The organism is Azospirillum lipoferum 4B, assembly GCF_000283655.1.
Classification (GTDB): domain Bacteria; phylum Pseudomonadota; class Alphaproteobacteria; order Azospirillales; family Azospirillaceae; genus Azospirillum; species Azospirillum lipoferum_C.
Window position 1 is genome coordinate 1,165,031 of sequence record NC_016622.1, and the last position, 54,915, is coordinate 1,219,945.

Genomic DNA, 54,915 nt, shown 5'->3' on the forward strand with positions numbered 1-54,915 from the left:
GGAGGCGAAGACGGGGTCGGGCGCCGGCTGAGGCGTTTTCAGCGTCGCGTTTTCAGCGTTTCGCGGCAAGACGGGCAGGGGGAACGGGCGGTGCGAATTTCGCGCGGTCCCCCTCGTCCAGCATGCCCATCATCACCTTGCGGAATCCCTCCACCGCCTCCGCACCGGCCATGCGGTAGGCGCGGGCGATGCGCTGACGCTGGGTCTCGGACAGCTGGCGCTCCAGCTCCACGCCCTTTTCCGTCAGCTCCAGCAGACGTTGCCGCCGGTCGCGGGCGCCGGTCTGCTGGTCGATGAAGCCCTGGCGCACCAGTTCGCCCAGCACGCGCGACAGGCTCTGCTTGGTGATCTTCAGGATCGCCAGCAGTTCCGACACGGTGATCCTGGGATAGCGGCCGACGAAATAGATCACGCGGTGGTGCGCGCGGCCGAAGCCGATCTCCGCCAGAATTTCGTCCGGTTCGGCGGTGAATTCGCGATAGGCGTAGAAAAGCAGCTCCATCCCGGTACGGAGTTCCTCCTCGCGGAGGAAGAGCTGGTTCACGCCCGCTTTCAGGTCAGCCATGGCGACGCGGTTGGTTCGATTTGTTCTAATTAGGACAGCGACTCAGACATAAACAATCGCACGTCCGGTTACAAGAACAAGCTCGTTCAGGTGAGCGGCTTTTCCCCCGCCGCTCGGGCGCCTTGGCATGGGCCGGGTGCTACACGATGTCCCTGAGGGCCGCCATGGGTGGGTGCACCGGTCGGGTGAGTGGAAATTCCGCGGCGGGCTTGGTATGGGCTGTGGTCACGAGAGGCAAAGAACGTTCCACAAGTTCCCATATAAAGCCGAGACAAGAAGGAAACGACCATGACCGCAAGACGGAAGCTGATCGCCGGAAACTGGAAGATGAACGGGTTGAAGGCCGACGGGCTGGATCTCGCCTCCGACCTTGCCGGGCGGCTGAAGGGCGCCGGCCCGGTCGCCTTCGACATGCTGGTCTGCCCGCCCTTCCCGCTGCTGTTCCCGGTGGGGGAGGCGATTGCCGACAGCCCGCTGGCGCTGGGCGGCCAGGATTGCGCGCCCAAGACCTCCGGCGCTCACACCGGCGACGTGGCCCCGACCATGCTGAAGGATGCCGGCTGCCGCTTCGTCATCCTCGGCCATTCGGAGCGCCGCGCCGACCATGGCGAGAGTGATTCCATGGTCAACGCCAAGGCCGTCGCCGCCCATAAGGAGGGTCTGGTCGCCATCGTCTGCGTCGGCGAGACGGAGGCGCAGCGCGATGCCGGACAAGCCGACGCCGTGGTGTCGGGCCAGCTCGCCGGCTCCATCCCCGCCGGTGCGACTGCGGAGAACACCGTCATCGCCTATGAGCCGGTCTGGGCCATCGGCACCGGCAAGACCGCGACTCCGGACGATGTGAAGGCGATGCACGCCCATATCCGGGCCGAGCTGGCCGGCAAGATCGCCGATCCGGACAAGGTGCGCATCCTCTACGGCGGTTCGGTCAAGCCGGGCAATGCGGCGGAGTTGATGGCGGTGGAGAATGTCGACGGCGCGCTGGTCGGCGGTGCGTCGCTGAAGGCCGACGATTTCTGGGGCATCGCAACCGCCTGCCGTTGATGCCCCCGTTGCGTGCGACATGGAACCATCCGGTGTCAGCCATGCCGCCAATGGATACGGCATAGGTATTTTGGCGCTGGCATATCGCGCGGCTCCGCGGTACAAACAGTGGGCGCGCGCCACGGGCCCTTAAGACGGCCTGTGGCGCGCTATTCGATTTTTGGGATGGGTGTGGGGTGAGCATCGCATGGAATCGGTGATTCTGGTTATTCACCTGCTGATCGCCATAGGGCTGGTCGGCGTGATCCTGATCCAGCGGTCGGAAGGCGGCGGGCTCGGCATCGGCGGCGGCACCATGGGCGGCATGATGAGCACCCGCGGAACGGCCAATCTGCTGACGCGGACCACCGGCATCCTGGCCGCCTGCTTCTTCGCCACCAGCATCGTGCTGGCGATCCTGGCCGGCGGGCATTCCCGCCCGTCGTCGATCATCGACAGCCTGCCGGCGGGTCCCGCGCAGTCGACCGCTCCGGCGGCCCCGGCGCAGCCTGCCGCTCCGGCCCAACCCGCGCCGCCGGTGGCCCAGTAAAGGGATCATCCCAGCAGCGCACGGGTACGAGCGAACAGCGAGGCGGCCTCCCCGAAGCCGCCTCTTTCTTTTGAGGGCCGACGTTCGCGGCGCCACGTCACGGCGGCATCACGGCGGCGACCCTTCGGGGGACGTTGAACATCTCTCCCCTCCGGGGAGAAGGACAATCCATCCCCTCCGGGGAAGGACAATTCCGTCCCCACGGGGACATCGCCAATCCGTCCCCCACGGGGACATGGAACAGCTCTCAAGCTCTTCGGACGGACATGACTCGCTACATCTTCATCACCGGTGGCGTCGTTTCTTCGCTGGGCAAAGGTCTGGCGTCGGCGGCGCTTGGGGCGCTTCTCCAGGCGCGCGGCTACAAGGTGCGCCTGCGCAAGCTGGATCCGTACCTGAACGTCGACCCCGGAACGATGAGCCCCTACCAGCACGGCGAGGTCTTCGTGACCGACGACGGGGCTGAGACGGATCTCGACCTCGGCCATTACGAGCGGTTCACCGGCGTGTCGGCCCGCAAGGGCGACAACATCACCACTGGCCGCATCTATTCCACCGTGATCGCCAAGGAACGTCGCGGCGATTACCTGGGCGGCACCGTCCAGGTCATTCCGCACATCACCGACGAGATCAAGGAATTCATCCGCGCCGACGCCACCGACGAGGACTTCGTCCTGATCGAGATCGGCGGCACGGTGGGCGATATCGAGTCGCTGCCCTTCCTGGAGGCGATCCGCCAGTTCGGCAACGAGGTCGGGCAGGAGAATGTCCTCTACATCCACCTGACCCTGCTGCCCTACATCCCGACCGCCGGCGAGCTGAAGACCAAGCCGACCCAGCATTCGGTGAAGGAACTGCTGAGCGTCGGCATCCAGGCCAACATCCTGCTGTGCCGCGCCGACCGTCCGATTCCGGAGAACGAGCGCAAGAAGATCGCGCTGTTCTGCAACATCCGCCCGGAGCGGGTGATCGCGGCGCTGGACGTCGATTCGATCTATCAGGTGCCGATCAGCTACCACGAGGAAGGCTTCGACACCCAGGTCCTGAACTATTTCGGCCTGCCGACCGACAAGGAGCCGGACCTGTCGCGCTGGACCCGCATCATGGACCGGGTGCGCAAGCCGCAGGGCGAGGTCACCATCGCGGTGGTCGGCAAGTACATCAGCCTGCTCGACAGCTACAAGTCGCTGGCCGAGGCGCTGACCCACGGCGGCATCGCCAACAACGTCAAGGTCAACCTCGACTGGATCGATTCGGAGATCTTCGAGGATGACGACGCGGCGGTGAAGCGGCTGGAGAATGTCCACGGCATCCTAGTGCCGGGCGGCTTCGGTTCCCGCGGGACGGAAGGCAAGATCCGGGCGGCCAAGTTCGCCCGCGAGCGCAAGGTGCCTTATTTCGGCATCTGCTTCGGCATGCAGATGGCGGTGATCGAAGCCGCCCGCAACATGGCGAAGATCGAGGATGCCGGCTCCACCGAGCTGGGCAAGCCGGGCAACCCGGTCGTCGGCCTGATGACGGAGTGGATGCGCGGCAACACGCTGGAGCGTCGCGCCGAGGTCGGCGACCTGGGCGGCACCATGCGGCTGGGCGCCTATCCGGCCAAGCTGCTGGAGGGCAGCAAGGTCGCCGAGGTCTACGGCACCACCGACATCTCCGAACGGCACCGTCACCGCTATGAGGTGAACGTGTACTACAAGGAGCGTCTGGAGCGCTGCGGCATGAAGTTCAGCGGCCTGTCGCCCGACGGGGAACTGCCGGAGATCGTCGAGATCCCCGATCATCCCTGGTTCATCGGCGTGCAGTTCCACCCGGAGCTGAAGTCCAAGCCGTTCGAGCCCCACCCGCTGTTCACCGCCTTCATCAAGGCGGCCATCGACCAGAGCCGCTTGGTCTGAGGGGGTGGGGGTCAACAAACGTTCGAGCATCGGCGCTGAATTGGCCCCGCCCCAAAAGGCGGGGTGACCGTGGCCGAATCCGCTCCATATCAGGGGCGGATTTGCCAACGGGAGGATGAGAGCGCCATGTCCGAGGTGATGATCGATGCCGCCGACGGCGGCCGCTTTTCGGCTTATGTCGCCAAGCCCACGGTGACTTCGGCCGGCAGGCTGGCCGGCGGATTGGTGGTGATCCAAGAGATCTTCGGCGTCAACGCGGTGATGCGCGAGCTGTGCGAGTGGTATGCCTCGCAGGGCTTCCTGGCGGTGTGCCCCGACCTGTTCTGGCGCCAGCAGCCGGGCGTGCAGCTCACCGACAAGACGCAGGAAGAATGGAACCAGGCCTTCGCCCTGATGAACGGCATGGACCAGGACAAGGCGGTTGAGGACCTGAAGGCGGCGCTGTCCTGGGTCCGCGGGCAGGAGGGCTGCACCGGCAAGGCCGGCAGCGTCGGCTATTGCCTGGGCGGCCGGCTGGCCTTCATGATGGCGACGCGGTCGGACGCCGACGCCAATGTCGGCTATTACGGCGTCGGGCTGGAAGGGCTGCTGGGCGAGGCCGACAGGATCGCTAGGCCGCTGCTTCTGCACGTCGCGGAGAACGACAAGTTCTCCAGCCCCGACAAGCGCGATGCCCTGCTGGCCGGCGTGAAGGGCAACAGGTGGGTGACCGCCAAGGTCTATCCCGGCATGGACCACGCCTTCGCCCGGCCGGGCGGCGAGCATTACGACCGGGATGCGGCCGACGAGGCGAACCGGCTGACGGTGGAGTTCTTCCGCACGCATCTGGGGTGACATTTGCCCCCTCCCTAGCCCTCCCCCGCTACGCGGGAGAGGGAACTCCGCCGCTCCGCTGCATAACTCCTGCAAGCATCCTACCCCCTCCACCGCCAAAGGCGGGGGAGGGATGGGGAGGGGGCATTCCGCTTTGCACTTCAACTTGCCGCCCAGCATTGACGCCGCCCGCCATTGACCGTCCCCCCATTTAATGGGATGCAAAGGTCCACGGGCGCCCTCTCGCCCGTTTTCGTTTTGGAGCACTCCGATGACCACGCCGCGCGCCGTTCAGATCGGCGACCTGACCATTGCCAACGACCGCCCCTTCGTCCTGATCGCCGGCCCCTGCCAGATGGAAAGCCGCGACCATGCGCTGGAGACCGCGTCCGCGCTGGTGGAGATGACCAAGGCGCTGGGCATGGGGCTGATCTACAAGTCGAGCTTCGACAAGGCCAATCGCACCTCCATCGCCACCGCGCGCGGTCTGGGCATGGACAAGGCTCTGCCGATCTTCGCGGAAATCCGCGAGCGCTTCGGCTGCCCGGTCATCACCGACGTGCATGAGTCCAGCCAGTGCGCCCCGGTCGCCGAGGCGGTGGACGTGCTGCAGATCCCGGCCTTCCTCTGCCGGCAGACCGACCTGCTGATCGCCGCCGCGGAGACCGGCCGGGCGGTGAACGTCAAGAAGGGCCAGTTCCTGGCGCCGTGGGACATGAAGAATGTCGCCGCCAAGCTGGTCGCCTCTGGCAACGAGCGCGTGCTGCTGTGCGAGCGCGGCGCCAGCTTCGGTTACAACACGCTGGTGTCGGACATGCGCTCCCTGCCGATCATGGCGGAGACCGGCTTCCCGGTGGTGTTCGACGCCACCCATTCCGTCCAGCAGCCGGGCGGGCAGGGCACGACCTCGGGCGGGCAGCGGGAATTCGTGCCGGTGCTGGCCCGTGCGGCCATCGCGGTCGGCGTCGCCGCCGTCTTCATGGAAACGCATGAGAACCCGGACTGCGCCCCCAGCGATGGCCCCAACATGGTCCCGCTGACGGACATGCCGGCCCTTCTGGCGAAGCTGCAGGCCTTCGACCGTCTGGCGAAGTCCTAAAAACGCTTAATTTGGCAGGGAAGCGGCGCCGTGCTTGACTGGCGCCTCTTCCGCTTCAGCCGTTCGGGGGCGAGCATGACGTTCGGTCGGGGTATTCGCGGTGCCGTGATGGCGCTCCTGCTGCTGGTGGCCGCCTTTCCGGCGGTGGCGCTGGAAAGCTTCCAGAAATCCAAGCTGACCGTGGAAACGGCGGGCGGCGGCAAGTTCCGCTTCACCGTCGAACTGGCCTTGACCCCCGGCCAGCAGGCGCAGGGCCTGATGTACCGCCAGTCGATGCCGGCCGATGCCGGAATGCTGTTCGTCTACGACCGGGTGCAGCCGGCCAGCTTCTGGATGAAGAACACGCTGATCCCGCTGGACATGCTGTTCATCGCCGCCGATGGCCGCATCGTGAACATCCACGAGCGTGCGGTGCCGGAATCGCTGGACTCCGTCAGTTCCGACGGCCCGGTGAAGGCGATCCTGGAATTGAACGGAGGCATGGCGTCACGGCTGGGCATCCGCCCCGGCGACCGCGTGGTGTCCCCCGACATCACGAAACCGTAAACGGAAAGACGATCCCCCGCCCATGACTTTCGCTTAAACTCCCCCAGATTCATCGCGCGGAGTACGGCGCGGAGGGCAGGCATGGCGAGGGGCGCAGGCAGGCGGGCGGCGATCGTGATCGGGGTGGCGCTCAGCGCCGCGGCCGGCCTTTCCGCGTATGTCATGCTGGCGCGTGCCGAGCCGGGGCCGGCCTACCGGCTGGCAAGGGTCGAGCAGGGGCCGCTGGTCAGCGCGATCACCGCCACCGGAACCATGAGCGCCCTGGTGACGGTGGAGGTCAGTTCCCAGCTCTCCGGTCAGATCGCGGAGCTCTATGCCGACTTCAACAGCCGCGTCACCAGCGGCCAGATCCTCGCCCGCCTGAACGGCGACCAGCTTGCCGCCCGGTTGGCGCAAGCCGGCGCCGACGTCGATTCCGCCAGGGCGTCCCTGCTCCAACAGCAGGCCCTGCAGGACAAGGCGCGCGCCGACCTCGCCAGTGCCAAGGCCAGCGTCGCCAATGCCGATGCACAGATCCTGCGCGCCGACCTTGCCCTGCGCGATGCCGAACGCGACCTGCGGCGCCGGCGCGACCTGCAGGGCCGCGGGGTGGTGGCCGCCGCCGACCTCGAAAAGGCGGAGACCGCCGCTCACAGCGCCCAGGCCCAGCTGGTCGCCGCCCGCGCCCAGAAGCGGCAGGCGGAGGCGGCGGAATCCTCCGCGCAAGCCTCGCTGGCCGTCGCCGCAGCCCAGGTGGAGGTCGCCCGCGCCCAGGTGGCCCAGCGCGAGGCCGCTCTGCAATTGGTCCGCGTCGACCTGAACCGGTCCGTCATCCGCTCCCCCATCGACGGGGTGGTGGTGAACCGCGCGGTCAGCACCGGCCAGACGGTGGCGGCCAGCCTGTCCGCACCCACCCTGTTCACCATCGCCCAGGATCTGCGGCAGATGGAGGTGCTGGCCAACATCGACGAGGCCGACATCGGCCGGGTGCGCGAAGGCATGCCGGTGCGTTTCACCGTGAACGCCTTCCCCGGCGACAGCTTCACCGGCCGGGTGGCCCAGGTGCGGCTGGCGCCGAAGGAGGATTTGACCGTCGTCACCTACATCGTCGTCATCACGGTCGAGAATCCGGAACTGCGGCTGCTGCCGGGCATGACCGCCAATCTGCGCATCACGGTGGACGAGCGCCCGTCGGCGGTGAAGCTGCCCAATGCCGCCCTGCGCTTCCGCCCGCCGGGCGTCGAGATCGCGGGCGAGGCGCCGGCCCCCACCACCGGCGGTCCGAACGGGGGCCGTGGAGCCGCGGCGCTGGAGGCCGCAGCCAAGCGGGTGGTGGATGGGCTGAAGCTGGACGAGGGCAAGCGCCGCGACATCGCCGCCCTGATCGCCGAGGCGCGCGAACGCTTCACCGCGCTGGACGCCGAAGGGGGCGATCCCGAACGCCGCCGGGCGGAAGCGAACGCCATCCGCACCGCGACCCTGGAAAGGATGGCCGCACTGCTGGAGCCTGCGCAGCGCGACCGCTTCGATGCGCTGGTGGAGCCCGGCCGGGCGGCGGAGGCTACGCGCACCGTCTGGGTTCCCGGCCCCGGCAACGGCAGTCCTGTCGGCGTGCCGGTCCGGCTCGGCATCGGCGACGGCAGCTTTACGGAGGTGGTGTCCGGCGATCTGCGCGCCGGGCAGGAGGTCATCACCGGCATCCTGTCCCCCGACCGCGACACCCGCCGGGGACCGCGCCTTGGCTTCTGATCTTCCGCCGCCCCTGATCGCCGTCGAGAATCTCTCCCGCCACTATCGCATGGGACCGCAGACCGTCCATGCGCTGGACGACGTCACCGTCGCCATCGGCCGCGGCGAGTTCGTCGCCGTGATGGGGCCCTCCGGATCCGGCAAATCCACCTTCATGAACCTGCTGGGCTGTCTGGACCGTCCCGATGCCGGCCATTATCGCCTGGACGGGCGGGAGGTCGCCGGCCTCTCCTCCGACGCGCTGGCGTCGGTGCGGAACCGCAGCATCGGCTTCGTTTTCCAGTCCTTCAACTTGCTGCCGCGGCAGACGGCGCTCGCCAACGTCATGCTGCCGATGGTCTATGCCGGCGTCGGCCATGCCGAACGGGCGGAGCGGGCACTGGCCGCGCTCGACGCGGTCGGCTTGCGGGAGCGGGCAGGGCATCGGCCGACCCAGCTTTCCGGCGGTCAGCAGCAGCGGGTCGCCATTGCCCGCGCCCTGGTCAACGACCCGCTCCTGCTTCTGGCCGACGAGCCGACCGGGGCGCTCGACAGCGCCACCAGCCTGGAGATCATCGCCCTGTTCCAGCGGCTGAACCGCCGCGGCATCACCGTGGTTCTGGTGACCCACGAAGCGGAGGTGGCGCGCTTCGCCGCCCGTGTCCTGCAGTTCCGCGACGGCCGGCTGATCGACGACCTGCGCCAGGATGCGGAGGTGGCGGCATGACCGCGTGGGACGCCCTGCGCGCGGCGCTCGATTCGCTGCGGGCCAATCCTCTGCGCAGCGCGCTGACCATGCTCGGCATCGTCATCGGCGTCGCCGCGGTGATCGCCATGGTCGCGGTCGGGGCCGGTGCGCGGGACCAGGTTCTGCGCCAGATCGCCAGCCTCGGCACCAACCTGATCATGGTTGGGCAGGGCAGCATCGTCCGCAGCGGGGTGAAGCTGGGTGCCGGCACCGCATCGACCCTGACGGAGGACGATGCGCAGGCGGTGCTGAGCGAGATCCCCGGCGTGGTGGTGACGGCGCCATCGGTGCGCTGGGGGTTGCAGATCGTCGCCGGGAACCAGAATTGGGGCACGGTGCTGTTCGGCGTCACGCCCGACTATATGGACGCCCGCGACTGGACGGTGGCGACCGGCCGCGGATTGTCGGACGAGGATGTCGCCCAGGCCAACAAGGTGGTCGTGCTGGGCCAGACGGTCGTGCGCAACCTGTTCGGTGGCGGCGATCCCATCGGCGAGCCGGTCCGCGTCTTCTCCACGCCGCTGACCGTCGTCGGCGTGCTGGCGGAGAAGGGCCAGAACACCCAGGGGCAGGACCAGGACGACGTCATCTTCGTGCCGCTGTCCACCGCCAAGCGCAACATTCCGGGCATGGCGAAGAGCAACCCGCGCTTCATCCACACCATGGTGGTGAAGATGCGGGACGGCGCCGACATGGCAGAGGCGCAGGCCCAGATCCGCGACCTGCTGCGCCAGCGCCACCGGCTGATCCCCGGCCAGGACGACGATTTCTGGATGCGCGACCTGTCGGAGGTGTCGGCGACCCGCGATGCCTCCTCGCGCGCCCTGTCCTTCCTGCTGGCGGCGGTGGCCGCCGTGTCGCTGCTGGTCGGCGGCATCGGCATCATGAACATCATGCTGGTGTCGGTGACCGAACGCACGCGGGAGATCGGGTTGCGGCTCGCCATCGGGGCGCGGCGGCGCGACATCCTGGTGCAGTTCCTGATCGAATCGACCACCCTGTCGCTGATCGGCGCCGCCGTGGGGGTGGCGCTGGGCATCGCGACCGCCATGGGGGTTGCCGCCCTTGCCGGCTGGCCGACCCTGATCCGGATCGACTCCGTCGTGCTGGCCGTGGTGGTCAGCGGGCTGATCGGCGTCTTCTTCGGCCTCTACCCGGCCCGGCGGGCGGCGCTGCTCAATCCCATCGAGGCGCTGCGGCACGAATAGCCGCGAAGTCGGCAGCCGAATCGCCAGCCAAGCCCACCATCCGCGCATCGCTGCGCGTCAGCCACAGCGCCGCGCGGGCGATCCATGCCGCCTCCCGCGGTGCGGCGAGCAGCGCCGGCCGTCGTTCCGCCACCACCCGCGCCAGCGCCAGGACGGAGGTCGCGGCATGCCGTTTGGCGAGGTCGATCTGGCCGATGGCGGGATCGAGCGTTGCGCGCAGAGGACCGCCGCCCATCGGCGCCACGACATCCACCGCCGCACCGGCGCGCAGCAGGCGATGGGCGAGCTCGACCGCCGCCTGCCGGTCCGGCCGGTCGCCCAGGTCGGGCAGGAAGAGGGCGACGGCGAATGGAGCGGGGGTGAGCGACGGCAACGAACGGGTCCAAAAATCTGTTGAAGGGGGAAATCTGTTGAGGGGCTGATGGTCAGCGACCGAACGCCGCACCGGATGCCCGGCACGGCAGGCGGGATGGAGAAAGACCGCGAAACCGATGCGCCCTTCGCTTGCCGTGGGCGTGGCGTTCGTGTATCTCACATCGCGGCGACGGGGCGTAGCGCAGTCTGGTCAGCGCGCCAGTTTTGGGTACTGGAGGCCCCCGGTTCGAATCCGGGCGCCCCGACCATCGCCGAGGGACAAAACCGCGTCCAAGCCGTAAGCGCCAGGACGCATCCGCAGCATTTGGGGAGACGAGCGAGCCATGAATGTCCGGATCTATCAGCCGAGCAAGACGGCCATGCAGTCCGGCCGGGCCAAGACTCACCGTTGGATGCTGGATTACGAGATCGAGACGCCGCGCCGTCCGGAGCCGCTGATGGGCTGGACCAGCTCCGGCGACACGCTGAACCAGGTGCGCCTGTCCTTCGAGACCAAGGAAGAGGCCATCGCGTTCGCGGAGCGTGAGGGCTGGAACTACACCGTTCAGGAAGCCCCGGTTCGCCGCGTCCGTCCGCGCAACTACGCCGACAATTTCCGCACCGACCGCCCGCGCTTCTGATCGCGGCCGCCGACGCGGGATCCGGGATAAGGCCCCATAGCTCAGTTGGATAGAGCAGCCGCCTTCTAAGCGGCAGGTCGCTGGTTCGAATCCAGCTGGGGTCGCCATCTCGGCAAGCCAATGCAGAACAGGAAAAAGCCCCGCTCCGGCGGGGCTTTTTGCGTTGTCGCCATCGTTGAGCAGGGCAATTGCATTTGGAGTTCGTTCGCACGCAAAGCCCCTCTCCCCTTGCGGGGCGGGATCGGCCAAACGCCAACGGCGTTTTGCCGACCCGCGGGTTGGGGTGAGGGGACGCAACGCCGTCACTCGAGTTCCCAAATGCGATAGCCATGGCGGATCGAGGCTGGAGCGTACGCTACCGGCTGGTATGTCGTCAGACTGGCGTGTTCCCAAGCCGCCATATGCGTCCCGTAGAGCCGCTAGGAGCATTCGGCTGCCGCCGCCCACAATACCCTCGGAGCCCATCGACGGCGCTCCCAGACCCTTCGCCGGTGGCTGTGCCACGGCGTTCCGGTCAAGCGCCCGGCTTCGTGCCCCAAATGCTCCCCGGAACGCAAAAGGGGCCGCCGAAGCGACCCCTTGAGGAAGGCTAAAGCCTTGAATTGGTTGGTGATCCGGGTGGGATTCGAACCCACGGCCACATGATTAAAAGTCACGTGCTCTACCGACTGAGCTACCGGATCATCCAGCGCGAAGGTGGCGAACAGCCCCCCGCCGGAAGTGGGCGCACCATAGAAAGACGCGCTCCAAAGGTCAACCATGGGCTTGATGGAAAATGCAGGATTTTCTCTTCAAGGCCATGGCCGGCACATGACCGGAAAGGTCAGGTCTGGTTGGTCGTCGGGGTCGTGCCATTGCCGGCCTCGAACGCGAAGCGTTCGGCCAGCCGTTCCGCGACGCGGGGCGAGACGAAGTGGCGGATGTCGCCGCCCAGACGCCCGATCTCCTTCACGAAGCGGGAGGAGATGAACTGGTGCTTCTCCGACGACATCAGGAAGATCGTCTCGACCTTCGGATTCAGCCGCGCGTTCATGCCCGCCATCTGGAACTCGTATTCGAAGTCCGAGACGGCGCGCAGGCCGCGGATGATGACTCTGGCGTTCATCTCGATGGCGAAATGCATCAGCAGATTGTCGAACGCCCGCACCTCGATGCTGGCCCCGCCGGCGTTCAGCGCGGCCACGTCCTCGCGAACCATGGCGACCCGCTCGTCCGTGGAGTAGAGCGGCCCTTTGCCGGCATTCCGGGCGACGCCGATGATCAGGTGGTCGACCTGACGGGCGGCGCGCTGGATGATGTCCATGTGACCGTTGGTGATCGGATCGAAGGTGCCGGGATAGACACCGATTCGACGACCCTGGCTGGTCTCGGTCTGGCTGGTCGCCATAAGTTCCCCTTTAGGCCCGTCCGTTATTCGTTCGGCCCGGCGGTACCGCCGGCATCGCCGACCGACCCGTCCGAACCGTTGGCGTCACCGCCGGTCTCAACGCCAGTCTCAACGCCGGTGTCGACACCGGTCTCCCCGGCGCCGTTCTCGCCCACACCATTCTCGCCGTCTTCCTCGGCGATGGTGGCGACGGAAACCACGCGCTCGTCCGCCCCTACGCGGAACAGCGTGACACCCAGCGTCTTCCGGCCGGCCACCCGCACGTCGTGCAGCGGCATGCGGATCACCTGGCCGCCGTTGGTCACCATCATCACCTGATGGTTCGATTCGACGGGGAAGGCGGCGACGATGGACCCGTTGCGCTCGCCCATCTCCATGTTCCAGATGCCCTGGCCCCCGCGACCGGCGATGCGGTACTCGTAGGACGAGCTGCGCTTGCCATAGCCGCGGTCGGAGACGGTCAGAATATACTGTTCCTTTTGTTTCAGTTCTTCGTACCGCTCCTGCGTCAGGGTGACGCTGTCCGCCGGCACCTCATCGGCTTCCGGCGCGGCCTCGCCCTCCATCTCCAGCCCTTCGTCGCGCTTCATCTTGAAGAAGGCGGCACGTTCCTCGGGCGTGGCGTCGACATGGGTCAGGATCGACAGCGACACCACCTCGTCCCCGTCGGCCAGCTTGATGCCGCGCACACCGGTGGAGGTGCGGCCGGCGAAGACGCGCACGTCGTCGACCGGGAAGCGGATGCACTTGCCGCCGCGGGTCGCCAGCAGCACGTCGTCGGCCTCCGAGCAGGTGTGGACGCCGATCAGCCGCTCGCCTTCCTCTTCCAGCTTCATGGCGATCAGGCCGTTGGAGCGGATGTTGGCGAAGTCCGACATGCGGTTGCGGCGCACATTGCCCTTAGACGTGGCGAAGACGACGTGCAGATCGGCCCAGACGGCCTCGTCCTCCGGCAACGGCAGGACGGTGGTGATGGTTTCCCCGTCGATCAGCGGCAGCAGGTTGACGAAGGCCTTGCCGCGCGCCTGCGGGTTGCCCAGCGGCAGGCGGTAGACCTTCAGCTTGTAGACCATGCCGCGGTTCGAGAAGAGCAGCAGCGGCGTGTGGGTGTTGGCGACGAACAGGTCGCTGACCGCGTCCTCCGCCTTCATCGACATGCCGGCGCGGCCCTTGCCGCCGCGCTTCTGCGCCCGGTAGGTCGACAGCGGCACCCGCTTCACATAGCCGGACTGGCTGACGGTGACGACCATGTCCTCGCGCTGGATCAGGTCCTCGATGTCGGCCTCGAACTCCAGATCCTGGATTTCGGTGCGGCGCGGGTTGCCGAACCGCTCCTTCATCTCCACCAGCTCGTCGCGCAGGATCCCCATCAGCTTCGGCCGGTTGGCGAGCGTGGCGAGGAAATCGGCGATCTGGTCGGTGACGTCGGTCAGCTCGGCGCCGATCTTGTCGCGCTCCAGCCCGGTCAGGCGGTGCAGACGCAGGTCGAGGATGGCGCGGGCCTGGACTTCCGACAGGCGGTAGGTGCCCTGTTCGCTGACGCCGCGGCCGGGCTCGTCGATCAGCTCGATCAGCGGACCGACGTCGTGAACCGGCCATTCGCGGTTCATCATTTCTTCGCGCGCCCAGACCGGATCGGGGGCGCTGCGGATCAGCTCGATCATTGCGTCCAGGTTGGCGACGGCGACCGCCAGACCGACCAAGGTGTGCGCCCGCTCGCGGGCCTTGCCCAGCAGGAACTCGGTCCGGCGGGTGATGACCTGCTCGCGGAAGCGGATGAAGGCGGCGATGATCTGCTGGAGATGCATCAGCTCCGGACGGCCGCCGTTCAGCGCCAGCATGTTGACGCCGAAGGAGGTCTGGAGCTGGGTGTGGCGGAACAGCTGCGCCAGCACCACGTCGGGAACCGCGTCTCGCTTCAGCTCGATCACCACGCGCACGCCGTCGCGGTCGGACTCGTCACGCAGATCGGAGATGCCCTCGATGATCTTGTCGTTCACGACCTCGCCGATGCGTTCCATCAGCTTGGCCTTGTTGACCTGATAGGGGATCTCGGTCGCGACGATGGCGGTGCGGTCCTTGCGCACCTCCTCGAAATGGGTCTTGGCACGCAGGATGATCGAACCGCGCCCGGTCTGCAGCGCCGCCCGGCTGCCCGACCGGCCCAGGATCAGGCCGCCCGTCGGGAAATCGGGGCCGGGTACATGCTCCATCAGCTCTTCGAGCGTGATTTCGGGATTGTCGATATAGGCGCAGCAGGCGTCGATCACCTCGCCCAGATTGTGGGTCGGGATGTTGGTCGCCATGCCGACGGCGATGCCGCCGGCGCCGTTCACCAGCAGGTTCGGGAAGCGCGCCGGGACGACGGTGGGCTCGCGGCCCGAATCGTCGTAGCTGGCCTGGAAGTCGATGGTGTCCTTGTCGATGTCGTCCAGCAGCGCTTCCGCCGCCTTGGCAAGCCGCGCCTCGGTGTAGCGCATGGCCGCCGGCGGGTCGCCGTCCATCGAACCGAAATTGCCCTGTCCGTCGATCAGCGGCAGGCGCATGGAGAAGTCCTGCGCCATGCGGACCATGGCGTCGTAGATCGCGCTGTCGCCGTGCGGGTGGTATTTACCCATCACGTCGCCGACGATGCGCGCCGACTTCTTATAGGGCTTGGTCGAATCGTACCCGCCCTCCTTCATCGCATAGAGGATGCGCCGGTGCACCGGCTTCAGCCCGTCGCGGACGTCGGGCAGGGCACGGCTCACGATCACGCTCATCGCGTAGTCGAGATACGATTTCCGCATCTCGTCTTCGATGTTGATCGGCGCGATGTCGGAGGCGGGAGGAAGGGGCGTGTTGCTCAAGCGGACACTCATTTTTCCAAGGTGCCGCCGCTTGCGGATCCGCGGCAGTCACTGGCCTTGCGGGCCGAAAGTTTTGCCCAGGAAATATAGCAACTCTCGCAATTGCACACAATGATTCGGGGCCGGAAAGCCGGTTCAGCGCCGGCTCAGACGCGCGAATCGCAGTGAGAGGATCGTCACGGACACCAGGCTGGCGATCAGGATTCCCTCGAAAAGCCCATGGGCGCCGTGGCCGAGACCGAAAACCAGGAAGGCCGACACCGGAATCATCACCACCGCGTAGGAGAAGAAATGCAGCGCGGTCGGGACCCAGGCGTCATGCCGGCCGCGCAGTGCGTTCGCCATCACCGTCTGGCCGCCGTCGGCGATCAGGATCCAGGCGGCGAAGGCGATCAGCGGCACCACCGCCTCCAGCAGCTCCGGATCGTTGGTGTAGATGGCGCCCAGCGCCTCGGGCAGGCTGCGGTAGAGGATGCCGACGCAGGCCAGGATGGCGCTGGTGACGCCCAGCCCGGTCCAGCCCGCCAGCGCCATGTCGCTGCGGTCGCCGCGGCCAAAGGCCACGCCCACCCGCACCGCCGTCGCCGATGCCAGCCCGACCGCCGCCATGAAGGGCAGGGCGGTCAGGTTCAGGCCCACCGTGTAGGCGGCCAGCGCCAGCGGAGAGATCATGCCGGCGAACAGGCCGAGTGCGGCGAAGGCGCCGCTTTCCACCCCAATGCTGAGCCCGGCGGCATAGCCGAGATGGCGCTGGCGCGCAGCACCGCTCCACCAGTCCGACACCGGCAGGCGGACCTGCCAGCGGTCATGGTCGCGCATCCACCAGACATAGGCGACCAGCCCCAACCCCATGCCCCAGCGCACGATGGTGGTCGCCCAGGCCGACCCGACTGCGCCCAGCGGCTCCAGCCCGACATGCCCCCAGACAAGCGCCCAGGCCAGCGCGGCGTTGACGATGTTGCCGATCACCATGGCGACCATGCCCGGCAGCGGCCGCTTGATGCCCTCCAGGAAGAAGCCGGTGGTGATGTACAGCATCATGCCGGGTGCGCCGAGCCCCAGCACCGCCAGCACATGGGCGCCGCCCGCCGCCATGTCCGGCGTCTGGCCGCCCGCCTGGAACAGCGGATCCCCCGGCAGCGAGACCAGAGCGAACAGCACGCCCAGCAGCAGCGCGTAGGGAATGGACCGGCGCCATGCCCGCCCGCACTCCGCATCGTTGCCGGCGCCGAAGGCGTGGGCGGCGATCATCACCGTGCCCATCAGCAGCCCGACGCCGGTGCCGACCATGATGTTGCCCGGCAGATGGGCCAGCCCGTAATAGGCCAGCTCCTGCGCCGAATAGCGGCCGACGATGGCAGTGTCGACCGCCATCATCACCATCAGCCCGGCGCGGGAGACGATGACCGGCGCCGCCAGCCGCAGCAGCTCGCCGATATGGGCGGCGAGGCGCGCGCGCAACGGCTCGGGCGTGGGCAGGGTGGCGGTGCTCATGACGGGACCTGTGTCGGCATTGGGGGATGCGGCCTTCGCCGCGCCGCCGGACCGTACCGGCTGGCCGGAAAGCGGGCAGGCTGCGCAAAAGCCGGTCATCTTGCCCGGTGGACGTACCGCGTCAAGACTTTCGGGCGCCTCGAAAGGACCGTTGCGTTCCCTGCATGGCCGGAGGGGCAGTTGCGGAACCAAGCCGCCGCCGCCCCGTTGTCAGAAACAGAGACGAACGACGCCCGGACAGCCACTCATCCCCCCTTCACACCGGAGAGACGCCATGCACCACGCCAAGAACCGCCGGCAGCGCGCCACTGCCCGCGCCATCCCGTTCCCCGCGCGTGAAGTGGTGATCCTGACCTTCCTGATGGCGCTGGCAGCCATGCTGACCGGTTGCAACACGGTGGAAGGCGCCGGACAGGACGTGCAGTCCGGCGGCCGGGCGATCGAACGAACCGCCGATTGAGGCGTTATCCGAAGACGATTCCCGCCCCAGGAGTGTTTCGAATGAGCGAACCGCAGAAGCCGTCCACCCCCGGCGAGATTCCGCCGCCGTCCAACCCGAACCCGCCGCAGCCCGACCGCCCGACCACGCCCGACCCCTATCCGGTGCCCGACAACCCCGGCATCCTGCCGGAAGTCCCGCCGCCGGCCGACGAACCGATGCCGGGCATGCCGAACCCGACGACCGCGTGACGGTAGCGAGGGGGCGCATTCGCCCCCTCAACCCACCTCCGCCATCGCCTCCGCCGAGACCCATTGCTCGACCCGCTCGGCGGCCGACTGCCAGTCCTGTTCCAGCATCATTGCGTGCCCCATCCCCGGCATGAAGACCGGATGGGTGTTCAGCGCCATCGCGGTTGCGATCACTTCCGCGCGCGGGAACAGCAGATCCTCCTCCGCACCCATCACCATCACCGGCGTGTCGCGCGGCGGCAGCACGGGGAAGGGGATCCAGCCGCCGATGTCCAGCAGGACCCGGCGCGATTCCTCCTGCAGAAAGGCCTCGTACCTGGCGGCCTCATCGCGCGGCATCTTGTCGGAGAACATCGCCCGGCGGATTGCGTCCGGATCGATGGCCTTCTCGCCGAAGGTGGTCAGCATCGCCATCTGCTGGAACACATAAGGCGACCTCCAGGCCAACCCCATGGTGGAGGACCACAGGCCATAGGGCGGGGCTGACGCCATCAGCACGCCGCCGGCAAAGCGGCGCTTGGCCAACGCGCGCTGCACCACCATGCCGCCCATGGAATGGCCGATCAGCACCGGCGGCGACGACAGGCCGTCCGCCGCCTGCAGCACGTCGTCCACATAATCGGCGATGCCGAACTCATGCAGACGGTCGCGCCCCTCGCTGTTGCCATGGCCGCGCAGGGAGACGGCATGCGCCTCCCACCCGCGCGCGGCGAACCAGGGCAGGAACTTGGCATCCCAGATCCAGGCGCCGCTGAAGGCACCGTGAACGAACAGGAGCGGCGGCGCCTTCGGCGTACCGGCGGGACGGCGGCTGATGATTTCCAGGCTGGACATCGGATCGCGGTTCCTGATTTTGCGTTGCAACAAGCATGGCGGGCCAGAGGGTGCCTGTCCAGCCGCGGCCCCCTCAACCCTGATCCGCAGCCCCGATCCGCAGCCCCGATCCGTCTGGGGACTTGCACAGTTTGACGGCGCCGGTTCGGTTTGCGACAGTCCGGACCCGCAAAGCCAATCCGGAGACCGCCCGTGTCGAATCCGCCGGTCATCGATCCTGCCGCCCTGACCGCCGACACCGGCGCCACCGACTATCCGCAGCCCTTCCGGGCGCAGGTGGCCGGGCGGCACCGGGTTGCGCTGGGCGATCCGCTGGGGCTGACCAATTTCGGCGTCAACCTGACCCGGCTGGCTCCCGGTGCGTCATCCGCCCTGCGCCACTGGCACAGCCGCCAGGACGAATTCGTCTTTGTGGTGGACGGCGAGCTGACCCTGGTCACCGACGCGGGCGAGACCCTGCTGACCGCCGGCATGTGCGCCGGTTTCCCGCATGGCGTCGCCGACGGCCACCGCCTGATCAACCGCAGCAGCCGGCCGGCCAGCTACCTGGAGGTCGGCGACCGCAGCGGCGGCGACGAGGTCAGCTATTCCGACGAGGACATGGTCTGGCGCGACGGCGCCTATCGCCACCGCGACGGGACGCCCTGGGAATGACTGCAGGGGGAATGAATGCGGACCTGACCCTGGTTCTCGGCGGCGCCCGCTCCGGCAAGAGCCGCTATGCCGAAGGGCTGGTGACTGCGCTGGTCGGTCCGCGTGTCTACATCGCCACCTCGCAAATCTGGGACGCGGAGATGGCGGAGCGGGTGGCGAAGCACCGCGACGACCGCGGCCCCGACTGGACGACGGTGGAGGAGCCGCGCGACCTGACCGGCGCGCTCCGCCGCCACGCTGCCGACGGCACCGGCGTGCTGGTCGATTGCCTGACCCTGTGGCTGACCAACCTGATGATGGCGGAGGCCGACATCGCGGCGGAGACCGCGGCGCTGGTGGAGCTTCTGCCGACGCTGCCCGGCCGGGTGGTCCTGGTTTCCAACGAGGTCGGGCTCGGCATCGTTCCCGACAATGCGCTGGCGCGCCGCTTCCGCGACCATGCCGGCCGCCTGCACCAATCCATTGCGGCCGTTGCGCCGCGCGTCGTGCTGACCGTCGCCGGTTTGCCGATGTTCGTGAAGGGAACCCCCGCATGACCGACAACACGGTCGATACCGACGAACTGAACCGCCGCCATGCCGAAAAGATGAAGCGGCGCAAGGCGTTGCAGGAGCGGGCGCTCGCCTCCAAGACGGTGGAGAAGGGCCTGCTGATGGTCCACACCGGCAAGGGCAAGGGCAAGTCGACCGCGGCCTTCGGCCTGATGATGCGGGCCGTCGGCCATGGCATGCGGGTGGGCATGGTGCAGTTCGTCAAGGGCGCCTGGTCCACCGGCGAAACGGTGGCGCTGGAGCGCTTCGAGGATCTGGTCGATTTCCACACGATGGGCGAGGGCTTCACCTGGGATACCCAGGACCGCGCCCGCGACATCGCCGCCGCCGAGGCCGCCTGGGCCAAGGCCAAGGAGTTGATGGCCGACCCGCGCTATCGCCTGATCGTGCTGGACGAGCTGAACATCGTGCTGCGCATGGATTATCTGCCGCTGGAGGAGGTGCTGGCGACGCTGGCCGCCCGCCGGCCGGACCTGCATGTCTGCATCACCGGCCGCAACGCCAAGCCGGATCTGATCGCCGCCGCCGACCTCGTCACCGAGATGACGCTGGTCAAGCACCCGTTCGAGGCCGGGGTGAAGGCCCAGGCCGGCATCGAGTTCTAAGGCCATGCCGTTGAAGGCTATGCAGTCTCGCGCGATCATGCTGCAGGGCACCGGCTCCGACGTCGGCAAGTCTCTGCTGGTGGCCGGACTGTGCCGTGCGCTGGTGCGGCGCGGGCTGACCGTCCGGCCGTTCAAGCCGCAGAACATGTCCAACAACGCCGCGGTGACGGCGGACGGCGGCGAGATCGGCCGCGCCCAGGCGCTCCAGGCGCGGGCCTGCGGCGTGGCGCCCAGCGTCCACATGAACCCGGTGCTGCTGAAGCCGCAGTCGGACATCGGCAGCCAGATTGTGGTGCGCGGCGTGGTGGTAGGCACCGCACGCGCCGCCGACTATCAGGCGCGCAAGCGCGAACTGCTGGGCACCGTCCTGGACAGCTTCGAGCGGCTCAAGGCCGAGGCCGACATCGTGGTGGTGGAGGGTGCCGGCAGCCCGGCCGAGGTCAATCTGCGGGCCGGCGACATCGCCAACATGGGCTTTGCCACCGCCGCCGACGTGCCGGTTCTCCTGGTCGGCGACATCGACCGCGGCGGCGTGATCGCCAGTCTGGTCGGCACCCACGCACTTCTACCGAAATCTGAGCAGGAGCGTATCAAGGGCTTTCTTATCAACAAGTTCCGCGGCGATGTTCGCCTGTTCGATGAAGGGCTGCGGATCATCGAAAGCCACACCGGCTGGCGCGGATTCGGCGTGGTGCCCTGGCTGAAGGAGGCGGCGACCCTGCCGGCGGAGGATGCGGTCGCGCTCGACCGGCCACGGGCTGCGGGTGACGGAGCATTGCGGATCGCGGTGCCGATGCTGTCGCGGATCGCCAATTTCGACGACTTCGACCCGCTGGCGCAGGAGCCCGGCGTCGCCCTGACCATGGTGCGTCCGGGCCAGCCGCTGCCGGGAGACGCCGATCTGGTGATCCTGCCCGGCACCAAGGCGACGATTGCCGACCTTGCCTTCCTGCGGGCGCAGGGCTGGGACATCGACCTGCTGGCCCATTGGCGGCGCGGGGGGCGGGTGCTGGGGATCTGCGGCGGCTATCAAATGCTGGGGCGGCGCATCGCCGATCCCGACGGCATCGAAGGCCAGCCGGGCGAGGCCGCCGGGCTCGGTCTGCTGGATGTCGAGACGGTGCTGAAGGGTCCGAAGGTGCTGGAGGAAGCCCGCGGGCGGGAGCGCCGCACCGGCGCGGCGGTGGCGGGGTACGAGATGCACATGGGCCGCACCGACGGGCCGGACCGGGCGCGGTCGATGCTGGAGCTTGCCGATGGCGCGACGGACGGCGCGGAGTCGGCGGACGGCCGGGTCGCCGGCTGCTACCTGCACGGGCTGTTCGGCGCGGACGGCTTCCGTGCGGCCTATTTGCGGGGAATGGGCAGCGGGTCCGAACTGGCTTATGGGGTGGCTGTGGAGCGGGCGCTGGATGCGGTCGCGGATCGGCTGGAGAGTGTGGTGGATGTGGAGGGGTTGCTGGCGGTCGCGGAGGGGTGAGGTATCGGTGCTGATGCCCCCTCCCTAACCCTCCCCCGCCTTTGGCGGGAGAGGGAACTCCGCCGCATATTTGTAAACGTCACCTGTCAAGCATCCTACCCCCTCTACCGCCGAAGGCGGGGGAGGGATGGGGAGGGGGCAACAACCAAAATGGCGCCTCTCCCCTCAAACCGTCTCCCGCTCCACCGATAACGCGCGCGGCAGCTTGAAGACGATGTTCTCGGTCGCGGTGCGCAGTTCCTCCACCGTCACGTCGAATCGCGCGCGTGCCGCCTCGATGACTTCCTCCACCAGCACTTCCGGTGCCGACGCGCCGGCGGTGATGCCGAGCCGGGAGACACCGGCCAGCGCGTTCCAGTCGATCTCGGCGGCGCGCTGGACCAGCTGGGCGGCCGGGCAGCCGTGGATCTTCGCCACCTCCACCAGCCGCTTGGAGTTGGAGGAGTTCGGCGCGCCGAGAACCAGCAGCGCGTCCACCTTCGGCGCGATGGCCTTCACCGCCGCCTGACGGTTGGTGGTGGCGTAGCAGATGTCCTCCTTCTTCGGACCGGCGATGGCGGGGAAGCGGGCCTGGAGCGCGGCCAGGATCTCCGTCGTCTCATCCACCGACAGCGTGGTCTGGGTGGCGTAGGCGAGGTTCTCAGGATCACGGACCTCCAGCGTCGCCACGTCGGCCACCGTCTCCACCAGCACGACGGCACCGTCGGGCAGCTGACCCATGGTGCCGATCACCTCCGGATGTCCGGCATGGCCGATCAGGACGATCTGGCGACCGTCCTCGAAATGGCGTTCGGCCTCGCGGTGGACCTTGCTGACCAGCGGGCAGGTGGCGTCGAGATAGAACAGGCCGCGCGCCTCCGCCGCCTGCGGCACCGATTTCGGCACGCCATGGGCGGAGAACACCACCGGGCGGCCATCCGGCACCTCGGTCAGTTCGTCGACGAAGACGGCGCCCTTGGCTTCCAGGCTTTCGACCACGAATCGGTTGTGGACGATCTCGTGCCGGACATAGACCGGCGCCCCGAAGCGGTCCAATGCGGTCTCGACGATCTGGATCGCCCGGTCCACGCCGGCGCAAAAGCCGCGCGGTGCGGCCAGCAGGATCGTCAAGGGCTGGAGTGCCGGGGAATTGGTGGTGGTCATATGCGCTGTTCCGCCCTTGCGTGGAAGACGTGCCCTAAGGTGGCCCTGTGCCGAACCGTCGCAAGGGATAGAACCGCCGCGCGGTCTTGTGCCGGTCAAGCTGGGACACTAAAGTCGCGATCCAACAGCCCGTTAACCGATCAGGCCGAACCGATGGACCGCCGCGACCGTAAACTAGGAACCCCCGCCCGGAAAAGCCCGCTGGCGTCCCTGATGCGTAAGAGCCGCCCTGCGCTGCTCGCCGCCGGGGCCGTTGCGGTGCTGTCCGGCTGTTCCGGCATGGGCCTTGGACCGAACGACGCGGCGGAAGCGGCGCTGGCCTGCCCCAAGGTCAACATCGTCCGCGACCTCCAGGAGGTCGCGGTCTTCCGCCCCGGCGGCAAGGATCTGACCGATCTGGAATCGCGCGCGGCGCTGGTCGACTACACCGGCAACTGCGAATACACCAGCAGCGGCGTCACGGTGAACGTGAACGTCTTCCTGGTGGCCGAGCGCGGCCCGGCCCTGCAGGGCAACACCGCCAAGTACCAGTATTTCGTGGCGCTGGCCCAGCCGGACGACACGCTGGTGTCGAAGGCCTATTTCGACACCGACGTGACCTTCGTCACCGGCCAGCCGCGCGCCGGCACCAGGGAAGAGCTGGCCCCGAAGATTCCGCTGCCCAAGGATGGCAACGCCAAGGACTGGAAGATCTATCTCGGTTTCCAGCTGACGCCGGAACAGCTGGAGTTCAACCGGACGCAGGTGAAGAAGTAAGAATCTGCGATAAATTATTGATGGCTTCACGTGCATGTGTTGAAAATGTTAGGAGCGTGAAGCCATCAATGATGCGAACCGCAGCTATTCCGAGAATGTTTCCATGATTAACTTTCTGAAAGTAACAAATTTTCGCCAGTTTCAGAGCTTCTCTGTCAAGCTAAAAAAAGGAAATATTCTGGTCGGCCCGAATAACGCTGGTAAATCTTCTTTGTTAGATGCTTTCAGGATACTTGAAGCATGCTTGCGTTATGCAAAGACAAAAAATCCAGAGGCTATTGATGTGTATGGCCATGGAGTTTTCCGGGGTTATCGCCTCCCTGAAACAACTATTCCAGTAAAATTGGCGAATATAACGCGAGATTATAGCGACGAAGATGCTATCCTAGAATTTCGAACCTCAAATGGAGTGGATATATATATTCGTCTTCACCACAGCAAGCGAGCCACATTTTATATCGATGCCCCTGGCTTCAAGACCCATACGAGCAAGAGTTTTAGAGAGGCTTGCGCAATTGATTTCGTCATAGTTCCAACTCTTTCCCCGCTGGAAATGGAGGAAAGGTTTGTTGAAGACGAAACAATACGTAGAAATGAGGGCACCCGCACCTCCAGTAGGCATCTTAGGAACGTTTGGTATAGGAAAAGAGATGAAGAATTTAGTCAATTCCGAAAAGATGTATCTGATGCATGGCCAGGAATTTCTATTTCGAAACCTGAAATTGGGAACTCCATTCCCAGAATAGTTGATATGTACTATAGTGAAAACAGAGTTGAGCGTGAAGTTAGTTGTGCGGGATTTGGTTTTCAGGTCTGGTTGCAAATACTCACCCATCTGACCAGAGGGCTTCCTGGGGCGACGCTCATCATTGATGAACCTGACATATATCTTCATCCAGATCTGCAAAAAAGGTTGCTAAAGACCATTTCGGAACGATATGAGCAATTTATTATGGCTACTCATTCTGTCGAAATAATAAATGATGCAGATGTTTCAGATATAGTGTCTATAAGTAAGAATTATAGATCAGGAAAACGAATAAGCACAGATGAAGATTATATTAAGCTCCATCGCTATATTGGGTCATCGGAGAATACTGATTTTGCTCGATTAGCTCGATCAAAGAAGGTTATTTTCGTTGAGGGTAAAGATGGAAAATTAATCAGAAAGCTGGCAAAGAAAATTGGGTTAGTTAATCTATCTGATGAGCAGAATACGCCTATTATTCAGCTGGGTGGCTTTTCGCAATGGCGTCGTGCCGCTGATGCAATCTGGGCCTTCCGCAACGTTTTATCACTTGAAATCGAAGCCTTCTGTTTATTTGATCGAGACTATCGCTGTAAAGAAGAGGTTTCTGAATTTGTCAACGATCTTGAGGGGCGCGGAATATCCTGTGAAGTCTTGGTGGGAAAAGAAATCGAAAATCATATCTTAATTGAGAACGCTTTGTTGAGAGCTATTCGAAAGCGCGTGACCCAACGGGGTGGTGAGGCCGAATCTCTAGACGAGAAAATTTTACGTTCTATCATTATAGAAATCTCCTCTGATATGGAAGAGAGCGTGAGGGCCAATAGAGCTAAACACTACACAGATTACTTTGAAAAGAGAGAGCCAGGCGTTGATCGTTCTTCAATACTGCTAAGGCATGGAAAATTATTTTCCGGAGATTGGAAAAAATACAGTGAAAAGATTTTGATGCTGCCGGGAAAGGAAATGCTGTCAAGAATAAATGAAAAAATTCAATCTCAATTACAGGTGAGTCTCACCGAATCTATGATAATTGACGCAATTAACGTTGACGAGATTGACCCTGATTTTTTGCGAATATTACAGAGGCTCGATGCTTTTTGCTTGTAGAATACCTGTACTATGGGGCACCGACCATCTCGCCGTCGCCGAACCCCCCAATTGACAAACCTGTCTATTCGCGACAGTGTGCCGCCATCACGCCGATGATCCCTCGCGGGAGAGATCGTCCGGGAGCTTGTCGCAAATCGGCAGGTTCGCGGGCGGCGCCGAAGGAGCAACCGCCCCCGGAAACTCTCAGGCAAAAGGACCGCAAGGGGATAAGGCAACTCTGGAAAGCAGCCTCGGCGCCCAGTCGCCGCGACTCACCGAAGGAGTAAACCGGGTGCCCGGCTCGACCGGGCGGCGGTGAATCTCTCAGGTCCAAGACAGAGGGGGCAGCTTCCTGCGCCGATCCCGGCGTGGGCGCTAGAACCCTGTCGGAGGACCCGCGTGACCGAGGCCGCAACCGCTCTCAAGACCACTCCGCTGCACGCGCTCCATGTCGAGCTTGGCGCCCGCATGGTGCCCTTCGCCGGCTATGACATGCCGGTGCAGTATCCGCTGGGCATCCTGAAGGAGCACCAGCACACCCGCGAGAAGGCCGGGCTGTTCGACGTGTCCCACATGGGCCAGGTCCGCCTGACCGGTGACGATCCCGCCGCCGCCCTGGAAACGCTGGTCCCCGGCGACATCAAGGGGCTGGCGCAGGGCCGCATGCGCTACACGCTGTTCCTGAACGAGCAGGGCGGCATCCTCGACGACCTGATGGTGACCAATGCCGGCGACCATTTGTTCCTGGTGGTGAACGCCGCCTGCAAGGAGCAGGATGTCGCCCATCTGCGCGAGAAACTGGCCGGCAAGGCCGAGGTGGAGCTGCTTGACGATCTGGCGCTGATGGCGCTCCAGGGTCCGATGGCGGCCGAGGTGATGGCCCGCTTCGTGCCGGAAGCCGCCACCATGAAGTTCATGAGCTACCTGTCCGCCACCTTCAAGGGTGTGCCGGTGATCCTGACCCGCTCCGGCTACACCGGCGAGGATGGCTACGAGATCTCCTGCGACAAGGCCGATGCGGAGATGATCGCCCGCGCGCTGCTGGCGGAATCCGAAGTCGAGGCGATCGGGCTGGGTGCGCGCGACTCGCTGCGGCTGGAGGCCGGGCTCTGCCTCTACGGCCACGACATCGACACCACCACGACGCCGGTCGAAGGCGCGCTGGAATGGACGCTGCCGAAGCGCCGCCGCGCCGAGGGCGGTTTCCCCGGCTACGACATCATCCACCGGCAACTGACCGAGGGCGCCACGCGCCGCCGCGTCGGCATCCAGCCGGAAGGCCGCCAGCCGGCCCGCGAGCACACGGAAATCCAGGACGCCAACGGCACCCGTATCGGCGAGATCACCAGCGGCGGCTTCGGCCCGACCGCCGGTGCGCCGGTCGCCATGGGCTATGTCGACATCGCGAACTCCGCGGTGGGCACGCCGCTGACGCTGGTGGTGCGCGGCAAGCCGCTGCCCGCCCGCGTCGCCGCCACGCCCTTCGTGCCGCAACGCTATTACCGGGGCTGACGCCTCGGATCCCCGACCACAAGCAACCGTGTTGAACAGGGAATCCTTCAGATGACCAAGAAATTCACCAAGGACCACGAGTGGGTTCAGGTCGACGGCGACGTCGCCACCGTCGGCGTCACCGATTTCGCCCAGAGCCAGCTGGGCGACGTGGTGTTCGTCGAGCTGCCCGAGCCCGGCCGCGAGCTGGAGCAGGGCAAGGAAGCCGCCGTCGTCGAATCGGTGAAGGCTGCCAGCGACGTCTACGCCCCGGTCTCCGGCACCGTCATCGAGGCCAACCAGGCCCTGGTTGACGACCCGTCGATGGTCAACAGCGCCGCCGAGGGTGAGGGCTGGTTCTTCAAGATCCAGTTGAAGGACGCCTCCGAACTCGATGGTCTGATGGACGAATCGGCCTACAATGCCTTCGTGGAGGAATCCCACTAACATGCGTTACCTGCCCCTGACCGAGGCCGACCGGCAGTCCATGCTGGAGGCCGTCCGCGCAACATCGGTCGAAGACCTGTTCCGCGATGTTCCAAAGTCGGCCCGGCTGGCCGGCCCGATCGGGGGCTTGCCCAACCACATGGGCGAGCTTGAGGTCGAACGGCTGCTGGGTTCCATGGCGGCCAGGAATATGCCGGCGGGGAGCGTGCCGAGCTTCCTCGGTGCCGGTGCCTACCGCCACCATGTGCCGGCCACCGTCGACCATCTGGTCCAGCGCGGCGAATTCCTGACCGCCTACACGCCGTACCAGCCGGAAGTGAGCCAGGGCACGCTGCAGGTCCTGTTCGAATTCCAGACCCAGGTCGCGCTGCTGACCGGCATGGATGTGGCCAACGCCTCGATGTATGACGGCGCCACCTCCTGCGCCGAGGCGGTGATGATGGCCAACCGCGTCACCCGGCGGAAGAAGGCGATCCTGTCCGGCGGTCTGCACCCGCATTACCGCGACGTGACCACCACCGACGCCCGCTTCATCGGGTTCGAGGCTGTCGCCCTGCCGGCCGCCCCGACCGGCGGCGAGGATCTGCTGGCGCTGGTCGACGACAAGACGTCCTGCGTCGTCGTGCAGAACCCCGACGTGTTCGGCCATGTCCGCGACTACACCGACCTCGCCGCCGCCTGCCAGGCCAAGGGCGCGCTGCTGATCGTCGTGGTGACGGAGGCGCTGTCTCTCGGGCTGCTGACCCCGCCGGGCGACATGGGCGCCGACATCGTCGCGGCTGAAGGCCAGTCCTTCGGCAACGCGCTGAACTTCGGCGGTCCCTATGTCGGGCTGTTCGCGGTGAAGGACAAATATGTCCGCCAGATGCCGGGCCGCCTGTGCGGCGAGACGGTGGACGCCGACGGCCGCCGCGGCTTCGTGCTGACGCTCTCTACCCGCGAGCAGCACATCCGCCGCGAGAAGGCGACCTCGAACATCTGCACCAACTCCGGCCTGTGCGCGCTGGCCTTCTCGATCCATGTCAGCCTGCTGGGCGAGGCCGGGATCACGCAGCTGGCCCAGCTGAACCACGCCAAGGCCGTCCAGATGGCCGACAAGCTGGCGGCGGTTCCGGGTGTCGAGGTGCTGAACGACGGCTTCTTCAACGAGTTCACCGTGAAGCTGCCGAAGCCCGCCGCCGCGGTGGTCGAGGAACTGGCCAAGCGCCGCATCCTGGGCGGCGTGCCGGTGTCGCGCCTCTATCCGGGCGAGATGGCCCAAGGAATGGAGAATCTGCTGCTGGTCGCCGTCACCGAGACCAACACCGACGCCGACATGGACGCCTTCGCGGCTGCGCTGAGTGAGGTTCTGGCATGAGCATGAACAACCAGGGCCGTCCGTCGGCCATCCCTGCGAACTCGGGCGCTTTCGACGGCGTGACCGGCACCGTCACCGGCAACCGCGGCCTGCAGATCGAAGAACCGCTGATCTTCGAACAGGACAGCGCCGGCCGCACCGGTGTCGACCTGCCGGACGTGCCGAAGGTGGCCTCGCGCCTGGGGGCGGTGAAGCCGCGCGCCAAGGTCGGGCTGCCCGGCCTCGCCGAGCCGCAGGTGGTCCGCCACTACACCCGGCTGTCGCAGAAGAACTACGCCATCGACAGCGGGTTCTATCCGCTGGGTTCCTGCACGATGAAGCACAACCCGCGCCTGAACGAGAAGATGGCGCGGCTGCCGGGCTTCTCCGACGTGCATCCGATGCAGCCGGTCAGCACGGTGCAGGGTGCGCTGGAACTGATGGACCAGCTGGCATACTGGCTGAAGACGCTGACCGGCATGGCCGCCGTGACGCTGGCGCCCGCCGCCGGTGCCCATGGCGAGATGTGCGGCATCATGGCGATCCGCGCCGCGCATGAGGCCAAGGGCGACAGCGGCCGCACCAAGATCCTGGTGCCGGAAAGCGCCCACGGAACCAACCCGGCGACCGCCGCCGCCTGCGGCTACAGCGTCGACGCCATCCCGGCGACCGCCGACGGCCGTGTCGATCTGGAGGCGCTGAAGGCCAAGCTCGGCCCCGACGTGGCCGGCCTGATGCTGACCAACCCCAACACCTGCGGCCTGTTCGAACGCGACATCGTCGCCATCGCCGAGGCGGTGCATGAGGCAGGCGGCTATTTCTACTGCGACGGCGCCAACTTCAACGCCATCGTCGGGCGGGTGCGTCCGGCCGATCTCGGCATCGACGTCATGCACATCAACCTGCACAAGACCTTCTCCACCCCGCATGGCGGCGGCGGTCCGGGGTCGGGGCCGGTGGTGTTCGCGGAGTCGCTGGCGCCCTACATCCCGGTGCCTTATGTGACGCATGGCAAGGACGGCTTCGCGCTGGTGGAGACTGCCGGCGACGGGCTGGCCTTCGGCCGCATGAAGGCCTTCCACGGCCAGATGGGCATGTTCGTCCGCGCCCTGTCCTACATGCTCAGCCATGGCGCCGACGGGCTGTGGCAGGCGTCGGGTGACGCGGTGCTGAACGCCAACTACGTCATGGCGCGGCTGGAGGACGTGATGACCGCCTCCTTCGAAGGGCCGTGCATGCACGAGTGCCTGTTCGACGACCGTTTCCTGAAGGGGACGGGGGTCACCACGCTCGACATGGCGAAGGCGCTGATCGACGAGGGCTTCCACCCGATGACCATGTATTTCCCGCTGGTCGTCCACGGTGCCCTGCTGATCGAGCCGACCGAGACGGAAAGCAAGGCCAGCCTCGACCAGTTCGTCGACGCTCTGCGCGCGCTGGCCGAGCGGGCGAAGTCGGGCGACGTGGCTTACTTCCAGGCCGCTCCGCGCCTGACCCCGCGCCGTCGCCTCGACGAGACCGCGGCGGCCCGCAAGCCGGTCCTGCGCTGGACCCCGCCGGTCGTGGCGGAGGCTCTGGCGGCGGAGTAAACACGCCCTCTCCCGTCCCGGGAGAGGGAAGGGGCCCGCGAAGCGGGAAGGGTGAGGGGTAATTCAAGCAACCAAGTGCCGGGTCCTTGGATCACCCCTCACCCTCCCCACGCCTTCGGCGCGGGTCCCCTCCCTCTCCCGGGGCGGGAGAGGGACCCCCCCACAGCGTCACTTGTCGGTCTTGTCCACGTACTTGTCGGCCTTCTTCTGATCCTCGGCGGCCTCGCGGGACATTTCCTCGCCGATCTTGGGATCGATGCTCTTGGCTTCCTCGATCAGGTCGCGGGCCTTGCGGGCGTCGCCGTCGGCGGCCTTGTCCAGGGCCTGCTCGGCCAGATCGTGGGCCTTCTTGTGTTCCGGGCTGTCTTCGTGGCGGGTTGCCATGGGAAATTCTCCTGAACTGGGCTGTGTCTGAAAGGGTCGTTGTCCAACAGATCCCATCCGGCCAGGTTCCGGCCCCCGCAGCGCACAAAATTTTTTCGAAGATCATGGAATAGGGAAGTCGCTCTGTCCGTTTGTGCTGACGTCCGGTGGCGAACGGCCACCCTGCAACAGGGCACGCGAACTCCCCATGAGCAACCCGAAGAACTCGATCCGGCGCGCAGCCATCGCCGCCGCACTGCTGGCCGTGACCGCCGGCCACGCGTCCTTCTGGTCCTGGCGCAATGCGCCGACGCCGGTGGAGGCGGAGCCCGGACGTATCGAATCCGTGTCCTACTCGCCCTCGGGCCGCAGCTACGATCCCAACGATCAGCCGGTGGTGCCGCGCAAGGAGATCGAGAAGGACATGGCCGCCATCGTCGGCTTCGCCGATGGCGTCCGTACCTACTCCACGCTGGGCTCGCAGGGCGAAGTCCCGGAAATCGCGGTGTCCAAGGGCCTGGACGTGACGCTCGGCATCTGGCTGAGCAAGGACAAGTCCCGGAATGAGCGCGAGATCCTGCACGGCATCGCTCTCGCCAAGGAATTCCGCGGTATCAAGCGCATCGTCGTCGGCAACGAGACGCTGCTGCGCGCCGAACTGACCGATGCCGAACTCGCCGCCTACATCAAGCGCGTGCGCGCCGCCGTCCCCGCCAGCATCAAGGTCGGCACCGCCGACGTGTGGTCGGAGATGATCAAGGCCGACGCCACGGTGAAGGCGTCCGACTTCATGGGCGTCCACGTCCTGCCCTACTGGGAAGGCGTGCCGGTTTCCGATGCGCTGACCTGGATCCGCGACCGTCTGGACACCGTGCGCAAATCGCACCCGGGCAAGCCCCTGTTCGTCGGCGAGGTCGGCTGGCCGTCGGGCGGCGAGAACTTCCACGACGCCTACCCGACGCCGGAGGCCCAGGCCGCCGTTGTCCGTGGGTTCGCGGCGGAAGCCAACGCGCTCGGCATCCATTACAACGTCGTCGAGGCTTTCGACGGCATCTGGAAGTCGACCATCGAAGGCTCGCCCGGCCCGACCTGGGGCGTGCTGGATGCCGACCGACAGCCGAAATGGGCGATGACCGGCGCGGTCGCCGCCCCCTATGGCGAGCGGGTCGGCGCGGGCGTAGCCCTGGCCGTCGGCCTTGCCCTGTCGGCCTTCGCCGTGTTCCGCCGCCGGACCAATGCCGGCTTTGCGCTGGCCGCCTCGATGGGCGCCAACATCATCGGCTTCGCCATCGGCTCGGCGGTCGCCGGTGCCTTCGCCGAGTACCTGACCTTCGGTGCGGTCACCACCTGGGGCTCCGCCTTCGCGCTGGGCACCCTGATGATGAGCGTCGCCTTCGCCGATCTGGTCGACGTCGCCCGCCGTCTGCTGACCGGCCGCGCCCCGGCGCTGCTGCCGCATGCCGTGCCCAACATCGACCACAAGCCGATGGTCTCCATCCACGTCGCCGCCTGCCGCGAGCAGCCGGACGTGCTGAACGCCACGCTGGCCTCGCTGTCGCGGCTGGACTACCCGAATTATGAGGTCGTCGTCCTCATCAACAACACCGAGGAGGAGCATCTCGTCCGCCCGGTGGAGGAGATGTGCCGGGCGCTCGGGTCCAAGTTCAAGTTCCACTGGTACAAGAAGATCTCCGGCTTCAAGGCCGGCGCACTGAACGCCGCGCTGCGCCACACCGACCCGGCCGCCGAAATCGTCGCCGTGCTGGACGCCGACTACACCGTGTCGCCCGACTGGCTGTCGAAGCTGGCCCCGAGCTTCGCCGATCCGTCGGTCGGCATCGTCCAGGCCCCGCAGGAACACCGCGACGGCCACGAGACGGCTCTGAAGGCCGCCATGACCGCCGAGTATCGCCCCTTCTTCGATGTAGGCATGCAGGAGGGCGTGTCGTCCCAGGCCTTCATCTGCCATGGCACGATGATCATGCTGCGCCGGTCGGCGATGGATCGGGTCGGCGGCTGGTCGGAAGCCGGCATCTGCGAGGACACCGAGCTGGGCCTGCGCATCCTGTCGGCCGGCTACCGCGCCGCCTACACCGACGAACGGCTGGGCGCCGGTCTGGCTCCGGACAACTTCATGCAGTTCCGCAAGCAGCGTGACCGCTGGGTTTTCGGCTCGACCCAGATCGTCCGCGCCCATTGGAAGAAGTTCCTGCCGGGTTCGGCCGAGCTGAGCGCGCGGCAGAAGCTGGGCTACGTCACCAACTGGATCCGCTGGTGGTCCGACGCCGTCGGCCTGTTCGCCGCCGCTGCGGCCGTGGTCTGGACCTTTGCCTCGCTGGTTCTGCCGCTGCATCTGCCGCCGGTGGCCGCAACCGCCGCCGTCCTGGGCGCCCTGGTCCTGCGTGCCGCCTCCAGCCTGCTGGCCTCGCGCTATGCCTCCGGCAACAGTTGGAAGGAGAGCCTGGGTGCCTGCGCCGTCGGCATGGCGCTGTCCACCACCGTGGCGCTGGCCGTCGTCCGTGGCCTGTTCCGCAAGCACGATGCGTTCCGGGTGACCGCCAAGGGCGGCAAGCGCACCGCCGGCCGCTTCTGCGCCAAGCCCGAGGCCTGGCTGTCCGCTGCCCTGGTCGCCGCGTCCGCCACCGCCGCGCTGGCCAACCCGCTGGGCACCCTGTCGTTGGAATTGTGGTCGATGCTGCTCGCCGCCATGGCGGTGCCGAACCTGATGGCGGTTGCTTTCGGCATCGGTGACATGCTGCCGGTCCGCGAGACCAGACCGACACCGGTCCCAGCCACCCAGCGGGCCACCCCGGCCAGCCAGGAGCAGGGAGCAAATCGGCCGATCGCGGCGTAAGTTCTCGTCACCTTATGCAAGAAGCGGCCCCTTTCCCGCCAGCCCGGCGGGGGAGGGGCCGACTTTTTTGGAGGTGGAATCGCTTTTCTCACCAAGGTGAAACTTGTCCGCAACAGCGCTTCGTGCCTACCATCTGCGGCTCGAACCGACAAGAACGCGCGAGCCAACGCGCCCGGCAACCTTCGGAGGGAGAACGCCATGCATGTCGTTACCGCGTCCGACCGATCCCCGCCTTCGCTGCTGTCCGATGACAACCTTGCCCGTCTGGAAAACTGGCTGGCTGCGCAGGCCGGTGCATCCCGCGTCACGGTGACGGAGGATGGACGGCTCGGCGGCGGCGCGATCTCCCTGAACCTCGCGGTGACGCTGGACATCGACGGCGGAGCGCTGGCCGGGCGCCATGCCTGTGTGCTGCGGGCCGAAGGCGGTGGGCGCATCTCCGCCAGCATCGGCAAGCTGCGGGAGTTCGTGGTGCTGCGCGCCGCCTTCGCGGCTGGTGTGATGGCGCCGGAACCGCTGTTCGCCTGCGACGATCCCGCCATATTGGGCCATGATTTCTACATCATGTGCCGGGCCGAGGGGCTGGGCGCCGGCCATGCGGTGACGCGGTCGGAGGCAGCGCAGCCTGAATTGGCGCGCGAGCTTGGCCGGCAGCTTGGTCTGCTGCACCGGATCACGCCGGACGCCGAGGGGCTCGACCGGCTGGGTGAGGCGCCGGAATGCCCGGCACAGGCAACCCTGGCGCAGTTCCGCCGCTGGTTCGGCGACCTGGGGCGCCGCGATCCGGTGATCGCCTGGGGGCTGCGCTGGATGGAGGTCAATGCGCCGCTGCCGGGGGCCGTGGTGCTGTGCCACCGCGACTTCCGCACCGGCAACTATCTGGTCAAGGACGGCGCGCTGACCGCGATCCTGGATTGGGAGTTCGCCGGATTCAGCGATCCGATGGAGGATCTGGGCTGGTTCTGCGCCCGCTCCTGGCGCTTCCGCCGGCCGGACCGCGAAGCCGGCGGCATCGCCGACCGGGCGGACTTCTACGCCGGGTACGAGGAGACCTCCGGCCGCCGTGTCGATCCGGCGCGCGTCGCCTATTGGGAGACGGCGGCCTACCTGCGCTGGGCCGCCATCGCAGTGGAGCAGGGGCTTCGCCACAGTTCCGGCGATGAACCTTCGCTGGAATTGGCCTTGACCGGACGGATGCTGCCGGAAATCGAGATGGACATGCTGCGCCATCTCCGCTCCATCAACGGGACGGCGTCGGGCTTCGTGGAGAGGGTGGCCTGATGCGCGCCAATCCCGACGCCCGCGGCCTGCTGCAGATCGCCGCCTCCACCTTCCGGGCTGACGTGCTTCCCCATGTCGCTCCCGAAGCGCGCTACGCCGCCCTGATGGTCGCCAACGCGCTTGAGATCGCCGAGCGAGAGTTGAAGGGGTTGGATACCGCCGGCCATTCGATGCTGGGAGCGCTCGCCCTGCTCTATGGTGAGGACGCCGACGACGCTCTGTCCGGCGACGACCTGCGCAAGCGGGTGGAGGCACTGCAGCACCGCCTGTGCATCGAGATCGCCGCCGGCGACTTCGATCACGATGGCCAGGAGGTGCTGATGGACTCGCTGGAGGCCATCGTCCAGGCGCGGCTGGGAATTTCCAACCCGAAGGCACTGGGCTAGCCTGCGGCAGTCGCTCCCCCGCCCAGCGGCTATGCGATGCACAGATCTTGGAGTGACATTAAGTCTCTGGAACCAAAGGAACTTTGCGTCATCCCCGCGAAGGCGCATAGGCGCTAACTTTGAGGACTTTGCCCGTTTCCCAAGGGGGCGGCACTTCTTTCAGCGTCATCCCCGCGAAGGCGGGGATCCAGGCTTGCCCATTGGTTCTGCTTGGAAAACCCTGGATCCCCGCCTTCGCGGGGATGACGGTCGAATAAGTGCCGTGATTGCAGTGCCTTAATGGCCCGTGAGTTGTGTGCCTCCCGTTGCGCCCAGCGGGGGAGGTCAGGTGGAGGAAAAGTCCGCTACTCTGTGCCATCGCCGGGATGATGGCCTGGAACCATGGCTGTCCTGGGATTTTCGTCCTCGACTTATCGACCCGACGGAGACGTGATAGAAAAAAGCGACTTGGATTCCCTCATGGAGGCTCGCTGCATGTCCTGTCGTTGCTGGTCTGCAAAGGGCGATTCCATGGTCTTCAGGTCGCCGGATGCAACAGTGAACGGTGCCGCGAAATCTGTTTCATCCGGTTTCAAACGTTCCATTCGTCGTCGTGCCAGTACCCGTCCGAACCGATATTCGCCCGTTCTGCCCGGCAGCGCAGATGCTCCCGTGATCGCCGGTTCGCCGGATGCAACAGTGAACGGTGCCGCGAAACCTGTTTCATCCGGTTTCAAACGTTCCATTCATCCTCCCGCCGGCACCCGTCCGAACCGCTATCGATCGGTCCCGCCCGTCAGCGTGGGGCTCGACAGACGGGTGGGAGGCGGCCATATAATCAGTTCCCGTTCCGTACCCCTCCTCTGATCCGGATCGCCGCCCCATGGCAAGCCCCGTCCTGTCCGCCATTCCCGCTAGGCCACTGGCGAAGCTGGAAGCCGGAAAGCAGTTCGTCATCGTGTCGGACTATACGCCTGCGGGCGACCAGCCGAACGCCATCGAGGAACTGACCGCCGGTCTCCGGCAGGGTGAGAAGGATCAGGTGCTGCTGGGCGTCACCGGATCGGGCAAGACCTTCACCATGGCGCACGTCATCCAGACGGTGCAGCGCCCGACGCTGATCCTGGCGCCCAACAAGACGCTGGCGGCGCAGCTGTATGGCGAGATGAAGTCCTTCTTCCCGAACAACGCGGTGGAATACTTCGTCTCCTACTACGACTATTACCAGCCGGAAGCCTACGTCCCGCGCACCGACACCTATATCGAGAAGGAATCCTCGATCAACGAGCAGATCGACCGCATGCGCCACTCGGCGACGCGGGCTCTGCTGGAACGGGACGACGTCATCATCGTCGCGTCGGTGTCCTGCATCTACGGTATCGGCTCGCTCGAGACCTACTCGGAGATGACGGTCGACCTGCGCAAGGGCGAGGTGATCGCCCAGCCTGAGCTGCTGCGCAAGCTGACCGAGCTGCAATACAAGCGCAACGACGCCGCCTTCGGCCGTGGCCTGTTCCGCGTGCGCGGCGACACGGTGGAGCTGTTCCCGGCTCACATGGAAGACCGGGCGTGGCGCATCTCGCTGTTCGGCGACGAGATCGAAGGCATCCACGAGATCGACCCGCTGACCGGCGAGAAGCTGGCGGCGCTGGAGGCCGTGCGCGTCTATCCGAACAGCCACTATGTGACGCCGAAGCCGACGCTGAATCAGGCGATCAACCAGATCAAGAAGGACCTGAAGGACCGGCTGGAGGAGTTCGCCGCGGAGGGCAAGCTGCTGGAAGCGCAGCGGTTGGAACAGCGCACCACCTTCGACATCGAGATGATGGCTGCGACCGGGTCCTGCGCGGGCATCGAGAATTATTCCCGCTATCTGACCGGCCGCGCAGCGGGCGATCCGCCGCCGACCCTGTTCGAGTATCTGCCGGGCGACGCTCTGCTGATCGTCGACGAGAGCCACGTCATGGTGCCGCAGATCGGCGGCATGTACCGCGGCGACCTTGTGCGCAAATCGACGCTGTCCGATTACGGTTTCCGCTTGCCCAGCGCCAAGGACAACCGCCCGCTGAAGTTCGAGGAATGGGAGGGCATGCGGCCGCAGACGGTCTTCGTCTCCGCCACCCCCGGCCCGTGGGAGCTGGAGCGCACCGGCGGCGTCTTCACCGAGCAGCTGGTCCGCCCGACCGGCCTGATCGATCCGCCGGTGATCGTCCGTCCGACAGAGACCCAGGTCGACGACCTGATCGGCGAGTGCAAGGAGGTGGTCGCCAAGGGTTATCGCGTGCTGGTCACCACCCTGACCAAGAAGATGGCGGAGGCGCTGACCGAATACATGCACGAGGCAGGCCTGCGCGTGCGCTACATCCACTCCGACGTGGAGACGCTGGAGCGCATCGAGATCATCCGCGACCTGCGGCTCGGCGCCTATGATGTGCTGGTCGGCATCAACCTGTTGCGCGAGGGGCTGGACATCCCGGAATGCGCCCTGGTGGCGATCCTCGACGCCGACAAGGAAGGCTATCTGCGCTCCAAGACCTCGCTGATCCAGACCATCGGCCGCGCGGCGCGCAACGTCGATGGGCGGGCGATCCTCTATGCCGACAAGATCACCGACAGCATGAAATACGCCATCGACGAGACGGCACGCCGCCGCGAGAAGCAGATGGCCTACAACCTTGAACACGGCATCACGCCGGAATCGGTCAAGAAGGCCATCGGCGACATCCTGGAAAGCGTGTTCGAGCGCGGCGACCATGTGACGGTGAAGACCGGCCTGAACTCCAACGAGCTGGTCGGCCACAACCTCAAGAGCGTCATCGCCGACCTGGAAAAGCGCATGCGTGCCGCCGCCGCCGACCTGGAGTTCGAGGAGGCAGCCCGCCTGCGCGACGAGCTGCGCCGGCTGGAGGCGATGGACCTCGGCCTGGAAACTCCCGGCAGCATCGGCATCAGCAGCGCCCGCCAGGGCCGCGGCATTCCCGAAGGCGCACCGAAGAAGCAGGGCCGGCGTCGGCGCGGCCCCTGACCTGTGAAGAACTGGGCGCCCTTGTCCCGAACAGGTTGCATCACCATACTCCCGCTTCCCGTGCGATGACGCGGGTTCGCAGGAGGACAGAGGTTTGCCGGTTCGTCGTGTCGTGATGGTGCCGCTGGTGGCGCTGGCGCTGGCGCTGTCGGGCGCCGGGTTGGCATCGGCGCCCATGGCTGTCGCCGCGGATGCCAAATCCTCGATCAAGCCGGCATCCGTCGCCGAACTCCCACCGCCGTCGCTCAAAACCAAATCCGGCGACTGCGAACTGGCGGAGCAGGGCGACGCCAATGCCGCCTTCCGGCTGGCCCGCCGTTACCTGTTCGGCAAGGGCGTGCGCAAGGACCGGCGGCTCGGCACCGCCTGGCTGCGCGCGGCAGCCTCGCGCGGGCACCCGGAGGCCCGCCGGCTGGTCAACTATGTTCCCGGCCGCATGGGACGCATCCGCCCCTGGTGCCGCCCGGGTGCCGGCCCCGTGCGCGAGGTCGGACCGCCCCCGGCGGAGGTCGTGTCGCTGGTCAACGCCATCGCACCGAAATACGGCGTCGACCCGGCGCTGGTGCTGGCGGTCATCCAGGCCGAGAGCGCCTTCCGGACAGATGCGGTATCGCCGAAGGATGCCGCCGGGCTGATGCAGCTGATCCCGGACACCGCCGACCGGTTCGGCGTCGGCGACGTCTTCGATCCCAAGGAGAACATCACCGGCGGCGTGAAGTACCTGCGTTGGCTGCTGGCCTATTTCCAGGGTGACGTGACGCTGGCGCTGGCCGGCTACAATGCCGGCGAAGGTGCGGTGGACCGCTACAAGGGCGTCCCGCCCTATGAGGAGACGCGGAATTACGTCAGCATCATCCGCCGGAGCTACGCCGCCGCCCGTCATCCCTTCGACCGGTCGGTGGCCCTGCCGTCATCCGCACTCCCCGCCATTCGCGATGCGGCCGCCGGCGATAGCGAGGCGGAGTTGCCACGCAGCGCCAAATCGCCGAAAAAGGGATGAGCCCCGTCATCGCTGAACAGGAGTGCCCGCCCGTGCCGATGTCCGAACGCAGCGTCCTCGGCCTCAGCGCCGCCGGCTTCCACAAGGTCGCCTATACCCAGTGGGGGCGCGACGATGCCGCGCGGACTGCGATCTGCGTCCACGGGCTGACCCGCAACGGCCGCGATTTCGACCGGCTGGCACTGGCGTTGGCGGACCGCTGGCGGGTCGCCTGTCCCGATGTGGTCGGGCGCGGGCGCAGCGACTGGCTGCCGGTGCCGGCGCTCTACGGCTATCCGCAATATTGCTCGGACATGGTGGCACTGATCGCCCGTATGGGGGTGGAGACGGTCGACTGGGTCGGCACCTCGATGGGCGGGCTGATCGGCATGACGCTGGCGGCCCAGGCCAACAGCCCGATCCGCCGCATGGTCATCAACGATGTCGGCCCCTTCATCGCACAAGCCGGCCTGCAGCGCATCGCCGACTATGTCGGCAAGGACCCGGTGTTCGAGGATCTGCCGGCGCTCGAATCCTACCTGCGCTTCGTCCTGATGGGGTTCGGCACGATCGGCGACGAATGCTGGCGCCATATGGCGGAGCACAGCGCCCGACCGCTGCCCGACGGCAGATTCCGCCTCGCCTACGATCCTGGTATCGGCGAAGCCTTCAAGACCGCGCCGGTCGGCGATGTCGATCTGTGGGCACTGTGGGACCGCGTGCGCTGCCCGGTGCTGGTCCTGCGCGGTGCGGATTCCGACCTGCTGAGCGCCGAGACGGCGGAACGGATGGCGGAGCGTGGTCCGGGAGCGGCCGGTCTGGTGCGGGTGGTGGAAATCCCGAACACCGGCCACGCCCCGTCCCTGATGACGGACGACCAGATCGCGATCGTCCGCAATTTCCTTGCCCAGAGCTGAGCATTCGATGGGGGAATGGCCTCAGTTCACCCGGCGAAGCACAGTGTCCAGCCGGCCGCGGCCGTCCCTGTCCAGCCAGGTGGCGGAGACCCGGCCGTCCGCCCGCAGTCGATAGCGCAGCATGTTCCGGCCCTTCTCGTCGAAGACCAGCTCGCCGTTTTCGATCCGGCCCTTGCGGCGCACCCGTTCGAAAGGCTGGTCGGCCTCCATGCCGGCACCCAGCAGATAGTCGGCATAGACGGCGTCGCCATCAGCCTTCTCTACCGACAGCGCGACCTCGCGGCCATTGATGTAGCTGCCGTACCACATGCCCATGAAGGGGCGCAGGGCGGCAGTAGTATCGACATCCCCCTTGGCAGAGCCGGAAGCGCTGGCGGGCAAGGCGGCCTGCAGGAGTTCGGCACTTGGGCTGCGGCCCCAGGATTCGTCGCAGGGCGGATCGTTCGGGGCCGGCGGCGCCTCGGCGAAGCGGACGATGCAGGCACCGAAACGGCGGACGAACAAGCCGGTGTTGGCGGCGCCATGGCCGGGCAGAAGCGACGGCTGGTCGATGATCAGGCTGCTCAAGCCGCGCTGCGCCAGGATGTTGCGCGCCGGCTCCGCCCGCCCGCCCGGATCGAAATCGTCGCCGTGAAAGAAGAACATCATGACCCGGGCCCGGCGGACCGAGCGCAGGATCGGCCAGAGCTGGCCGGCGTTCTCACGGTAGCTGTCATAGGCTTCGGTGAAATTGCCGAAGGCGGCCGGCGCGGTGGCGATGACGGAATCGATGGCATTGGTCTGTCCGGCGGAGATCAGCGAGATGAAGGCGCCAAAAGATTGCCCGGTCAGCGCGACACGGCGATAGCCCTTGGTCTTCAGCATGTCGGAATAGCCGGCCAGCGCGCGGGCGCTGTTGGGCAGAGTGTCGCTGACCCGCATGCGGTCGAGCCGGAAGACGTCCCACCCGGCATCGCGCAACGTCTTCATATAGAGCGGGGTAGGGGCCTCCGAGTCCTCCGAATCCACCGAACGGCCGTGGCTCCACACCACCGCACCGCGTGCCATGGCCGGGCCGGACAGCGACGCCTCGCCATAGGCAGGTTTCAGAACGATCTGGGCCGCCGCCGGGCGGACCTCCGTTAGCCCCCCCGCAATGCCCAATCCAACCGTCGCGATCAGTCCGAGAACAGCCCCCCGAAGCGTCCGCATCATCCCCACCGATTCCCCTGTGCTGCGAGTCGCTCCAGGATTGGTCCCGGTGGTTAACGCGTCCTTTCCGGCATTCCGTACGCCCACCGGAAGCCGCATTTTGTCACAGCCGATATCTGCAACTAAGAATGACTCGCAGTTTGGCGCGTGTGGCGTTAGGATGCGCACGCAACCGAACGAAGGAGCATCGGCATGTGCGGGACGGTGGAAGAGGGGCGGCCGTCGCCCTGGACGGTGACGGACCTGACGACGGCAGAACGGGCGCTGTTGACCGGCGTGCGGCAGTGGTTCCGTGCCGGAACCGCAGGTGCGATGGCGTCGATGCGCATCGGTCTGAATGTCGCCGGCGTACCGAACACTGCTCTGCTGCCGCTGTTCGCGCTGCTCGGCACCTTTGCCGTGTCGGGCGCCCGCAAGCCCGAGATCCGCTGCCCGGCCTGCAGCCGGATCAGTGCGGACGAGGCGGCCTTGTTGGACTCGCTGGCCGCGGTGCAGAACGGCGACGCGGAGGTCGCGGCACAATACCTCGACCGTTGGCTTCCCCTGGTTGCTCTGTGCATGGCAACCGACGCCATGCGCGAACTGGGCGGCATTCTGGACGGTGCCCGTATCTATCTGCCGCGGCGGCGCTCGGCCCGGCTGGTGCCGCTTCCGCCCGGTGCGGCGCTCGCGGCGGAATAGCGCCCGGATCGGCCGATGTCCTAATCGGTGGCCAGGCGCAGGCCGCGGCCACCCTCGGGCTTCGCGCTGTCCATCATGCGCTTCTGCAAAAGCCATTGGTCGATGGCGACGCGGACCAGCCGGCCTTCCGGCGTGTGGTAGAGGAACTGTCCGCGTTCCCGGCCGCAATGTTCGTATCCCAGCCGCTCATAGAAGGGCAGAACCCCCGCATTGTCGCGGTCGACGCCCAGTTCCGCGAAAGGCACGCCCCGCTGGACAACCAGCCGTTCCGCTGCCCGCACCAGCCGGACGCCGAGCCCAAGATGCCGGAAAGGCGGGAATACGCGCAAAGCCCACAGCGTCGCCCGGCCGCTCGGCCGCTTGCGCAGGAAATCGATGCAGATCTGCCCGACGGGAAAGCCGTTGACGTCCGCCAACAGCATTGCGCCATCACCACGCTCCTGAAGTCGGAAGGCCCCGGCTATGATCTCGCGGTGGGGCGTGTGCAGGCCGTACCATTCCAGGGTCGCTAGGTCGTCCTGCCTTGCCGGCCGGATGGTCACCGGCAGGGCGAGCGTCGCATGGCCGTCCTCCTCCCCCGCTTCCGTCCCGAACCGCCCGTTGGCGCCCGTGCCGCTCGTTCCGGTGCGGCGGTGTGCTGTTGCCATGTGCCGATGCCTCGCAGGTGCTTTCCCGCCCTCGGTGGCCGCCGGGATCGCGGCCTTCGGTGACAACCTACACGGCGTGCCGTCGTTCCGACGCTGTGCGGTCGGGATAAGGCTTTCGGCCATAGCGGTGAAGCAGGCTCTGAATGGTCGGAAAGCAAATATGTATAAAATTTATTATAAAATACGTAATCGGATGCTGCGCGATGGACATGAGTAGCAATGGTAATTACAGGAGAAGGATGGATTATGAACTACGCTCAGGGTTGAATGACGGAAGTCTTATTGACGTGATGGGATGCTCTTTGATATCCATTGATGACCAAGGGGATTTCCGTTCGATGAAATGAACTGGACAGAATATCTCTAAAATACCAGTAATTGAGCGGGGGATAGGGCGATGATGAGAATTGTGAACATGGGACGTACCGGCATTTTCGTCGCGATGCGCGGCGGCGTTGTCACCAGCCTCGGCGGGCGCAGCCACTGGCGCAGCGCCGATGAGGTTCGGCGCGCTGCCCAGGCGGAAAACATCGCGGTCAGCGATTTCGTGGTCCGTACGCTGCCCTGACCGACGGCTTTTCCGAGCCGTCGCCTTGCGGGACCGGCGGGCAGATACGAAAAAGGGCGCGTTCGACGGAACGCGCCCTTTTCCTATTGGACAGTCTGGTAACTCTGGTGTCGATCACCCCGCACGGACGCGGGCGAGGAAGCGGTCGACCTCCATCCGCAAGGTGGTGGACTGACGCGACAACTCGTTGGTCGCTTCCAGAACCTGCCTCGCCTCTTCGCCGGCACTGTTGGCGGAGGCGTTGACAGCGACAATCGTCTCGCTGACTTCGCGGGTGCCGATGGAAGCCTGCTGGACGTTGCGGGCGATTTCCGTGGTGGCCGCACCCTGTTCCTCCATCGCGGTGGCGATGGAGGTGGAAATCTCATTGATGCGGGCGATCGTGCCTGAGATCGACCTGATGGCGCCGACCGCCTCCTGCGTGGCGCCCTGGACGGCGCCGATCTGGGAATTGATCTCCTCGGTCGCCTTGGCGGTCTGGTTGGCAAGGCTCTTGACCTCGCTCGCCACCACGGCGAAGCCCTTGCCTGCCTCGCCTGCGCGCGCTGCCTCGATGGTGGCGTTCAGGGCGAGCAGGTTCGTCTGGCTGGCGATGTCGTGAATCAGCTTCACCACCTGACCGATCCGGCTGGCTGCGTCGGCAAGCCCCTGCACCGTGGCGTTGGTTCGCTCGGCCTCGGTCATCGCGGCGTTGGCGATGGCGGCGGACTGGGTCACCTGATGGCTGATCTCGCCGATGGAGGCGGTCAGCTCCTCCGCGGCGGCCGCAACGGTCTGGATATTGACGGACGCCTCTTCCGCGGCGGCGGCCACCTGGGTCGATTGCTCGCTGGTGGTTTCGGCGGTGCGGCTCATCGCCTGTGCGGTGCCCTGAAGCTGTTGTGCTGCGCTCGCCACCGCCTGAACGACACCCTTCACCTCCCGTTCGAAACTGTCGGCGGTGCTGCCCAGTTCCCGCGCAATGATGGCCGCGGTGTTCAGGTCGATATAGACCGAGGTGGCGAGATCCATGTCCAGGAACACCGCCTTGTTGATCGCCTGGAGCAGTTGCGACAGCTTCTCCGGCTTCTTACGGTGAATCTGGGTGGCCAATTCGATCAGCTTGTTCAGGGTGAAGCAGTAGGCGCCTGTGTACCAGCGCGGCTCCAGCCCGATGCGCTGATGCGTTTGGCCGATCTTCAGGACCTGATTGACGTAGGCCTCGTCGAAGGTGCCGGTGAAGACATTGCGCAGCCAGTGTTGCTTCTGCAGGTCCCGCGCACGGCCGGTCACCGCCGGGTTCACCAACATGGGGGCGACCTGCGGTACCGAACGGAGATAACCGTAGAATTCCTCCAGAATCTGATCGATCCGTTGCGCCAGATAGGGCTGGAATTCGCGAAGCGTTGCCTTCGTCGCCTCGTCGATGCGCAGGAAGGTGATGCGGTCAATGATCGACTGAGTCTGGGCAGCGTTCGACATGGAGCCCCTCTCCCATTATGGATATGACTAGCGTACTAAGAATTGCCAGAATTGCAAACTTTCTTGCGGGCGGGACATCATGCGCAGGCACTCGCATCTTTGAACCGGTCACTTTGTCGCAGAGCCTCTACCATGGGTAATCGATCATCGCCGCAATTCGGCTGGTTGGTGGATTATTGCTCGTCATCGAAAAAAATGCCGGCGGAGCCCTGGGGCGCCGCCGGCATAAAGGTCGACAGGTCTGGAGGCAACAGGCGGGCCACGGCCCGCGGAAGCGATGCGACGGAGTTCGTCCGGATGGCCGGCGCCGCATGATGCCCGTCCGGAGCGGAACCTGCGCCGAACAGGAAACCCTGTGGGATCAGGCCACCATCGGAGCGGCCGGACGACGAAGAGCCTGGGCGGCGCTGAGCACCGCCTTCTGAAGCTTCTCGAAAGCCCGCACCTCGATCTGGCGCACGCGTTCGCGCGAGACCGAGAATTGCTGGCTTAGGGCTTCGAGGGTGGAGGGATCGTCCTTCAGACGGCGCTCGAACAGGATGCGGCGTTCACGCGCGTCCAGCCGGTCGAGGGCCTGACCGACAAGCCGGCGGCGCAACGCCAGTTCGTCGGCTTCCGCCAGCATGGTGTCCTGCGTGGGACGGTCATCCGCCAGCAGTTCAAGCCAGTTGGTCTCGCCATCGGTCGACAGGGTGGCGTCGAGCGAGCTGTCGTTGGCGGCGAGGCGGCGGTTCATCTCCACCACCTCGGTTTCCGGCACGTCCAGCTCGGCGGCGATGGTGGCCACCGTCTCCGGCGACAGGTCGCCCTGCTCCAGCTCGGCCATCTGGCTCTTCAGCCGGCGCAGGTTGAAGAACAGCTTCTTCTGGGCGGCAGTGGTGCCCATCTTCACCAGCGACCAGCTATGCAGGATGTATTCCTGGATCGCGGCACGGATCCACCAGGTGGCATAGGTGGCGAAGCGGAAGCCGCGCTGCGGATCGAACTTCTGAGCGGCCTGCATCAGGCCGACATTGCCCTCGGCCACCAGATCGACCAGCGGCAGGCCGTAGCCGCCGAAGCCGCGGGCGATCTTGATCACGAGGCGGAGATGGCTGCCCACCAGCTGCTCCAACGCCTGTGGACTGCCACGCTCCCGCCAGGCGATGGCGAGGTCGCGCTCCACGTCCGGCGCCAGGATGGGGAAGCGCTTGGATTCCTCAATGTAGCGGGTCAGGCTGGCGTTTTCACCGGTCAGCAGTTTCTTCAGCACGCGAATGCCTCCTCTCCAACGCTTCATGGGGCAGCCCGCAATCGGGGCCGGCCCCTGTCGGGACCCATGGCGGGAATCGCCCCTGAGGCGATGAACCAACGGCGGACTGTGGCGCGAACGTAGGATTAACGTCCGTCGATCCGACCTTAGCTGTTGTGGGGTTTGTATTTTGCCCGGTGTCGCAAGGAACCACGTCCTTTTGACAATGTTAATGTGGCCGCGGATTTGCGGCGGATCAAGCCGGGAAAGGGCATGTTCCGGGTGTTTTTCGGCGTATACCCAGGCTCTTCTTCCACCCGCACCGGCAGTCTGGGAGAGGACGCAATCCTATGACCCCTGACGTTCAGCCGGGTGACGTTCGGGCAGTCGTTCCTCCTCCGATCGGCCGGCGCAGGTCCGGGCGGACTGCCGTCGACATACCGCATCCGCGAAATGGAATGGCTGCAGGTCAGCCGGCGGAGCGGAAGGCAGCTATGCCTCTACGGTGAGGAGGGTGATAGGACCGCCCATGGTCCCTCAACCATACCGGAACCCTAGATGGGAAGGCCGATCCGCTTCGCCACCCGAACATTGGTCATAGGCCATCGAGGCTGGTTGGGGGTAAGGCGGGGGGAACAGGATGGGCCGGAGCCTGCGGTTCTCCAGGCTCATTCGTTGCCCGTCTGGGCAGGCGAAAATGAGAAAGGCGCGGCCGAATGGCCGCGCCTTTCTGGAAACACATGGCGATGAAGACCGATTATTCGGCCGCCGCACGCTTGCGGCCGAGGCCGAGCTTGGTCGCCATTTCCGAACGCGCCTTGGCATAGTTCGGCGCGACCATCGGATATTCGGCCGGCAGACCCCACTTGGCACGGTAATCGTCAGGCGTCATGTCATAGACGGTCTTCAGATGCCGCTTCAGCATCTTCAGCTTTTTCCCGTCTTCCAGGCAAACGATGTATTCCGGTGTGACCGATTTCTTGATCGCGACCGCCGGAACCAGTTCGGCCTTCGCCTGGGTCGGCTTCTCCTCACCCAGATTGCGGAAAGCCGCCTGGACGCTGTTGATCAGCGTGGGCAGGTCGTGGACCGGCACCGAGTTGTTCCCGACATAGGCGGCAACGACCTTGGCGGTCAGCGATTGCAGTTCGGTTTGATCGATGGTCATGGCTGCACTCCCCTGGGACTTGGTTGCGTGCGTGTCAGCCGTTCACCAGATCGCGCAGCTGCTTGGCCGGCTTGAACTTCGGAGCCTTGGAAGCGGCAATCGCCACGACTTCGCCGGTGCGGGGGTTGCGGCCTTCACGGGCGGCGCGCTCGGCCACCTCGAAGATGCCGAAACCGGCCAGGCGCACATCTTCGCCGCGGCCCAGCGCGCCGGAGATGCCCTCGAACACCGCCTGAACGACCTTGGCCGCGTCGGCCTTCTTGATGCCGGCGTTGGTGGCGACGGTTTCGATCAGTTCGGCCTGGTTCATGCAAAACTCCATTTGGTCGGTTTGGTTTCGGTTTTTCGGAGTTATTGGCAGAACGGCACCATCCGCACAAGAGCGAACACAGACTGGGCAACCGTTGGTGTTTTTCTTGCGCGACATTCGTTCCCTATCTGTGGCGGCATTGCATCAAGCGCCGAGTCCCGGAGCTGCGCATGCCTGTGCAGCCGCAGTTTCCCACGCCTCAGCGCCTGTGCAGCGCGCGATGGCTCCCCGCAGCCGGCGCGACTCGCCGAAGGTCGACATCCGCCGAATTTCAATGACGACAAAGAGAGCCGGTTGCGTATGTGATTGAGATGCAAAAATTCGGTCTTGCGGCATCTTGACCGGAGACGAGGCAACACCATTTGCCGGAAAGTTCGGGTCCGGGTCCCTCTGGCGGCCGAGGCGTCGGTCGTGATGTCGGAACCGCTTGATTTCACCGCTGACGCAGCGTCATCAAGTGGGTCTTATAATGGATGGTATGTTTGCAACGGTTTTCCTCGAATTTTTGGGAAAACCAATCTGGATTTGGCTTATTTTCATCGGCGTCGTCCTGACGCTCCTGGTCTTGGATCTGGGTGTTCTCAACCGCCGCGACCACGTCATTGGGGTCGGTGAAAGCCTGAAGCTGTCGGCTTTCTACATCGCGGTCGCAATGCTGTTCGGCGGCTGGGTCTGGTACTCGATGGGCTCGGAGGCAGGCCTTCAGTACTACACCGGCTTCTTCGTCGAGAAGAGCCTGTCACTGGACAACGTATTCGTCATATCGCTGATCTTCAGCTACTTCGCCGTACCGCGCGAACTGCAGCATCGCGTGCTGTTCTGGGGTATCCTGGGCGTCATCGTGCTGCGTGGCCTTATGATCGCCGCCGGTGCGGCCCTGGTTTCCGAGTTCCACTGGGTCCTCTATCTCTTCGGCGCCTTCCTGGTGCTGACCGGCATCAAGATGCTGTTCGCGAAGGACGAGGAGACCAACCTCGGCGAGAATGTGGCCCTTCGTTTCCTGAAGCGCCATATCCGGGTGACCGACCGCTTCCATGGCCATCACTTCATCGTCAAGGAGCCGAGCGGTCCGGGCGGCGCGATGCGCTGGGCGGCTACCCCGCTTCTGCTGGCGCTGATCATGGTCGAGTTGGCCGACCTCGTCTTCGCGGTCGACAGCGTGCCGGCGATCTTCGCCATCACCACCGATCCGTATCTGGTCTATACCAGCAACATCTTCGCCATCCTCGGCCTGCGTGCCCTGTATTTCGCTCTGGCGGCGATGGTCCATCGCTTCCGTTACCTGAAATACGCGTTGGCTCTGGTGCTGGTGTTCATCGGCGGCAAGATCTTCTACACGCAGTTCTTCGGCAAGCCCGACCCGCTGATCGCGCTGGGCGTCACCTTCGCCCTCATCGGTGGCGGCGTGCTGGTGTCGCTGTGGAAGACCAGCCGCGAAACCAAGACCGCGGCGGCCGAGTAAACTATCGGGTGGGAACGGGGGCGGCACGGGTGTGCCGCCCCTTTTCCTTGTTCAGAACCCCAGCCTGACCAGCTCAGCAATGCTGTCCGCCGCATTGCGGTGGAGGATGAAACGGCCGCCGGCCGTCTCCCAGGGATCGCGGGCCTTCTCGCGGTCATCGACGAGGACCGCGCCGGGGCTGGCATAGCGGGCCTTGTCGCGGGCCATGCAGGTGATGACCGGCACATCGGCCCCCAGCATGCGGGCGACCCAGCGCTTCTTCTGTTCGGGTGCCCAGCTGCCCAGCGGCAGGCCTGTTAGGATGGTCGGCCGGTAGGGAGCGCAGAACTGCCAGAGCTCCTGCGCGTCATGCATGAACTCCAGCGTGCCGAAGAAATCGGAGTGGCGGGACAACGCCCGCCACATCTCCTTCATCGGCAGCTGTTCCGGCCGCTTGCCGGTGACCGCGACCACGCCGCGGTCGAAATCGGCAAGCACGCCGTCGAGGTCGAGGAACAGCGCCGCCACCTCAGGCATTGCTCAGTTCCGTCCGCTCGCGGAACTCGTCGAGCGCCTGCGGGTTGGACAGTGCCTCCGTGTTCTTGATCGGGCGGCCATGGACGGCGTCGCGCACCGCCAGCTCCGTGATCTTGCCGGACCTGGTGCGGGGAATGTCGGTGACCTGCACGATCTTCGCCGGCACATGGCGGGGGGAGCAATTGTCCTTGATCCGCTTGCGGATGGTCGCAGCCAGCGCCTCGTCCAGTGTCATGCCCTCGCGCAGGACGACGAACAGAACGACGCGCACGTCGCCATCCCATTCCTGGCCGATGCAGACCGCCTCCATGATTTCTGGCAGTTGCTCGACCTGACGATAGATCTCCGCCGTGCCGATACGCACGCCGCCGGGGTTCAGCACCGCGTCCGAGCGGCCGTAGATCACCCAGCCGCCATGCTCCGTCTGTTCGATGAAGTCACCATGGACCCAGACATTGGGGAAGCGGTCGAAATAGGCGGAGCGGTACTTCGCCCCGTCCGGATCGGCCCAGAATCCGATGGGCATGCTGGGGAAGGGGCGGGTGCAGACCAACTCGCCCTTCTCGCCACGCACGGCAACGCCGTTGTCGTCGAACGCCTCCACCGCCATGCCGAGGCCGCGCGTCTGGATCTCGCCCTTCCACACCGGGGCGATCGGGTTGCCCAGCACGAAGCAGGACATGATGTCGGTTCCGCCGCTGATCGAGGCGAGATGGATATCCTGCTTGATGGAGCGGTAGACGAACTCGAAATTTTCCGGCATCAGCGGCGAACCGGTGGAGGCCAGAGCGCGGACGCTGGCGAGAGAGTGGGTCTTCGCCGGCTCCAACCCGGATTTCTCCAGAGACTGGATGAATTTGGCCGAGGTGCCGAACAGCGTCACCTGCTCCGCATCCGCATAGTCGAACAGGATGTTGCCGCTGGGGGCGAAGGGCGAGCCATCATAGAGGACCAGCGTCGTGCCGCTGGCCAGACCGGTCACCAGCCAGTTCCACATCATCCAGCCGCAAGTGGTGAAGTAGAACAGCCGATCACCGCGCTTCAGGTCGCAGTGCAGCCGGTGTTCCTTCACATGCTGAAGGATGGTCCCGCCGGTCCCATGGACGATGCATTTCGGCTTTCCGGTGGTGCCGGAGGAATAGAGGATGAACAGCGGATGGTCGAAGCCGACCCGTTCGAAAGTCGGTTCGGCCGCCGGGTAGGGGGCCATGAAATCCTGGAGGCCGACGGCACCCGGAATCGTCGAGAGGTCCGGCGCCTTGTCGACATAAGGCACGATCACGGTGGCGACGACCGTCGGCAGGTCCTTCAGAACCTCAGCCACCTTGGCCCGCACATCGTGGCTCTTGCCGTTGTACCAGTAGGCGTCGGGGGTGAAGACCACCTTCGGTTCGATCTGGCCGAAGCGGTCGGTGATGCCCTGGATACCGAAATCGGGCGAGCAGGAGGACCAGACCGCTCCCAGGCTGGTGGTGGCGATCATCGCCGCCAGAGTTTCCGGCATGTTGGGCATGATGGCGGCGACGCGGTCGCCCTTGCCGACGCCCTTGGCCTTCAGCGCCTGCTGCAGGCGGGAAACGGTGGCCTTCAGTTCCGCCCCGCTCCAGCGGTACTTCACCTTGTCCTCGCCCCAGAAGACGACGGCGTTGTCGTCGGGGGCGCCGGCCAGCAGATTCTCGGCATAGCTGAGGCTTGCTTCCGGGAACCAGCGGGCGCCGGGCATCCTGTCGCCGTCGAGCAGATCGACACTGCCGAGGTCACCGGTCAGCCCGGCCCACTGCCACAGGAATCGCCAGAACCGCTCCTTCTCCGCGATCGACCAGTTGTAGAGCGCGTCGTAATCGTCCAGCCGCAGTCCGAAGTGCGCATTCGCCGCCTCGCGGAAAGCGGTCAGGTTGGCCTGAGCGATGCGCTCCTCATTCGGGCTCCACAGCGGAGTGTCCATTCTCGGTTCCCTCAGCGTCTCGTTATCCACCGGCGTCAGCGGCCGGCTCGCCTGCCGGGTTGTTGGTTCGTGTCCCGGATTGCCGTGCAGCATAACGCATTGCCGCACCGGTTGTCTGCGCCTGGGTGGTGGAAGCGGATAGGGTCGACCGGCGCGAAGCGGAACGGAAACAAGGGGCTACAAACGAAAACGGCGGGGAGTCTCCTCCCCGCCGTTCATGCCTTGCTGCCGATCAGGCCGCTTTCTTCTTGCCGGAACCGATCTTCGGTTCCTCGCCCTTCAGCAGGCGGCGGATGTTCGCCTCATGGCGGATGAAGACCAGCACGGCGATGAACAGGCAGAGGCCGGCGACCAGCGGCCCACCGAAATACCAGCCGGTCAGCGGGCTGACGCCCAGCGCCGTCAGAGCCGACAGCGACGAGATTCGGAACAGGGCCGCCATCACCAGCCAGGTCAGGCAGGCGAGCAGACCGACCGGCCATGAAATCGCCAGCAGAACGCCGATCGCCGTCGCCACGCCCTTGCCGCCCTTGAAGCCCAGCCAGACCGGAAAGCTATGGCCCAGCATGGCGCCGCCGGCGGCCAGCACCGCCGCTTCGGGACCGGCCCACCACAGGGCCAGCAGCGCCGCGATGGCGCCCTTGCCACTGTCCAGCAGCAGGGTTGCCAGTGCCAGAGGCTTGTTGCCGGTGCGCAGCACATTGGTGGCGCCGATGTTGCCGGAGCCGATCTGGCGGATGTCGCCCAGCCCGGCCAGTCGGGTCAGCACCAGCCCGAAAGGGATCGAACCCAGCAAATAGCCCAGCAGGGCTGCAAGCACGAGTGTGAACACCGGATCAGTCCTCCGCCTGCCAGACGGTGCGTCCATCCACGATGGTGCGCAGCGGTCGGCCCTGGACTGGGCGGTTCTCGAAAGGCGAGTTCTTCGACTTCGACTTGAAACGGCCGACGTCGATCTGCCAGGGCACGTCGAGGTCGAAGATGACCAGATCGGCCGGCCCGCCCTTCACGATGCGGCCGACGGCCAGATCGAGGATCGCCGCCGGGTTGGACGTGACGCAGGCCAGCGCCTTCAGCAGCGGCATCTTGCCCTTGTGCACCAGTTCCAGCGTCAGCGGGAACAGCGTCTCCAACCCGATCACGCCGGGGGCGGCCTGGGCGAAGGGCAGGCGCTTCTGATCCTGGTCCTGCGGTACATGGTCAGACGCGATGGCGTCGATGGTGCCGTCGGCCAGACCCTCGACAATGGCCCGGCGGTCCATCTCGCCACGCAGCGGCGGCGACACCTTGGCATAGGTGCGGTAATCGCCGACATCGGTCTCGGTCAGGGCGAAGTAATGCGGGGCGGTATCGCAGGTCACCTTCAGCCCGCGCGCCTTGGCGCGGCGGATCAGGTCGACCGACTCCGACGTGGTGATGTGGGCGAAATGCAGGCGCCCGCCGGTCAGCTCGGCCAGCCGCAGGTCGCGCTCGATCATGATGATCTCGGCTTCGCGCGGGATGCCGACGAGGCCGAGGCGGGTGGCGATCTCGCCGGAGTTCATCATGCCGCCGGACGCCAGCGACGGCTCCTCCGGGTGCTGGACGATCAACTTGCCGAAGGTCTTGGCGTAGCTGAGCGCGCGGCGCATGGTCTTGGCGCTGACGATTGCCTTGGTGCCGTCGGTGAAGGCGACGGCACCGGCATGGCTCAGCAGGCCCATCTCGGTGATCTCGTTGCCTTCGGTGCCGCGCGTGGCGGAGCCGTAGGCGAAGACCTTGACCAGCCTCACCTCGCGGGCGCGCCGCGCGATGAACTCCAATCCGGCGACCTCGTCCAGCACCGGGTCGGTGTTGGGCAGCAACGCCATCGCGGTGATGCCGCCGGCCGCCGCGGCGCGGGAGGCGCTCTTGATCGTGTCCTTCTCTTCCTCGCCCGGCTCACCGATCAGCACGCGCATGTCAACGAGGCCGGGGGCGAGGCACTGGCCAGCCAGATCGACGACCTCCGCCCCCTCGGGCGTGGAGTCGCTGAACAGGCCGGGGCCGAAATCGGCGATGGTCTCTCCGTCGATCAGCAGGTCGGCGCGCTGGTCCAGCCCCGTCGCCGGATCCAGCAGGCGGGCGTTGCGGAAGACGGTACGGGTGTCGGTCGGGGCACTCATCGGGCGGCTCCCGCAAGGTCGGACTGGCGGCGTTCGCGGGTCAGCAGGTCGAGCACGGCCATGCGCACGGCCACGCCCAGTTCCACCTGATCGAGGATCATCGAGCGCTTGAGATCGTCGGCAACCTCCGAATCGATCTCGACGCCGCGGTTCATCGGACCGGGGTGCATGATGACCGCATCGGGCTTCGCCACCTCCAGCTTCTCGTAATCGAGGCCGTAGAAATAGAAATACTCGCGGGTGGACGGGACATACTGGCCGCTCATCCGCTCGGTCTGCAGGCGCAGCATCATCACCACGTCGGCGTCGCGCAGGCCGGTCTTCATCGAATGATGGACCTCGACGCCCAGCCGCTCGATCTGCGAGGGCAGCAGGGTCGGCGGCGCCACGCAGCGCACCCGCGCCCCCATGGCGTTCAGCAGGTGGATGTTGGAGCGCGCGACGCGGCTGTGCAGGATGTCGCCGCAGATCGCCACGATCAGCCCGTCCAGCCGGCCGAGACGGCGGCGGATCGCCAGCGCGTCCAGCAGGGCCTGCGTCGGATGTTCGTGGTGGCCGTCGCCGGCATTGATGACGGAGCAGTTGACCTTGTCGGCCAGCAGCTTCACTGCGCCCGAATCGGCGTGGCGAACCACCAGCGCGTCGAGGTGCATGGCGTTCAGCGTCATCGCCGTGTCAATCAGGGTCTCGCCCTTCTTCACCGAACTGCTGTCGGTCGACATGTTGATCACGTCGGCGCCCAGCCGCTTGCCGGCCAGCTCGAAGCTGGTGCGGGTGCGGGTGGAATTCTCGAAGAACAGGTTCACCTGCGTGCGGCCGTCCAACAGGTTGGACTTCTTCACGGGGCGGCGGTTCTGCTCGACATAGCCGTCGGCGAGGTCGAGGATCTGGGTGATCTCGCCGGCCCGCAGCCCCTCGATACCGAGGAGATGGCGGTGCGGGAAGACCGTGTCGGGGGACGGGTTCGCGCTCATGGGCGCGGACTATAGGAGCGGTCCGGCACGCCCGCAAGCCGTTCAAGACGACCGGCCGGCGCAGGACTTTCGCCGCGCTTTTCAGCCCATCCCCGCCTCTTCGAACAGCCAGTCGCGGAAGGCCTTCACCTTGGGCCGGGAAAAGTAATGCGGCGGCGCCACCACGTAATAGGCAAGGCTTCCCGGCAGCCGCACCTCGAACAGGCGAACCAGCCGTCCGGCGGCGATGTCGTCCGCCACCAGCACCCCGCGGGCGAGCGCGATGCCGTGGCCGTTGATCGCCGCCTGCAGCGTGAAGGACGAATCGTCGAATCGCAGGCCGCGCTCGGTATCCACGCCATCGATCCCCGCCGCCCGGCACCACACCGCCCAGGAGATGTTGTAGTCGTCGTGCAGCAAAGTGTGATGCCGCAGTTCCTCCGGATTCACCAGCGGCCGGTCGCCGGCAAGCAGCGACGGGTGGCCGACTGGGAAGATGTCCTCCGTCAGCAGACGCTCGACCCGCAGGTCTGACCACAGGCCGTTGCCGAAACGG

Annotated in this window: 53 protein-coding genes, 3 tRNA genes and 1 riboswitch (2 of these 57 only partly in view); of the genes, 34 read left to right on the forward strand and 22 right to left on the reverse strand. The window is 66.0% G+C overall.

All coding sequences use genetic code 11. The features are described 5' to 3' along the window. On the forward strand, positions 1 to 31 hold the 3' portion of the coding sequence (locus AZOLI_RS05290; protein WP_014247561.1) for a hypothetical protein. 248 nt of this gene lie to the left of the window's left edge; 31 of the gene's 279 nt are visible here — the last part of the coding sequence; the start codon falls outside the window, past its left edge; the stop codon is at positions 29 to 31. A gap of 21 nt (positions 32 to 52) precedes the next feature. On the opposite strand, the gene AZOLI_RS05295 is transcribed toward AZOLI_RS05290, so the two are convergent. Next, entirely contained in the window at positions 53 to 565 is a 513-nt protein-coding gene (locus tag AZOLI_RS05295) for a MarR family winged helix-turn-helix transcriptional regulator (protein WP_014247562.1), read from the reverse strand. A 288-nt stretch (positions 566 to 853) separates the two neighbouring features. Between AZOLI_RS05295 and tpiA the strand changes: the two genes are divergently transcribed. The 9 genes from tpiA (at position 854) to AZOLI_RS05340 (ending at position 10,157) form a co-directional block, all read left to right on the forward strand. Continuing rightward, on the forward strand, positions 854 to 1,609 hold the full coding sequence (tpiA, locus tag AZOLI_RS05300) for a triose-phosphate isomerase (RefSeq protein ID WP_014247563.1): 756 nt from the start codon (positions 854 to 856) through the stop codon (positions 1,607 to 1,609). Positions 1,610 to 1,796: 187 nt separating this feature from the next. Further along, positions 1,797 to 2,138: a preprotein translocase subunit SecG gene (gene secG / locus AZOLI_RS05305; protein WP_014247564.1), complete on the forward strand. Its 342-nt coding sequence runs from the start codon at positions 1,797 to 1,799 to the stop codon at positions 2,136 to 2,138. Between the two features lie 266 nt (positions 2,139 to 2,404). Next, positions 2,405 to 4,036, forward strand: coding sequence for a CTP synthase (locus AZOLI_RS05310; protein ID WP_014247565.1), 1,632 nt, complete (start codon positions 2,405 to 2,407; stop codon positions 4,034 to 4,036). Positions 4,037 to 4,162: 126 nt separating this feature from the next. Continuing rightward, on the forward strand, positions 4,163 to 4,870 hold the full coding sequence (locus AZOLI_RS05315; protein ID WP_014247566.1) for a dienelactone hydrolase family protein: 708 nt from the start codon (positions 4,163 to 4,165) through the stop codon (positions 4,868 to 4,870). 250 nt (positions 4,871 to 5,120) lie between these two features. Then, entirely contained in the window at positions 5,121 to 5,948 is an 828-nt protein-coding gene (kdsA, locus tag AZOLI_RS05320) for a 3-deoxy-8-phosphooctulonate synthase (protein ID WP_014247567.1), read from the forward strand. Positions 5,949 to 6,023: 75 nt separating this feature from the next. Beyond that, positions 6,024 to 6,494 carry a DUF192 domain-containing protein gene (locus AZOLI_RS05325; protein ID WP_044550524.1) on the forward strand — a complete coding sequence of 157 codons (471 nt, stop codon included), beginning with the start codon at positions 6,024 to 6,026 and terminating at the stop codon, positions 6,492 to 6,494. An 81-nt stretch (positions 6,495 to 6,575) separates the two neighbouring features. Further along, entirely contained in the window at positions 6,576 to 8,222 is a 1,647-nt protein-coding gene (locus AZOLI_RS05330; RefSeq protein ID WP_014247569.1) for an efflux RND transporter periplasmic adaptor subunit, read from the forward strand. Beyond that, the gene (locus tag AZOLI_RS05335; RefSeq protein ID WP_014247570.1) at positions 8,212 to 8,928 is read left to right on the forward strand and encodes an ABC transporter ATP-binding protein; all 717 of its coding nucleotides are present in this window, start codon (positions 8,212 to 8,214) and stop codon (positions 8,926 to 8,928) included. The genes AZOLI_RS05330 and AZOLI_RS05335 overlap by 11 nt, the downstream gene beginning before the upstream one ends. Continuing rightward, positions 8,925 to 10,157, forward strand: a complete 1,233-nt coding sequence (locus AZOLI_RS05340; protein ID WP_014247571.1) for an ABC transporter permease — start codon at positions 8,925 to 8,927, stop codon at positions 10,155 to 10,157. The genes AZOLI_RS05335 and AZOLI_RS05340 overlap by 4 nt, the downstream gene beginning before the upstream one ends. On the opposite strand, the gene AZOLI_RS05345 is transcribed toward AZOLI_RS05340, so the two are convergent. Further along, positions 10,126 to 10,530 carry a hypothetical protein gene (locus tag AZOLI_RS05345; protein ID WP_014247572.1) on the reverse strand — a complete coding sequence of 135 codons (405 nt, stop codon included), beginning with the start codon at positions 10,528 to 10,530 and terminating at the stop codon, positions 10,126 to 10,128. The genes AZOLI_RS05340 and AZOLI_RS05345 overlap by 32 nt on opposite strands. 172 nt (positions 10,531 to 10,702) lie before the next feature. Between AZOLI_RS05345 and AZOLI_RS05350 the strand changes: the two genes are divergently transcribed. The 3 genes from AZOLI_RS05350 to AZOLI_RS05360 all read left to right on the forward strand — a co-directional run bounded on the left by AZOLI_RS05350 (position 10,703) and on the right by AZOLI_RS05360 (position 11,259). Further along, positions 10,703 to 10,780: transfer RNA gene (locus AZOLI_RS05350), tRNA-Pro, on the forward strand. A gap of 75 nt (positions 10,781 to 10,855) precedes the next feature. Then, positions 10,856 to 11,152 carry an ETC complex I subunit gene (locus tag AZOLI_RS05355; protein ID WP_014247573.1) on the forward strand — a complete coding sequence of 99 codons (297 nt, stop codon included), beginning with the start codon at positions 10,856 to 10,858 and terminating at the stop codon, positions 11,150 to 11,152. Between the two features lie 30 nt (positions 11,153 to 11,182). Next, positions 11,183 to 11,259, forward strand: a tRNA-Arg gene (locus tag AZOLI_RS05360). A 500-nt stretch (positions 11,260 to 11,759) separates the two neighbouring features. Here AZOLI_RS05360 and AZOLI_RS05365 read toward each other — a convergent pair. The 4 genes from AZOLI_RS05365 to AZOLI_RS05380 form a co-directional block, all read right to left on the reverse strand. After that, a tRNA-Lys gene (locus AZOLI_RS05365) sits at positions 11,760 to 11,835 on the reverse strand. Positions 11,836 to 11,975: 140 nt separating this feature from the next. Continuing rightward, positions 11,976 to 12,539 carry a pantetheine-phosphate adenylyltransferase gene (gene coaD, locus AZOLI_RS05370; RefSeq protein WP_014247574.1) on the reverse strand — a complete coding sequence of 188 codons (564 nt, stop codon included), beginning with the start codon at positions 12,537 to 12,539 and terminating at the stop codon, positions 11,976 to 11,978. A 23-nt stretch (positions 12,540 to 12,562) separates the two neighbouring features. After that, the gene (gene gyrA, locus AZOLI_RS05375; RefSeq protein WP_014247575.1) at positions 12,563 to 15,388 is read right to left on the reverse strand and encodes a DNA gyrase subunit A; all 2,826 of its coding nucleotides are present in this window, start codon (positions 15,386 to 15,388) and stop codon (positions 12,563 to 12,565) included. A gap of 135 nt (positions 15,389 to 15,523) precedes the next feature. Continuing rightward, positions 15,524 to 16,882, reverse strand: coding sequence for an MATE family efflux transporter (locus AZOLI_RS05380; RefSeq protein ID WP_014247576.1), 1,359 nt, complete (start codon positions 16,880 to 16,882; stop codon positions 15,524 to 15,526). A 274-nt stretch (positions 16,883 to 17,156) separates the two neighbouring features. On the opposite strand from AZOLI_RS05380, the gene AZOLI_RS05385 reads away from it, so the two are divergent. Continuing rightward, positions 17,157 to 17,342 (forward strand): entericidin A/B family lipoprotein, encoded by a 186-nt coding sequence (locus AZOLI_RS05385; RefSeq protein ID WP_014247577.1) that lies wholly within the window; start codon positions 17,157 to 17,159, stop codon positions 17,340 to 17,342. A 41-nt stretch (positions 17,343 to 17,383) separates the two neighbouring features. Beyond that, positions 17,384 to 17,572 carry a hypothetical protein gene (locus AZOLI_RS05390; RefSeq protein ID WP_014247578.1) on the forward strand — a complete coding sequence of 63 codons (189 nt, stop codon included), beginning with the start codon at positions 17,384 to 17,386 and terminating at the stop codon, positions 17,570 to 17,572. Between the two features lie 27 nt (positions 17,573 to 17,599). On the opposite strand, the gene AZOLI_RS05395 is transcribed toward AZOLI_RS05390, so the two are convergent. Next, positions 17,600 to 18,406 carry an alpha/beta hydrolase gene (locus tag AZOLI_RS05395; RefSeq protein WP_014247579.1) on the reverse strand — a complete coding sequence of 269 codons (807 nt, stop codon included), beginning with the start codon at positions 18,404 to 18,406 and terminating at the stop codon, positions 17,600 to 17,602. A gap of 192 nt (positions 18,407 to 18,598) precedes the next feature. Here AZOLI_RS05395 and AZOLI_RS05400 point away from each other — a divergent pair, with 192 nt between their 5' ends. From AZOLI_RS05400 to AZOLI_RS05415, 4 genes are read left to right on the forward strand one after another with little or no spacing between them, the layout of a single operon-like run. Further along, a complete protein-coding gene (locus AZOLI_RS05400) occupies positions 18,599 to 19,060 on the forward strand; it encodes a cupin domain-containing protein (RefSeq protein WP_014247580.1) in 462 nt (153 codons plus the stop codon). An 11-nt stretch (positions 19,061 to 19,071) separates the two neighbouring features. Beyond that, positions 19,072 to 19,596, forward strand: coding sequence for a bifunctional adenosylcobinamide kinase/adenosylcobinamide-phosphate guanylyltransferase (cobU, locus tag AZOLI_RS05405; RefSeq protein ID WP_014247581.1), 525 nt, complete (start codon positions 19,072 to 19,074; stop codon positions 19,594 to 19,596). Then, positions 19,593 to 20,216: a cob(I)yrinic acid a,c-diamide adenosyltransferase gene (cobO, locus tag AZOLI_RS05410; protein ID WP_014247582.1), complete on the forward strand. Its 624-nt coding sequence runs from the start codon at positions 19,593 to 19,595 to the stop codon at positions 20,214 to 20,216. The genes cobU and cobO overlap by 4 nt, the downstream gene beginning before the upstream one ends. Before the next feature lie 19 nt (positions 20,217 to 20,235). Beyond that, positions 20,236 to 21,696 carry a cobyric acid synthase gene (locus AZOLI_RS05415; protein WP_014247583.1) on the forward strand — a complete coding sequence of 487 codons (1,461 nt, stop codon included), beginning with the start codon at positions 20,236 to 20,238 and terminating at the stop codon, positions 21,694 to 21,696. Between the two features lie 165 nt (positions 21,697 to 21,861). On the opposite strand, the gene ispH is transcribed toward AZOLI_RS05415, so the two are convergent. Next, positions 21,862 to 22,839, reverse strand: coding sequence for a 4-hydroxy-3-methylbut-2-enyl diphosphate reductase (gene ispH, locus AZOLI_RS05420; RefSeq protein WP_014247584.1), 978 nt, complete (start codon positions 22,837 to 22,839; stop codon positions 21,862 to 21,864). A 213-nt stretch (positions 22,840 to 23,052) separates the two neighbouring features. Between ispH and AZOLI_RS05425 the strand changes: the two genes are divergently transcribed. From AZOLI_RS05425 to gcvPB, 6 genes are all read left to right on the forward strand, one after another. Further along, positions 23,053 to 23,595, forward strand: coding sequence for a lipoprotein (locus AZOLI_RS05425; RefSeq protein WP_014247585.1), 543 nt, complete (start codon positions 23,053 to 23,055; stop codon positions 23,593 to 23,595). A 103-nt stretch (positions 23,596 to 23,698) separates the two neighbouring features. After that, complete coding sequence (locus AZOLI_RS31000) at positions 23,699 to 25,453, forward strand: ATP-dependent nuclease (protein ID WP_081505949.1); 1,755 nt, start codon at positions 23,699 to 23,701, stop codon at positions 25,451 to 25,453. A gap of 96 nt (positions 25,454 to 25,549) precedes the next feature. Then, positions 25,550 to 25,665, forward strand: a riboswitch (glycine riboswitch). A 169-nt stretch (positions 25,666 to 25,834) separates the two neighbouring features. Beyond that, positions 25,835 to 26,947 (forward strand): glycine cleavage system aminomethyltransferase GcvT, encoded by a 1,113-nt coding sequence (gene gcvT, locus AZOLI_RS05430; protein WP_014247588.1) that lies wholly within the window; start codon positions 25,835 to 25,837, stop codon positions 26,945 to 26,947. Positions 26,948 to 26,998: 51 nt separating this feature from the next. Beyond that, positions 26,999 to 27,373 (forward strand): glycine cleavage system protein GcvH, encoded by a 375-nt coding sequence (gene gcvH / locus AZOLI_RS05435; RefSeq protein WP_014247589.1) that lies wholly within the window; start codon positions 26,999 to 27,001, stop codon positions 27,371 to 27,373. Between the two features lies 1 nt (position 27,374). Continuing rightward, positions 27,375 to 28,730 carry an aminomethyl-transferring glycine dehydrogenase subunit GcvPA gene (gene gcvPA, locus AZOLI_RS05440; protein ID WP_014247590.1) on the forward strand — a complete coding sequence of 452 codons (1,356 nt, stop codon included), beginning with the start codon at positions 27,375 to 27,377 and terminating at the stop codon, positions 28,728 to 28,730. Continuing rightward, positions 28,727 to 30,298: an aminomethyl-transferring glycine dehydrogenase subunit GcvPB gene (gene gcvPB / locus AZOLI_RS05445; protein ID WP_014247591.1), complete on the forward strand. Its 1,572-nt coding sequence runs from the start codon at positions 28,727 to 28,729 to the stop codon at positions 30,296 to 30,298. The genes gcvPA and gcvPB overlap by 4 nt, the downstream gene beginning before the upstream one ends. 168 nt (positions 30,299 to 30,466) lie before the next feature. On the opposite strand, the gene AZOLI_RS05450 is transcribed toward gcvPB, so the two are convergent. Further along, complete coding sequence (locus AZOLI_RS05450; protein ID WP_014247592.1) at positions 30,467 to 30,682, reverse strand: hypothetical protein; 216 nt, start codon at positions 30,680 to 30,682, stop codon at positions 30,467 to 30,469. Between the two features lie 187 nt (positions 30,683 to 30,869). Here AZOLI_RS05450 and AZOLI_RS05455 point away from each other — a divergent pair, with 187 nt between their 5' ends. From AZOLI_RS05455 to AZOLI_RS05465, 3 genes are all read left to right on the forward strand, one after another. Then, entirely contained in the window at positions 30,870 to 33,515 is a 2,646-nt protein-coding gene (locus AZOLI_RS05455) for a glycosyltransferase (RefSeq protein WP_014247593.1), read from the forward strand. 198 nt (positions 33,516 to 33,713) lie between these two features. Beyond that, entirely contained in the window at positions 33,714 to 34,796 is a 1,083-nt protein-coding gene (locus AZOLI_RS05460) for a phosphotransferase family protein (protein WP_014247594.1), read from the forward strand. Then, positions 34,796 to 35,182 carry a DUF6285 domain-containing protein gene (locus AZOLI_RS05465; protein WP_014247595.1) on the forward strand — a complete coding sequence of 129 codons (387 nt, stop codon included), beginning with the start codon at positions 34,796 to 34,798 and terminating at the stop codon, positions 35,180 to 35,182. The genes AZOLI_RS05460 and AZOLI_RS05465 overlap by 1 nt, the downstream gene beginning before the upstream one ends. 410 nt (positions 35,183 to 35,592) lie before the next feature. Here the strand turns inward: AZOLI_RS05465 and AZOLI_RS32315 are convergent, their stop codons facing one another. After that, complete coding sequence (locus AZOLI_RS32315) at positions 35,593 to 35,907, reverse strand: hypothetical protein (protein WP_162487993.1); 315 nt, start codon at positions 35,905 to 35,907, stop codon at positions 35,593 to 35,595. Between the two features lie 137 nt (positions 35,908 to 36,044). On the opposite strand from AZOLI_RS32315, the gene uvrB reads away from it, so the two are divergent. The 3 genes from uvrB (at position 36,045) to AZOLI_RS05480 (ending at position 40,082) form a co-directional block, all read left to right on the forward strand. Beyond that, a complete protein-coding gene (gene uvrB, locus AZOLI_RS05470; protein WP_014247597.1) occupies positions 36,045 to 38,186 on the forward strand; it encodes an excinuclease ABC subunit UvrB in 2,142 nt (713 codons plus the stop codon). A gap of 94 nt (positions 38,187 to 38,280) precedes the next feature. Continuing rightward, a complete protein-coding gene (locus tag AZOLI_RS05475) occupies positions 38,281 to 39,186 on the forward strand; it encodes a lytic transglycosylase domain-containing protein (RefSeq protein WP_014247598.1) in 906 nt (301 codons plus the stop codon). A gap of 32 nt (positions 39,187 to 39,218) precedes the next feature. Then, on the forward strand, positions 39,219 to 40,082 hold the full coding sequence (locus tag AZOLI_RS05480) for an alpha/beta fold hydrolase (RefSeq protein WP_014247599.1): 864 nt from the start codon (positions 39,219 to 39,221) through the stop codon (positions 40,080 to 40,082). A gap of 21 nt (positions 40,083 to 40,103) precedes the next feature. On the opposite strand, the gene AZOLI_RS05485 is transcribed toward AZOLI_RS05480, so the two are convergent. Next, on the reverse strand, positions 40,104 to 41,276 hold the full coding sequence (locus AZOLI_RS05485; RefSeq protein ID WP_014247600.1) for an alpha/beta hydrolase: 1,173 nt from the start codon (positions 41,274 to 41,276) through the stop codon (positions 40,104 to 40,106). Between the two features lie 189 nt (positions 41,277 to 41,465). On the opposite strand from AZOLI_RS05485, the gene AZOLI_RS05490 reads away from it, so the two are divergent. Continuing rightward, positions 41,466 to 41,954: a hypothetical protein gene (locus AZOLI_RS05490; RefSeq protein ID WP_014247601.1), complete on the forward strand. Its 489-nt coding sequence runs from the start codon at positions 41,466 to 41,468 to the stop codon at positions 41,952 to 41,954. A 20-nt stretch (positions 41,955 to 41,974) separates the two neighbouring features. On the opposite strand, the gene AZOLI_RS05495 is transcribed toward AZOLI_RS05490, so the two are convergent. Continuing rightward, positions 41,975 to 42,601, reverse strand: coding sequence for a GNAT family N-acetyltransferase (locus AZOLI_RS05495; RefSeq protein ID WP_014247602.1), 627 nt, complete (start codon positions 42,599 to 42,601; stop codon positions 41,975 to 41,977). A 415-nt stretch (positions 42,602 to 43,016) separates the two neighbouring features. Between AZOLI_RS05495 and AZOLI_RS32320 the strand changes: the two genes are divergently transcribed. After that, entirely contained in the window at positions 43,017 to 43,169 is a 153-nt protein-coding gene (locus AZOLI_RS32320) for a hypothetical protein (protein WP_014247603.1), read from the forward strand. Positions 43,170 to 43,283: 114 nt separating this feature from the next. On the opposite strand, the gene AZOLI_RS05500 is transcribed toward AZOLI_RS32320, so the two are convergent. From AZOLI_RS05500 to AZOLI_RS05515, 4 genes are all read right to left on the reverse strand, one after another. Continuing rightward, the gene (locus tag AZOLI_RS05500; RefSeq protein ID WP_014247604.1) at positions 43,284 to 44,630 is read right to left on the reverse strand and encodes a globin-coupled sensor protein; all 1,347 of its coding nucleotides are present in this window, start codon (positions 44,628 to 44,630) and stop codon (positions 43,284 to 43,286) included. Positions 44,631 to 44,991: 361 nt separating this feature from the next. Next, positions 44,992 to 45,882, reverse strand: a complete 891-nt coding sequence (gene rpoH, locus AZOLI_RS05505) for an RNA polymerase sigma factor RpoH (protein ID WP_014247605.1) — start codon at positions 45,880 to 45,882, stop codon at positions 44,992 to 44,994. 736 nt (positions 45,883 to 46,618) lie between these two features. Continuing rightward, a complete protein-coding gene (locus AZOLI_RS05510) occupies positions 46,619 to 47,029 on the reverse strand; it encodes a MucR family transcriptional regulator (protein WP_014247606.1) in 411 nt (136 codons plus the stop codon). Between the two features lie 34 nt (positions 47,030 to 47,063). Continuing rightward, positions 47,064 to 47,339, reverse strand: a complete 276-nt coding sequence (locus tag AZOLI_RS05515) for an HU family DNA-binding protein (RefSeq protein ID WP_012974184.1) — start codon at positions 47,337 to 47,339, stop codon at positions 47,064 to 47,066. Positions 47,340 to 47,808: 469 nt separating this feature from the next. Between AZOLI_RS05515 and AZOLI_RS05520 the strand changes: the two genes are divergently transcribed. Further along, positions 47,809 to 48,801 (forward strand): TerC family protein, encoded by a 993-nt coding sequence (locus AZOLI_RS05520; RefSeq protein WP_044549760.1) that lies wholly within the window; start codon positions 47,809 to 47,811, stop codon positions 48,799 to 48,801. Between the two features lie 51 nt (positions 48,802 to 48,852). Here AZOLI_RS05520 and AZOLI_RS05525 read toward each other — a convergent pair whose 3' ends face one another. The 6 genes from AZOLI_RS05525 to AZOLI_RS05550 all read right to left on the reverse strand — a co-directional run. Further along, on the reverse strand, positions 48,853 to 49,317 hold the full coding sequence (locus tag AZOLI_RS05525; protein ID WP_014247608.1) for a hypothetical protein: 465 nt from the start codon (positions 49,315 to 49,317) through the stop codon (positions 48,853 to 48,855). Then, a complete protein-coding gene (locus tag AZOLI_RS05530; RefSeq protein ID WP_014247609.1) occupies positions 49,310 to 51,262 on the reverse strand; it encodes an acetoacetate--CoA ligase in 1,953 nt (650 codons plus the stop codon). Before AZOLI_RS05530 ends, AZOLI_RS05525 begins: the two co-directional genes overlap by 8 nt. 232 nt (positions 51,263 to 51,494) lie before the next feature. Further along, the gene (gene plsY, locus AZOLI_RS05535) at positions 51,495 to 52,130 is read right to left on the reverse strand and encodes a glycerol-3-phosphate 1-O-acyltransferase PlsY (protein WP_044549763.1); all 636 of its coding nucleotides are present in this window, start codon (positions 52,128 to 52,130) and stop codon (positions 51,495 to 51,497) included. After that, positions 52,099 to 53,406, reverse strand: coding sequence for a dihydroorotase (locus AZOLI_RS05540; protein ID WP_014247611.1), 1,308 nt, complete (start codon positions 53,404 to 53,406; stop codon positions 52,099 to 52,101). The genes plsY and AZOLI_RS05540 overlap by 32 nt, the downstream gene beginning before the upstream one ends. Next, a complete protein-coding gene (locus AZOLI_RS05545) occupies positions 53,403 to 54,380 on the reverse strand; it encodes an aspartate carbamoyltransferase catalytic subunit (protein ID WP_014247612.1) in 978 nt (325 codons plus the stop codon). The genes AZOLI_RS05540 and AZOLI_RS05545 overlap by 4 nt, the downstream gene beginning before the upstream one ends. 81 nt (positions 54,381 to 54,461) lie before the next feature. Next, a protein-coding gene (locus AZOLI_RS05550; RefSeq protein WP_014247613.1) for a transcriptional regulator GcvA crosses the window boundary here: on the reverse strand, positions 54,462 to 54,915 show its 3' portion. The gene runs 434 nt beyond the window's last position; only the last 454 of its 888 coding nucleotides appear in the window; the start codon falls outside the window, past its right edge; the stop codon is at positions 54,462 to 54,464.

Coding starts and splice junctions, on each gene's coding strand:
- AZOLI_RS05330 (WP_014247569.1), top strand. CDS start 6,576: ATGGCGAGGGGCGCAGGCAGGCGGGCGGCGATCGTGATCGGGGTGGCG.
- AZOLI_RS05395 (WP_014247579.1), bottom strand. CDS start 18,406: ATGTCCAGCCTGGAAATCATCAGCCGCCGTCCCGCCGGTACGCCGAAG.
- uvrB (WP_014247597.1), top strand. CDS start 36,045: ATGGCAAGCCCCGTCCTGTCCGCCATTCCCGCTAGGCCACTGGCGAAG.
- gcvPA (WP_014247590.1), top strand. CDS start 27,375: ATGCGTTACCTGCCCCTGACCGAGGCCGACCGGCAGTCCATGCTGGAG.
- ispH (WP_014247584.1), bottom strand. CDS start 22,839: ATGACCACCACCAATTCCCCGGCACTCCAGCCCTTGACGATCCTGCTG.
- AZOLI_RS05515 (WP_012974184.1), bottom strand. CDS start 47,339: ATGAACCAGGCCGAACTGATCGAAACCGTCGCCACCAACGCCGGCATC.
- AZOLI_RS05425 (WP_014247585.1), top strand. CDS start 23,053: ATGCGTAAGAGCCGCCCTGCGCTGCTCGCCGCCGGGGCCGTTGCGGTG.
- tpiA (WP_014247563.1), top strand. CDS start 854: ATGACCGCAAGACGGAAGCTGATCGCCGGAAACTGGAAGATGAACGGG.
- AZOLI_RS05520 (WP_044549760.1), top strand. CDS start 47,809: ATGGATGGTATGTTTGCAACGGTTTTCCTCGAATTTTTGGGAAAACCA.
- AZOLI_RS05460 (WP_014247594.1), top strand. CDS start 33,714: ATGCATGTCGTTACCGCGTCCGACCGATCCCCGCCTTCGCTGCTGTCC.
- AZOLI_RS05495 (WP_014247602.1), bottom strand. CDS start 42,601: ATGGCAACAGCACACCGCCGCACCGGAACGAGCGGCACGGGCGCCAAC.
- gcvPB (WP_014247591.1), top strand. CDS start 28,727: ATGAGCATGAACAACCAGGGCCGTCCGTCGGCCATCCCTGCGAACTCG.
- AZOLI_RS05530 (WP_014247609.1), bottom strand. CDS start 51,262: ATGGACACTCCGCTGTGGAGCCCGAATGAGGAGCGCATCGCTCAGGCC.
- AZOLI_RS05490 (WP_014247601.1), top strand. CDS start 41,466: ATGTGCGGGACGGTGGAAGAGGGGCGGCCGTCGCCCTGGACGGTGACG.
- AZOLI_RS05295 (WP_014247562.1), bottom strand. CDS start 565: ATGGCTGACCTGAAAGCGGGCGTGAACCAGCTCTTCCTCCGCGAGGAG.
- AZOLI_RS05545 (WP_014247612.1), bottom strand. CDS start 54,380: ATGAGCGCGAACCCGTCCCCCGACACGGTCTTCCCGCACCGCCATCTC.
- AZOLI_RS05415 (WP_014247583.1), top strand. CDS start 20,236: ATGCAGTCTCGCGCGATCATGCTGCAGGGCACCGGCTCCGACGTCGGC.
- AZOLI_RS05325 (WP_044550524.1), top strand. CDS start 6,024: ATGACGTTCGGTCGGGGTATTCGCGGTGCCGTGATGGCGCTCCTGCTG.
- AZOLI_RS05525 (WP_014247608.1), bottom strand. CDS start 49,317: ATGCCTGAGGTGGCGGCGCTGTTCCTCGACCTCGACGGCGTGCTTGCC.
- plsY (WP_044549763.1), bottom strand. CDS start 52,130: ATGGACGCACCGTCTGGCAGGCGGAGGACTGATCCGGTGTTCACACTC.
- AZOLI_RS05465 (WP_014247595.1), top strand. CDS start 34,796: ATGCGCGCCAATCCCGACGCCCGCGGCCTGCTGCAGATCGCCGCCTCC.
- AZOLI_RS31000 (WP_081505949.1), top strand. CDS start 23,699: ATGATTAACTTTCTGAAAGTAACAAATTTTCGCCAGTTTCAGAGCTTC.
- AZOLI_RS05450 (WP_014247592.1), bottom strand. CDS start 30,682: ATGGCAACCCGCCACGAAGACAGCCCGGAACACAAGAAGGCCCACGAT.
- AZOLI_RS05380 (WP_014247576.1), bottom strand. CDS start 16,882: ATGAGCACCGCCACCCTGCCCACGCCCGAGCCGTTGCGCGCGCGCCTC.
- cobU (WP_014247581.1), top strand. CDS start 19,072: ATGAATGCGGACCTGACCCTGGTTCTCGGCGGCGCCCGCTCCGGCAAG.
- cobO (WP_014247582.1), top strand. CDS start 19,593: ATGACCGACAACACGGTCGATACCGACGAACTGAACCGCCGCCATGCC.
- secG (WP_014247564.1), top strand. CDS start 1,797: ATGGAATCGGTGATTCTGGTTATTCACCTGCTGATCGCCATAGGGCTG.
- AZOLI_RS05485 (WP_014247600.1), bottom strand. CDS start 41,276: ATGATGCGGACGCTTCGGGGGGCTGTTCTCGGACTGATCGCGACGGTT.
- AZOLI_RS32320 (WP_014247603.1), top strand. CDS start 43,017: ATGGGACGTACCGGCATTTTCGTCGCGATGCGCGGCGGCGTTGTCACC.
- AZOLI_RS05540 (WP_014247611.1), bottom strand. CDS start 53,406: ATGAGTGCCCCGACCGACACCCGTACCGTCTTCCGCAACGCCCGCCTG.
- gcvH (WP_014247589.1), top strand. CDS start 26,999: ATGACCAAGAAATTCACCAAGGACCACGAGTGGGTTCAGGTCGACGGC.
- AZOLI_RS05355 (WP_014247573.1), top strand. CDS start 10,856: ATGAATGTCCGGATCTATCAGCCGAGCAAGACGGCCATGCAGTCCGGC.
- coaD (WP_014247574.1), bottom strand. CDS start 12,539: ATGGCGACCAGCCAGACCGAGACCAGCCAGGGTCGTCGAATCGGTGTC.
- AZOLI_RS05390 (WP_014247578.1), top strand. CDS start 17,384: ATGAGCGAACCGCAGAAGCCGTCCACCCCCGGCGAGATTCCGCCGCCG.
- AZOLI_RS05500 (WP_014247604.1), bottom strand. CDS start 44,630: ATGTCGAACGCTGCCCAGACTCAGTCGATCATTGACCGCATCACCTTC.
- AZOLI_RS05385 (WP_014247577.1), top strand. CDS start 17,157: ATGCACCACGCCAAGAACCGCCGGCAGCGCGCCACTGCCCGCGCCATC.
- AZOLI_RS05310 (WP_014247565.1), top strand. CDS start 2,405: ATGACTCGCTACATCTTCATCACCGGTGGCGTCGTTTCTTCGCTGGGC.
- AZOLI_RS05510 (WP_014247606.1), bottom strand. CDS start 47,029: ATGACCATCGATCAAACCGAACTGCAATCGCTGACCGCCAAGGTCGTT.
- kdsA (WP_014247567.1), top strand. CDS start 5,121: ATGACCACGCCGCGCGCCGTTCAGATCGGCGACCTGACCATTGCCAAC.
- AZOLI_RS32315 (WP_162487993.1), bottom strand. CDS start 35,907: ATGGAACGTTTGAAACCGGATGAAACAGGTTTCGCGGCACCGTTCACT.
- AZOLI_RS05340 (WP_014247571.1), top strand. CDS start 8,925: ATGACCGCGTGGGACGCCCTGCGCGCGGCGCTCGATTCGCTGCGGGCC.
- AZOLI_RS05455 (WP_014247593.1), top strand. CDS start 30,870: ATGAGCAACCCGAAGAACTCGATCCGGCGCGCAGCCATCGCCGCCGCA.
- AZOLI_RS05315 (WP_014247566.1), top strand. CDS start 4,163: ATGTCCGAGGTGATGATCGATGCCGCCGACGGCGGCCGCTTTTCGGCT.